General features: G+C 49.6%; 53 protein-coding genes, 1 tRNA gene and 3 pseudogenes (1 of these 57 cut by a window edge). 18 read left to right on the forward strand and 39 right to left on the reverse strand.

The features are described 5' to 3' along the window. Window positions 1–7 precede the first annotated feature (7 nt). Entirely contained in the window at window positions 8–487 is a 480-nt protein-coding gene (locus tag ACM1PF_RS12625; protein WP_416674955.1) for a Dps family protein, read from the reverse strand. 226 nt (window positions 488–713) lie between these two features. On the opposite strand from ACM1PF_RS12625, the gene ACM1PF_RS12630 reads away from it, so the two are divergent. Further along, window positions 714–986 carry a hypothetical protein gene (locus ACM1PF_RS12630; protein WP_416674957.1) on the forward strand — a complete coding sequence of 91 codons (273 nt, stop codon included), beginning with the start codon at window positions 714–716 and terminating at the stop codon, window positions 984–986. A 77-nt stretch (window positions 987–1,063) separates the two neighbouring features. On the opposite strand, the gene ACM1PF_RS12635 is transcribed toward ACM1PF_RS12630, so the two are convergent. The 16 genes from ACM1PF_RS12635 to ACM1PF_RS12710 form a co-directional block, all read right to left on the reverse strand. Continuing rightward, window positions 1,064–1,630 (reverse strand): IS630 family transposase, encoded by a 567-nt coding sequence (locus ACM1PF_RS12635; protein ID WP_416666323.1) that lies wholly within the window; start codon window positions 1,628–1,630, stop codon window positions 1,064–1,066. Next, window positions 1,618–2,010, reverse strand: a complete 393-nt coding sequence (locus ACM1PF_RS12640) for a helix-turn-helix domain-containing protein (protein ID WP_416666324.1) — start codon at window positions 2,008–2,010, stop codon at window positions 1,618–1,620. Before ACM1PF_RS12640 ends, ACM1PF_RS12635 begins: the two co-directional genes overlap by 13 nt. A 451-nt stretch (window positions 2,011–2,461) precedes the next feature. Beyond that, the gene (locus tag ACM1PF_RS12645; protein ID WP_416674959.1) at window positions 2,462–2,731 is read right to left on the reverse strand and encodes a hypothetical protein; all 270 of its coding nucleotides are present in this window, start codon (window positions 2,729–2,731) and stop codon (window positions 2,462–2,464) included. Between the two features lie 8 nt (window positions 2,732–2,739). Then, window positions 2,740–3,372, reverse strand: coding sequence for a LuxR C-terminal-related transcriptional regulator (locus ACM1PF_RS12650; RefSeq protein WP_416674961.1), 633 nt, complete (start codon window positions 3,370–3,372; stop codon window positions 2,740–2,742). 74 nt (window positions 3,373–3,446) lie between these two features. Beyond that, a complete protein-coding gene (gene bla, locus ACM1PF_RS12655; protein ID WP_416676638.1) occupies window positions 3,447–4,283 on the reverse strand; it encodes a class A beta-lactamase in 837 nt (278 codons plus the stop codon). 201 nt (window positions 4,284–4,484) lie between these two features. Further along, window positions 4,485–5,339 carry an SDR family oxidoreductase gene (locus ACM1PF_RS12660; protein WP_416674963.1) on the reverse strand — a complete coding sequence of 285 codons (855 nt, stop codon included), beginning with the start codon at window positions 5,337–5,339 and terminating at the stop codon, window positions 4,485–4,487. A 200-nt stretch (window positions 5,340–5,539) separates the two neighbouring features. Further along, window positions 5,540–6,193, reverse strand: coding sequence for a GOLPH3/VPS74 family protein (locus tag ACM1PF_RS12665; RefSeq protein ID WP_416674964.1), 654 nt, complete (start codon window positions 6,191–6,193; stop codon window positions 5,540–5,542). A 230-nt stretch (window positions 6,194–6,423) separates the two neighbouring features. Next, window positions 6,424–6,825 carry a RidA family protein gene (locus tag ACM1PF_RS12670; protein WP_416674966.1) on the reverse strand — a complete coding sequence of 134 codons (402 nt, stop codon included), beginning with the start codon at window positions 6,823–6,825 and terminating at the stop codon, window positions 6,424–6,426. Between the two features lie 103 nt (window positions 6,826–6,928). Next, window positions 6,929–7,216 carry a hypothetical protein gene (locus ACM1PF_RS12675; protein WP_416674967.1) on the reverse strand — a complete coding sequence of 96 codons (288 nt, stop codon included), beginning with the start codon at window positions 7,214–7,216 and terminating at the stop codon, window positions 6,929–6,931. 142 nt (window positions 7,217–7,358) lie between these two features. Then, the gene (locus tag ACM1PF_RS12680) at window positions 7,359–8,150 is read right to left on the reverse strand and encodes a CPBP family intramembrane glutamic endopeptidase (protein ID WP_416674969.1); all 792 of its coding nucleotides are present in this window, start codon (window positions 8,148–8,150) and stop codon (window positions 7,359–7,361) included. A gap of 28 nt (window positions 8,151–8,178) precedes the next feature. Beyond that, window positions 8,179–8,913 (reverse strand): SDR family oxidoreductase, encoded by a 735-nt coding sequence (locus ACM1PF_RS12685; protein WP_416674971.1) that lies wholly within the window; start codon window positions 8,911–8,913, stop codon window positions 8,179–8,181. A 60-nt stretch (window positions 8,914–8,973) separates the two neighbouring features. Next, window positions 8,974–9,204: a hypothetical protein gene (locus ACM1PF_RS12690; RefSeq protein ID WP_416674973.1), complete on the reverse strand. Its 231-nt coding sequence runs from the start codon at window positions 9,202–9,204 to the stop codon at window positions 8,974–8,976. A 135-nt stretch (window positions 9,205–9,339) separates the two neighbouring features. Beyond that, window positions 9,340–10,176 carry an alpha/beta fold hydrolase gene (locus ACM1PF_RS12695; protein WP_416674974.1) on the reverse strand — a complete coding sequence of 279 codons (837 nt, stop codon included), beginning with the start codon at window positions 10,174–10,176 and terminating at the stop codon, window positions 9,340–9,342. Between the two features lie 45 nt (window positions 10,177–10,221). Beyond that, window positions 10,222–10,779 carry a DsbA family protein gene (locus ACM1PF_RS12700; protein WP_416674975.1) on the reverse strand — a complete coding sequence of 186 codons (558 nt, stop codon included), beginning with the start codon at window positions 10,777–10,779 and terminating at the stop codon, window positions 10,222–10,224. A gap of 314 nt (window positions 10,780–11,093) precedes the next feature. After that, window positions 11,094–11,504 (reverse strand): hypothetical protein, encoded by a 411-nt coding sequence (locus tag ACM1PF_RS12705; protein ID WP_416674977.1) that lies wholly within the window; start codon window positions 11,502–11,504, stop codon window positions 11,094–11,096. After that, a complete protein-coding gene (locus ACM1PF_RS12710) occupies window positions 11,497–12,390 on the reverse strand; it encodes a pirin family protein (RefSeq protein WP_416674979.1) in 894 nt (297 codons plus the stop codon). The genes ACM1PF_RS12705 and ACM1PF_RS12710 overlap by 8 nt, the downstream gene beginning before the upstream one ends. 124 nt (window positions 12,391–12,514) lie before the next feature. On the opposite strand from ACM1PF_RS12710, the gene ACM1PF_RS12715 reads away from it, so the two are divergent. Next, the gene (locus ACM1PF_RS12715; protein WP_416674980.1) at window positions 12,515–13,051 is read left to right on the forward strand and encodes a PadR family transcriptional regulator; all 537 of its coding nucleotides are present in this window, start codon (window positions 12,515–12,517) and stop codon (window positions 13,049–13,051) included. Here the strand turns inward: ACM1PF_RS12715 and ACM1PF_RS12720 are convergent. The 3 genes from ACM1PF_RS12720 to ACM1PF_RS12730 form a co-directional block, all read right to left on the reverse strand. Further along, window positions 13,046–13,696: a response regulator gene (locus ACM1PF_RS12720; protein WP_416674982.1), complete on the reverse strand. Its 651-nt coding sequence runs from the start codon at window positions 13,694–13,696 to the stop codon at window positions 13,046–13,048. The genes ACM1PF_RS12715 and ACM1PF_RS12720 overlap by 6 nt on opposite strands. Window positions 13,697–13,726: 30 nt before the next feature. After that, a complete protein-coding gene (locus tag ACM1PF_RS12725) occupies window positions 13,727–14,098 on the reverse strand; it encodes a four helix bundle protein (RefSeq protein WP_416674983.1) in 372 nt (123 codons plus the stop codon). 69 nt (window positions 14,099–14,167) lie between these two features. Further along, complete coding sequence (locus tag ACM1PF_RS12730) at window positions 14,168–20,953, reverse strand: PAS domain S-box protein (RefSeq protein ID WP_416674985.1); 6,786 nt, start codon at window positions 20,951–20,953, stop codon at window positions 14,168–14,170. Between the two features lie 696 nt (window positions 20,954–21,649). On the opposite strand from ACM1PF_RS12730, the gene ACM1PF_RS12735 reads away from it, so the two are divergent. The 4 genes from ACM1PF_RS12735 to ACM1PF_RS12750 are packed head-to-tail and all read left to right on the forward strand — an operon-like array spanning window position 21,650 to window position 24,178. Next, window positions 21,650–22,267, forward strand: coding sequence for an FMN-dependent NADH-azoreductase (locus ACM1PF_RS12735; RefSeq protein WP_416674987.1), 618 nt, complete (start codon window positions 21,650–21,652; stop codon window positions 22,265–22,267). 43 nt (window positions 22,268–22,310) lie between these two features. Then, on the forward strand, window positions 22,311–22,886 hold the full coding sequence (locus ACM1PF_RS12740) for an antibiotic biosynthesis monooxygenase (RefSeq protein ID WP_416674988.1): 576 nt from the start codon (window positions 22,311–22,313) through the stop codon (window positions 22,884–22,886). A 36-nt stretch (window positions 22,887–22,922) separates the two neighbouring features. Further along, on the forward strand, window positions 22,923–23,198 hold the full coding sequence (locus ACM1PF_RS12745) for a UBP-type zinc finger domain-containing protein (protein ID WP_416674990.1): 276 nt from the start codon (window positions 22,923–22,925) through the stop codon (window positions 23,196–23,198). A gap of 32 nt (window positions 23,199–23,230) precedes the next feature. Beyond that, window positions 23,231–24,178, forward strand: a complete 948-nt coding sequence (locus ACM1PF_RS12750; protein ID WP_416674992.1) for a DUF5996 family protein — start codon at window positions 23,231–23,233, stop codon at window positions 24,176–24,178. A 171-nt stretch (window positions 24,179–24,349) separates the two neighbouring features. On the opposite strand, the gene ACM1PF_RS12755 is transcribed toward ACM1PF_RS12750, so the two are convergent. The 11 genes and pseudogenes from ACM1PF_RS12755 to ACM1PF_RS12805 all read right to left on the reverse strand — a co-directional run bounded on the left by ACM1PF_RS12755 (window position 24,350) and on the right by ACM1PF_RS12805 (window position 32,529). Continuing rightward, a protein-coding gene (locus ACM1PF_RS12755; protein ID WP_416668472.1) for an IS630 family transposase occupies window positions 24,350–25,488 on the reverse strand; the annotation gives its coding sequence in 2 pieces (ribosomal slippage) (window positions 24,350–25,053 and window positions 25,053–25,488; 1,140 coding nt in all). 104 nt (window positions 25,489–25,592) lie between these two features. After that, on the reverse strand, window positions 25,593–26,021 hold the full coding sequence (locus ACM1PF_RS12760) for a hypothetical protein (RefSeq protein WP_416674994.1): 429 nt from the start codon (window positions 26,019–26,021) through the stop codon (window positions 25,593–25,595). Window positions 26,022–26,102: 81 nt separating this feature from the next. Further along, a complete protein-coding gene (locus tag ACM1PF_RS12765; protein WP_416674997.1) occupies window positions 26,103–26,471 on the reverse strand; it encodes a hypothetical protein in 369 nt (122 codons plus the stop codon). Between the two features lie 45 nt (window positions 26,472–26,516). After that, entirely contained in the window at window positions 26,517–27,059 is a 543-nt protein-coding gene (locus ACM1PF_RS12770; protein ID WP_416675000.1) for a hypothetical protein, read from the reverse strand. A gap of 472 nt (window positions 27,060–27,531) precedes the next feature. Beyond that, the gene (locus ACM1PF_RS12775) at window positions 27,532–27,894 is read right to left on the reverse strand and encodes a hypothetical protein (protein WP_416675003.1); all 363 of its coding nucleotides are present in this window, start codon (window positions 27,892–27,894) and stop codon (window positions 27,532–27,534) included. Beyond that, on the reverse strand, window positions 27,878–28,159 hold the full coding sequence (locus ACM1PF_RS12780) for a hypothetical protein (RefSeq protein WP_416675005.1): 282 nt from the start codon (window positions 28,157–28,159) through the stop codon (window positions 27,878–27,880). Before ACM1PF_RS12780 ends, ACM1PF_RS12775 begins: the two co-directional genes overlap by 17 nt. A 151-nt stretch (window positions 28,160–28,310) precedes the next feature. Then, window positions 28,311–28,384 (reverse strand) — tRNA-Arg (locus ACM1PF_RS12785). Window positions 28,385–28,446: 62 nt separating this feature from the next. Further along, window positions 28,447–29,331, reverse strand: coding sequence for a tRNA (5-methylaminomethyl-2-thiouridine)(34)-methyltransferase MnmD (locus ACM1PF_RS12790; RefSeq protein ID WP_416675007.1), 885 nt, complete (start codon window positions 29,329–29,331; stop codon window positions 28,447–28,449). 36 nt (window positions 29,332–29,367) lie between these two features. Further along, window positions 29,368–31,034: pseudogene (locus tag ACM1PF_RS12795) on the reverse strand (alpha-amylase family glycosyl hydrolase). A gap of 99 nt (window positions 31,035–31,133) precedes the next feature. After that, the gene (locus tag ACM1PF_RS12800) at window positions 31,134–31,472 is read right to left on the reverse strand and encodes a hypothetical protein (RefSeq protein WP_416675008.1); all 339 of its coding nucleotides are present in this window, start codon (window positions 31,470–31,472) and stop codon (window positions 31,134–31,136) included. A 310-nt stretch (window positions 31,473–31,782) separates the two neighbouring features. Continuing rightward, a complete protein-coding gene (locus ACM1PF_RS12805) occupies window positions 31,783–32,529 on the reverse strand; it encodes a metallophosphoesterase family protein (RefSeq protein ID WP_416675010.1) in 747 nt (248 codons plus the stop codon). A 254-nt stretch (window positions 32,530–32,783) separates the two neighbouring features. On the opposite strand from ACM1PF_RS12805, the gene ACM1PF_RS12810 reads away from it, so the two are divergent. Further along, the gene (locus ACM1PF_RS12810; protein WP_416675013.1) at window positions 32,784–33,593 is read left to right on the forward strand and encodes a hypothetical protein; all 810 of its coding nucleotides are present in this window, start codon (window positions 32,784–32,786) and stop codon (window positions 33,591–33,593) included. A 30-nt stretch (window positions 33,594–33,623) separates the two neighbouring features. Here ACM1PF_RS12810 and ACM1PF_RS12815 read toward each other — a convergent pair whose 3' ends face one another. The 3 genes from ACM1PF_RS12815 to ACM1PF_RS12825 all read right to left on the reverse strand — a co-directional run bounded on the left by ACM1PF_RS12815 (window position 33,624) and on the right by ACM1PF_RS12825 (window position 36,464). Further along, window positions 33,624–34,634: a pentapeptide repeat-containing protein gene (locus ACM1PF_RS12815; RefSeq protein WP_416675015.1), complete on the reverse strand. Its 1,011-nt coding sequence runs from the start codon at window positions 34,632–34,634 to the stop codon at window positions 33,624–33,626. Window positions 34,635–35,038: 404 nt separating this feature from the next. Then, on the reverse strand, window positions 35,039–35,464 hold the full coding sequence (locus ACM1PF_RS12820) for a VOC family protein (protein WP_416675017.1): 426 nt from the start codon (window positions 35,462–35,464) through the stop codon (window positions 35,039–35,041). A gap of 46 nt (window positions 35,465–35,510) precedes the next feature. Beyond that, window positions 35,511–36,464 carry an NAD-dependent epimerase/dehydratase family protein gene (locus ACM1PF_RS12825; protein WP_416675019.1) on the reverse strand — a complete coding sequence of 318 codons (954 nt, stop codon included), beginning with the start codon at window positions 36,462–36,464 and terminating at the stop codon, window positions 35,511–35,513. Window positions 36,465–36,634: 170 nt separating this feature from the next. Between ACM1PF_RS12825 and ACM1PF_RS12830 the strand changes: the two genes are divergently transcribed. The 4 genes and pseudogenes from ACM1PF_RS12830 (at window position 36,635) to ACM1PF_RS12845 (ending at window position 44,332) form a co-directional block, all read left to right on the forward strand. After that, window positions 36,635–39,646, forward strand: a complete 3,012-nt coding sequence (locus ACM1PF_RS12830) for a hypothetical protein (protein ID WP_416675021.1) — start codon at window positions 36,635–36,637, stop codon at window positions 39,644–39,646. A 78-nt stretch (window positions 39,647–39,724) separates the two neighbouring features. Next, entirely contained in the window at window positions 39,725–40,468 is a 744-nt protein-coding gene (locus tag ACM1PF_RS12835) for a hypothetical protein (RefSeq protein ID WP_416675024.1), read from the forward strand. Window positions 40,469–40,815: 347 nt separating this feature from the next. Then, a complete protein-coding gene (locus ACM1PF_RS12840; RefSeq protein ID WP_416675027.1) occupies window positions 40,816–42,543 on the forward strand; it encodes a sensor domain-containing diguanylate cyclase in 1,728 nt (575 codons plus the stop codon). 327 nt (window positions 42,544–42,870) lie between these two features. Beyond that, a pseudogene (locus tag ACM1PF_RS12845) lies at window positions 42,871–44,332 on the forward strand (phosphoglucomutase/phosphomannomutase family protein). Between the two features lie 190 nt (window positions 44,333–44,522). Here ACM1PF_RS12845 and ACM1PF_RS12850 read toward each other — a convergent pair. The 3 genes from ACM1PF_RS12850 to ACM1PF_RS12860 all read right to left on the reverse strand — a co-directional run bounded on the left by ACM1PF_RS12850 (window position 44,523) and on the right by ACM1PF_RS12860 (window position 48,631). Further along, window positions 44,523–46,295: a diflavin flavoprotein gene (locus tag ACM1PF_RS12850; RefSeq protein ID WP_416675030.1), complete on the reverse strand. Its 1,773-nt coding sequence runs from the start codon at window positions 46,293–46,295 to the stop codon at window positions 44,523–44,525. A gap of 44 nt (window positions 46,296–46,339) precedes the next feature. Continuing rightward, window positions 46,340–46,699, reverse strand: coding sequence for a four helix bundle protein (locus ACM1PF_RS12855; protein ID WP_416675033.1), 360 nt, complete (start codon window positions 46,697–46,699; stop codon window positions 46,340–46,342). Window positions 46,700–46,903: 204 nt separating this feature from the next. Next, entirely contained in the window at window positions 46,904–48,631 is a 1,728-nt protein-coding gene (locus ACM1PF_RS12860) for a diflavin flavoprotein (protein ID WP_416675036.1), read from the reverse strand. A 328-nt stretch (window positions 48,632–48,959) separates the two neighbouring features. On the opposite strand from ACM1PF_RS12860, the gene ACM1PF_RS12865 reads away from it, so the two are divergent. The 5 genes from ACM1PF_RS12865 to ACM1PF_RS12885 all read left to right on the forward strand — a co-directional run bounded on the left by ACM1PF_RS12865 (window position 48,960) and on the right by ACM1PF_RS12885 (window position 54,018). Further along, window positions 48,960–49,733 (forward strand): response regulator transcription factor, encoded by a 774-nt coding sequence (locus ACM1PF_RS12865; RefSeq protein WP_416675038.1) that lies wholly within the window; start codon window positions 48,960–48,962, stop codon window positions 49,731–49,733. Window positions 49,734–49,778: 45 nt separating this feature from the next. Then, window positions 49,779–51,485, forward strand: a complete 1,707-nt coding sequence (locus ACM1PF_RS12870; protein ID WP_416675040.1) for an ArnT family glycosyltransferase — start codon at window positions 49,779–49,781, stop codon at window positions 51,483–51,485. A 767-nt stretch (window positions 51,486–52,252) separates the two neighbouring features. Further along, window positions 52,253–52,387, forward strand: coding sequence for a hypothetical protein (locus ACM1PF_RS12875; RefSeq protein ID WP_416675042.1), 135 nt, complete (start codon window positions 52,253–52,255; stop codon window positions 52,385–52,387). 114 nt (window positions 52,388–52,501) lie between these two features. Continuing rightward, the gene (locus ACM1PF_RS12880; protein WP_416675045.1) at window positions 52,502–53,560 is read left to right on the forward strand and encodes an AMIN domain-containing protein; all 1,059 of its coding nucleotides are present in this window, start codon (window positions 52,502–52,504) and stop codon (window positions 53,558–53,560) included. Further along, complete coding sequence (locus ACM1PF_RS12885) at window positions 53,542–54,018, forward strand: N-acetylmuramoyl-L-alanine amidase family protein (protein WP_416675047.1); 477 nt, start codon at window positions 53,542–53,544, stop codon at window positions 54,016–54,018. The genes ACM1PF_RS12880 and ACM1PF_RS12885 overlap by 19 nt, the downstream gene beginning before the upstream one ends. Before the next feature lie 59 nt (window positions 54,019–54,077). Here the strand turns inward: ACM1PF_RS12885 and ACM1PF_RS12890 are convergent, their stop codons facing one another. Beyond that, window positions 54,078–54,737 carry an SDR family oxidoreductase gene (locus ACM1PF_RS12890; RefSeq protein WP_416675049.1) on the reverse strand — a complete coding sequence of 220 codons (660 nt, stop codon included), beginning with the start codon at window positions 54,735–54,737 and terminating at the stop codon, window positions 54,078–54,080. A gap of 729 nt (window positions 54,738–55,466) precedes the next feature. On the opposite strand from ACM1PF_RS12890, the gene ACM1PF_RS12895 reads away from it, so the two are divergent. Continuing rightward, window positions 55,467–56,162, forward strand: coding sequence for a DUF1997 domain-containing protein (locus ACM1PF_RS12895; RefSeq protein WP_416675051.1), 696 nt, complete (start codon window positions 55,467–55,469; stop codon window positions 56,160–56,162). A 448-nt stretch (window positions 56,163–56,610) separates the two neighbouring features. Beyond that, window positions 56,611–57,095 (forward strand): annotated as a pseudogene (locus ACM1PF_RS12900) (sterol desaturase family protein). 151 nt (window positions 57,096–57,246) lie between these two features. Here ACM1PF_RS12900 and ACM1PF_RS12905 read toward each other — a convergent pair. After that, on the reverse strand, window positions 57,247–57,671 hold the 3' portion of the coding sequence (locus tag ACM1PF_RS12905) for a sugar transferase (RefSeq protein WP_416676639.1). The gene runs 232 nt beyond the window's last position; the window shows 425 of its 657 coding nt (coding positions 233–657); the start codon falls outside the window, past its right edge — the gene reads right to left on this strand; its stop codon occupies window positions 57,247–57,249.

The raw sequence follows: 57,671 nt of genomic DNA on the forward strand, positions 1-57,671 counted from the left end.
GTTAGGATCACTTTGCCAGTAAGCTTCTTAGCATCCATGCTGTTTTCTCATGCACCTGCATCCGTTGGGTGAGCAAGTCTGCGGTGGGTTCATCGTGGGATCGCTCCACCGCAGGAAAGATCGATCGGGCTGTGCGGACAACAGCTTCCTGACCCTCCACCAATTTGCGGATCATGTCTTCAGCACTGGGCACTCCTTCTTCTTCACGAATTGAAGAAAGATTCGCAAACTCTTTATAGGTTCCTGGAGCCGGAAAACCTAAGGCCCTGATGCGTTCAGCGATTAGATCTACCGCCAAAGCTAACTCGTTATACTGCTGTTCAAACATGAGATGCAGCGTCTGAAACATGGGTCCTGTGACGTTCCAGTGAAAGTTGTGAGTTTTCAAATACAGGGTGTATGTATCCGCCAGTAATTTGGAAAGACCTTGAGCAATCTCACGGCGATCGTTTTCCTCAATTCCGATATCGATTGGCATGAGCTGCATATCTTCATCTCCTAAGTATTCAGGTAGTCAAACTTGAGTAGGCTGGGTTGCTCCTTCAAATCGTATCCATAGATCGGAAAACTGACACGACAATTCAAAGTTACTGAAATTCAGCATCAAACCGTAGTCGATATGACTTCAGCATAAGGAGTTTGAGCTTGAATTTGCTGAGAATTCGCAATACTTCAGTCAGGATATCTGAAGGAACGATAGACCTCTAAACCCCTTGGCTCCTCTCTCTAATACTAGCATTAATCGCCATATGGTTATATATAACCCAGTCCGTGATAAGGGACGCACTTGGTACAATTTCTGGGATAGTGATGATGCGATCGCCTACCCGGTTGCTCAGTTGTTCCGTAAAAATCCTCTCAATGACGAATGCAAACTTTTAGATATTCCTGTTGAGACAGGGTGGATTTTAAAGTCCCATGTAAAATACTGGAAAAATGGCACGGTAGCCCAAGAGATCGCGAGTCAGCTTGCGAAGGATATGTAATCAGTGTGGCAATTCTCTAAGAGAAGCTACGTTAGATGATTTGAAATCTGATGGGGTAGATACAGCGGATTCGGGGTTTATGAGGTACAGTAGCAGCAATGTGTAAACCAATTTTTGAGGTGTTCAGGATTCATTAACTCAAGTGCTATTCCGATTAAACCATCCACACCAGATGCAGTAGTTGGAGAAAATAGTCTCAGGAATGCTTTCAATTGTGACCACCAATGCTCAATGGGATTAAATTCAGGAGAATAGGGCGACAAATACAAAACACTGGCACCTACTGATTCAATTAAAGGCTCGATTGCTTCAACTTTATGAGCAGGCAAATTATCCATCACCACTACTGCACCCTCCCATAACTGCGGCAGCAGGAAATGCTCGATAAAAACTTTGAAGGCATCGCCATTGACTGAACCATCTAGTGTCATGAGAGCCAACACCTGCTTGCAACTGATGCCCCCAATCACACTCACCTTTTCACCTCGATAGTAGGGCTTAAAGTCATACGCTCTATCGCCTCGATTGCTTCTAGCATGGGTACGGGTCAACCCGAGTAGAACTCCCATCTCGTCTAGAAACACCAGGTTCTCTACCTCGATGGGTTTGACCTTCTCCCAATACTCTACTCTCAGCTTTTGCACCCGCTCTGTGTTCGCTTGAGTGCTGCGTAAGGTCTTTTTTTTCGCGTGAGTTGTTGTTTTTGCAAGGCACAGCACATGACACTGCGACAGACCCAAACGTTGTATTGCTCTCCAAAATACTCGCAATATTCTGCTAAAGTTGCGTCAGGATGGCTTTGTACCATTGCAGTTAATTCGCTACCGTACTCATCTAACTGTCCCTTCATTGTTCCACCTTGCTTCTTGGGTGCCAAGTGTCCCTGAGTTTTCTTAAGGAGGAGCAGCTTTTGGACATAGCTTTTCGCAACGCCAAACTGAGTGGCTACTTTTCTAATTGAAGTATCGCCTCTCTCATAAGCATTAACTATTTTTTCTCTCAAATCAACGGAGTAGGCTTTCATCGGGATTCTTGATACCTCTAATCTCCTTTTAAGTGTACCTCATATACCTCGAAAGTGCTGTAAGTACTTCTATTCCATCGGATTTATATCGCACCGGCGGATCTGGGGTTGAGGTGTCCTCGTCGATATTGATTGATGAGTTGCGTCATAAACAGGAATTGAATCACACCAGCACACTCCGCCATTCACTATCCTTTGTGATTGAAGGTAAGTTTACGTGAACAGTTCACGCTTAAAAGCAGCCTTCATACCAAGTCACTTCTAGAAGTTTACCCGATCGCAATCGAGTTACAATGCCGTTTTCATCGGTTTCAAACATGATACGGTAGTTGCGATCGCTCACAGTGGTTGGTATACAAGTCAGGTAATGGACACCTGAACATATTCGTGCGGTTACACTTCGATACCTTATGAAAGTAAACACGAACATTGCATCAACCTTATCACCCAGTCACATCACTGTTCGATTGCTAAATTTCTGTTTTAGCAATGAGCGGAAGTTTTTCTTCTTGACAGGTTCTTGCAAAGCTTCTGAAAGCGATCGCCACAGTTGGGCACCTGCCTCTCGAATGTAGCACTCATTATAACCTGCTTCTTTGGCGATCGCCCTATATTCTTTACCGTTCCAAGAGTGTTGAAACACCAATACTTTGACAGAAGTTAGTGTTCCTGGTGGTAAAATTCGCTCTACAACTTCCAGTGCTTCTTCAGAAGTCATCATTGAACCTCCTAAATCAGCCCTTGAAGTAAAGCAACTACGGCAGCCTGTACACGATGGTCAACTCCAAGTTTGTTGAAGATAGCCCGTACATAAGTTTTTATCGTGTTGTGGCTCAGATATAGATGAGCTGCAATTTCAGAATTACTTTGACCTTCCGCCATGAGTTTCAAAACTTCCAATTCACGAACTGAGAGGTTGTGAGTAGGCGTTGAAGACGTTGAGGAGGAATATTTTATTCTTTTGATGACGAAAGCCCTTAATTCGACAATCTTGCCGTCACGAAAGCACCAGATGTCGCAGTACGAGTAATCAGCCTCATTCCCATCTTCATCCTTCATGGTGATGTCGCCAAGTGCCGTGACAAAATCACCCTCAGCGATGAAGTGAGCGACCCTAAACGTTGGCGGTTCTATGTAGGTCGTTGCCATCCATTGGCGAACGGCTGCTTTTCCTTTCAGGGTACTGTCGCCTACAAATGTCCATTCTGTGTCGTCGGCGCAGAACGACAAGAATCCTTCATAGTTGCCATTGGCGATCGCTGCGTTTGCCGCTTCTAAGATTGCTTTATTGTTCGCTGACATCTGAATCTCTCCTTCGTTCAAGTGGATACTTTTGGCATGAATGAACTGAATGTCGGTCACACCCATGTATTGAGAAGTTCTCGGTGGTCTGAATTCAGCCCAGGACCGCCAGTCCCCTGAGTACGAAAGAAACTTCATCTGCTCCATTCATCCCATGCTGCCCTCGCCACCTTTGCGATGACCTCCTCTCGGATTACATCAGGTGCTTGAGAATCTGAAACAAACACGGCGATCGCCAAATGTTGCCCACTTGGAAGCGTTACGAGTCCTACATCATTGGTTGCCGCCGTTACTCCATTCACAGTAGACGAAGTACCCGTTTTGTGTGCCACGACCGTTCCCTCTGGTAACAGTCCTTTGATACGCTTTAGACCTGTCTGAGTCTCTGTCATCCATTGCAACAGTAGCCCTTGACTAGATTTTGAAAGCCCTCGTCCTTCATGCAATGTGCGTAATAAAACTACTGCTGCATCGGGTGTTGCAGAGTTGCGATACTGCACGGCTGGATCTTGCGCTAACTCCTTCTCTGTGTTCGTTACAACGATGTCGTTTATACTAAGGCTGCTTAAATATTCCGTGACACGTTGCGCTTCACCGATGAGCCGTAGCAGTACATCACAGGCGGTGTTGTCACTTTGAGAAACCATGTATTGTAAGAGTTCAGACAGACTGAATTCCTTCCCTTGCGAATTCTCATCTAGTACTTGACTTCCCTGGACAATATCGCTTGCCTCGATCCGAATCTTCTGGTCTAGCTTGAGATTTCCTTGATCGACTTGATTCAGAACCGCCATTGCGATCGGCAACTTGTAAACGCTTTGCATTGGAAAGCGCTGATTCCCATTCAGAGACACTGATTCTCCAGATTCCAGCACTGTAGCTGTCACCCCAACCCGCCCTTGAGCCGCTTGAGAGATTTGCCCAATGAGATCGCGTAATGCGTCTGTGCGCTCGGTCGTGGTTGTTGTAATCTCGCTTGACGGGGTTGTTGGACGATTTGAGGTGACTTCTCTACTCCCGAAGTGAATACCTGTGCAACCAACAGTCAGTAAAACACTGAAAAGAAACAAACAACATGAGTAGAACCAGTCTTTTTTGGGCACTCGAATCATATTATCGAACCAGGGTTGTGAACAACTAGAGCTATACTTATCGATCATTCAATTTGGAAGTCAGCTAAATGCCGTTGCATAATCGTGAGCAAAGTCCTTAAACTGACGCGGTGCTTTGCCAGTCGCATCCTCTATCCCTGAAGCGATCGCTGCTGCCTCATTGCGTCGATAATGGGCGTAATCTTCAATCAGTCCATCGGCTTGCCAAACTGGCATCCCAAAGCCAACCATGGCTTCCCGCATCTGTTTGGGTGGGATATCGACAAACGCGATCTGACGCTTCAGGGCAGCAGAGAGATATTCTGCCATCTCGGTATGGGTTAGCGCCTGCGAACCCGTAAGATCGTAAATCTTTCCTTCATGCCCAGCTTCGGTCAGAGCAGCGACAGCAACGTCAGCAATATCGCGGACATCGACTACGCTCACCCTCGCATCACCGATCGCAGCGTAAAAGGTGTTTTGCTCAACGATCAACGATCGGAAGTTTAACAAGCCCTGCATAAACAGATTGGGGCGCAGAAACGTATACGCCATCTGGGTTGATTGGATAGCTGATTCGACAGCCGCATGGTAGCGCAAAAAACGCACGGGTGAGTCAGCGTTGGCGGCGAACTGCGACAGTTTAACGATATGCTTGACACCGGTTTGTTTCGCTGCTTCGACAAACGCAAGTTGTTGTGCTTCGGCGTATTCTGTTGAGTTGGTGACGAGGAAGGCTCGATCGACCCCTGCTAGGACAGAGGGCAGTGTTTCAGGGAGATCGAAATCAGCCTCGACCATTTCGATGCCCAGATCTGCAATTGCCCTGGCGCGATCGCGATTGCGTACCATCGCGCGAGCTTGAACGTTTTGCGAGGCGAGACGCTTAAGTATCTCCAGCCCATTATTTCCAGTTGCGCCCGTTACTAGGATCATTTGAACCTCGTGATTAGATTTTGAGTATTCCTCTGCTCTAAACAGCAGAAGATTTTGAAACAAATATTCGACGCGTTGCAATTGTCCAAAAACGACTAGCTTGATGGTTTTCAGTTCGCTGTGTATCCACCATCAATCACTAGCGATTTTCCAGTCAGGTTTTGTGCGCAGTGCCCACCTTATTCTGCAATCTAACAATTTCATCTGACATTGACTGCGCCCAAAAGCGTAGCTGCTTGAATGGTGAAAATTGCCTTTGAAACTGCTTTGCCGACCAACTCCCCTTCTGCGATCGCTTCAATTCGCGATCGCGCTTCAGGACGTTCTTCAGGTCTGAACACCGCATCGGTCAGGTGAGAGGCTTGCATCAAACTAATCAATGCTGCCATGCGAGAATTCAGTCCAATGCCTGTTAACACGGCTGCACGAACTTGCTGGACAATCTCGCGTTGAATGGATTCATCGGTGAGAAAATATCGCTGCGTTGGGAATAGACCAAGAATGCGTTGCTCTTGTTGTTGCAAAACCCCTAAATCAACTAAGTTCTGCAACACGATCGGCTGAAACCATCTGTATCTTCGTCTCCAGCGAGTCACCCAGAACCTTGCAGTTCGAGGACGAGATGATGCCAGAACCTCATTGAGGTGTCGATCTAAGAATTCATCGCCTGTGTTGCCTGCGTTCGCACCGATCACACGATTGTCGTTGTCGATCTCAAGTTTGCCTCGCAGGACTAATTCTAGTAATAAAGAACCGACTAAGCCATATTCGAGCGCAGAGTACCAAGAGAAGCGAGTTTTCCCAGTTTGGGGATTGAGTGCAAGCAGGATTAACTCCTGTGAAAGATATTGCATGATGAATTTCTGATTGAGGTATGCTGCGGTTCCTTCGGAGTTGCGTCTCGAAGCCAATCGCAAGTCTGATGCCGAAAGGTAAGGATCTTAGGCGGCTTTTGTCCGTGTGACTGTGTGATCGCCACATTTGCTTCTTCTAAAATTGCTTGATTTTTCTCTGACATCTGAATCTCTTCTTTGTTTAAGTGGATGCTTTGACGGAGCAGTCTCTGCTGTTACTGACGCAAAACTCACGGAACAATTGCAGTAACGCGGATCTCAATCCGCATCGTTGGCAGTCCAAGCGCCGCGACTCCTACCTGTGTCCAAATGGGGGCATGATTGGGCATATAGTGACGAAATAGCCTGACTATCACCTCGTTAACTTCTGGAGGCAACCCGCCGACATGATAAGAATTGACGTGGATAACATGCTCCCAACTCGCACCGGCAGTTGCCAGGGTTCGCTCTACATTCCGAAACGCTTGGGCAATTTCATCCGCAAGCGATTCGGAAATTTTCAGGTTGTCATCCCAGCCGCCTTGTCCAGATATTTCTACGCGATCGCCAATTTTTACCGCTTGCGAGTAATGCAAGTTATTCAGCATATATTCCCCATAACCAGGGGTGACAAAAAACTTGGGCTGATTCATGTTGTTCCTTGTTTTGATTTAGACATTAATGTTCAGAATTCACTTGCCATGCAATTACAATGAGTAAGGTAATTCGTTTCATTCTTCCTCCGTCTGATAAAGCTTATTCTCTGTACCAGACACGCACACATTGAAAGTAATTGATTGCAAGACCCTGACTGATCGTTACTGGGTGGAACGCATTATTGGTCGTCAATCCGTAGACATCATCGCTTGTGCCTTCGATGCGATCGGGTAAAACAACGGTTTCAACATTGATCACCTGGATCGTTGTACTTTCGATCCACTGATTGACCGCACTCACAACCTCAGAGAAGGATTCATACTCGGAAGGCTCGCCGAAAGGGCCCCGTTCCGTAATCCGAGGCGCAAAATCTTTGCATTGAATCATTTGATTTACCACCTTAAAACTGTAGAGTTGAGCCTCAACTCAAGTAGTGAGCATCGCCCACCACTTCAAAACCTTTCTTTCTAAAATCTTTCACGGTAAAGCTTTATGGGCAGTGATAGCCCTACGAGATCTATCCCAAAACTTAAGCCAGCCTTGCCAGTAAACTGTTAAGAACAAAGGTAAAAGCATGAACGCTCATATGAGCTAACATTGCAGCTTCTAGCGAATATTGCCAAAAGAGCCAGCCAAACGCAGTCCCCGCAATCCCATTCAGTAACAACGCTCGAATAATCACAACGGTCGTGAGGGGAACGATCGCGGCAGTCGCTGGCAGGTGTAGTAGTCCAAATACCAACGCGGCTAGAACGATCGCACCCTGGTAAATCCCTTGACTGGGCAACGTAACGCCTTGTTTTAGCCCTTTCCACGCGATCCAAACAAGCAGCGACATTAAACCCCAGCGCATCAAAATTTCTTCAGTGATGCCGCCATAGGACATTGCTGTGAGCAAATTCAACCAGCCTGGTTCTGTATTATTGGCTGCCTGTAGCGCTTCAGGTAGGGCAGGTCGCATTAACCGATCGAGCAACAGGAGAGCGATCGCCACTGCTGCACCCACACCCAAACTCCATTTCATCTCAACGGCAAAAGATGGAAACTTAGTAGTATGAAACACCCAATGATCAATCAAATGGGAGTGTAATCCAACGCGGTAGGCACAACCAATTCCGATCAGAATGCTGATTGCCAGTAGAATTGAATACTGTAGTCCTTGCAGAAGCATTAGAATTCCCAATGGAGGCACTTTTTCCAGTGCTTCTGGAGACAGTTTCGCTAACTGTTGCTCGATTAAAGGAATAGACGCGATCGTGAACATCACAATTCCCACACTGCCCAATACAAATAAAATCCCGAATTGTTTCAGAATTGCCATTGGTTTACTCTCCAGATGACCCGTCCTATTAGCTCATTTGTCCAATCGGTCGAACAATGATTTCATTCACATCTACCTCTGCGGGTTGCGCGATCGCAAAGGCAATTGCACGGGCGATCGCATCTGCTGGAATCACTGCCTCACGAAATCCCCCCACCCATTCCGCTGCTTCAGCATCTGTGATCGTGCTGGCAAGTTCAGTTTCCGTCACTCCAGGCGAAATCACCGTAACCCGGATGTCGGTCGATTCCTGCCGCAGTCCCTCGGAAATTGCCCAAACTGCAAACTTAGTGGCGCAGTACACGGCTGCGGTTGGATAGACGTTGTGCCCGCCGATCGAGGAGAGATTGACAAACTGTCCTGATCGTTGCTCCTTAAAGAGAGGTAGCGCAGCAGCAATGCCGTGAAGCACACCGCGAATGTTCACATCAATCATGCGGTTCCATTCATCGATCTTCAGCACCTCTAGCCTGGAGAGTGGCATCACGCCTGCATTGTTCACCACAACATCAAGACGACCAAATTTAGCTTGGGCAAATTCAACAAAGGCTTGCATGTCTTCGAGGTTGGTGACATCAAGGGTACGGTATTCTGCTTCGCCACCCTGAGAGCGAATTTCGGCAGCGATCGCTTCCAGTCGATCGGTGCGCCGCGCTCCTAATATAACCCGTAAACCCTGATGAGCCAGCAATCTAGCTGTTGCTTCACCAATACCGCTACTGGCTCCCGTAATCGCAATAACTTTGTTTTCAACAGTTGACATGGTGATTGTTCCTTGTAAGTGATTAAAGTAACGAGATTACCGACGACCCTTCAAATGGCTTTAGGAAACGGGTTCGGATACCTTATCGCGTTGGAACACCTTGTAGGCGATCGCCAGAAACACGGGTATTGCAACCAGCACTGATAGCGCCCCGTAGGTCGCGTGGTACTCGCTGATTGTGAACAGAGCCGGTGTGGTAACGGCACTTCCAGTGATGTTGATCAGGAGTATGCCGCCGATGTTGTTCGCAAAGTGGACGCCGATAGCGAGTTCAGTGGTTCCGTCAAGCAACGAGACTACTGTCCATAGCAAACCCGGAACGAGGAAGTAGGTGACAAAGACCGTGAGCCAGCCACCAGGATCGGAACCGTGGACAGGTTGAATTCACAATTTTTTTCACCAGTCAGAAATGCGGCAGATTACTGACTATTTCTGCTGAAGAAAGTCCAGTAACACAGGATTGATCTGATCAGCGTGAGTCCAGTTGATGGCGTGCGGCCCGCCAGGAATAACAACCAGTTGACTGTTTTTAATCATCTGTGGCAGTCTTGCCGCGGTGGACTCAAGCGGCAAAATCCGATCGGCATCGCCATGAATAATCAGGGTTGGGACATCAATGCGGGGCAGATCGTCGCGGAAATCGGTGAGCCAGGATGGTACGCAATCCAAAGTTCCTTTGGCAGAAGCCCCTGCTGCCACATTCCAACTGGCTTGAATCGCTTCATTGCTGATCCGGTTACCCAGCAACACATCCACATTGAAAAACGCTTTGAAGAATTCAGAAAAGTAAGCTGGGCGATCTTCCACGATCGCTTTCATGATGCCATCAAAAACGCTTTGATCGACCCCTTCAGGATTATCATCGGTCTTCAGCAAAAAGGGCGGCACGGGAGCCATCAGCACCGCTTTCTGTACCCGCTCTGAGCCATACTTGCCAAGATAGCGCGTGACTTCGCCGGTTCCCATTGAGAAGCCGACCAACACGGCATTTTGCAAGTCAAGCTTAGTCACGAGAGCGTTGAGATCGGCGGCGAAGGTATCGTAGTCATAGCCGACAGAGGGCTGGCTGGAAGCCCCAAATCCCCGGCGATCGTAGGTAATGACTCGATACCCCGCATTCAGCAGCACTAAGACCTGCTTTTCCCAGGAATGTCCGTTGAGGGGAAAACCGTGAATGAGAACAACAGGTTGACCTGTCCCCAGATCTTCATAGTAAAGATCAATGGTTGCAGAATTTTCTTGACCAACAGTAACGTAAGGCATTGCAAACTCCTATAAGTACCGCATTGAATTCTCGTCTGATTAAACTTAATTACTTGCAGCAATAATGGCTGCCATCAACTCTGTCGTATTCCAGTGTCCGGTGTATCGATTTCCATTAATAAATAGGGCTGGAGCAGTCGTTACTCCACTGTCTATGCCACTTTTGATATCTTCATTGATGCGATCGACATTTACCTGTTTAGGTAAGTCTTTGAGAAACTGAGGAATATCAAGCCCTAAATCGTTGGCGTATTCGACTAGATAACCATTCTCCAGGTTTTGCTGGTGGGAAAATAACGTATCGCTCATTAGCCAAAACTGTCCCTGGGCGGCGGCGGCAAGGGCTGCCTGGGCGGCCCGTTGAGCATGAGGATGAATCTGTGGTTGTGGGAAATGGCGGAAGATAAAGGATAAATAATCCTCTCCAAAAGCAGCGTCAAGCTCTCGCTTGATCAGCTTAATGATCTTGTAAACCTCCCCGCTTCTAGAGCATTGATAGTCTCCATACATCACCAGCACGACCTTGGCACTTGGCACACCTTGAATCCAATCTTGGGCTGAAGGAGGTACAAGTAAGGAACTGCGGCTACGATCATCGTTCATCTTTTTGAATCTACATCAAGCATGGAACATTGAAATTTATTTACTCAATCTATTGCCTGCCTAACTGTTTACTACACGTTCACTATAGGCGATCGCCTGCAAGCCGTCGCCTATAGCGGGTTGAATTTTTTATCGTACAAATTGATAGAGCAACTATGTCATCGCAGAGTAGAGGGCGGGTTATAACTTAAGTTAGAGTCGGGGAAATTAACAAAAACCTGAACATACCGCGTATGCTTACAACTCGGTAAATATAATGCATAAAAAAATTCGTCCAGATTAAACTTAACCTGGACGAATTGCTTAATTTATAGTTAAGCTCTAGTCGCTAGCAGTGTGACCACATCAGCATGAGCTAACACCACATCGGGGTTACGCTGAAGTGCCATATCATACTTCACAGCAAAGTCATTTCCAACTTCATCCGGTGTGAGTAGAATCTGAACATCAGCAATGAGAGCAGCGATCGCTTCAGAGGTGACAGGCTCATCCGAGTGGATTAACTCATCAATTTGCACAATCAATTCTGAAAGGCGATGCAACCAGGCAAACTGATCGTGATTGATCACCAGTTGCAGCAATTCACCTTTAGAAACCCGTCCGCGCACTTGTTCGTAACGAATACGCTCTGTCTCCAACAACAGTTTATGCAAATGCAATAACTTGATGCGGATATCGGTCAGCAGTTGATGTTGGGTAATGCGGTTTTGAAGTGTGTTAGGCATGAATATGTCCCATCCTTCCATTTCGGTAATCGTCGATTGCTTGCATTATTTCGGCTTCAGTGTTCATCACAAAGGGCCCATAGCGCACCACAGGTTCATTCAGCGGCACTCCGGCAATCAGCAGTAGATCAAGGGGTTGGGTAGCATCCGCAGGATTGGCGATCGCCACTTCCTCACCATCCGGTGCAAAAATCACCATTTGCCCATCCTCACCCCGTTCCTGCTCAGTGCCAAACAAACCAGACCCATCGAGGACATAGGCAAAGGCGTTGTACTCTTTTGGTACCGGTTGAACCATGCTTGCGCCCGGTTGTAGCGTGAAGTGCAGGTAGATAATCGGAGTGCGGGTTTCAATCACCGCTTTTGCCCCCAACGCTTCTCCCGCAATCACTCGCACCGTTACAGACCCATCTTTGGTCTGAGCCACCGGAATCTGCGCTGATGGAATTTCCTGATAACGAGGAGCAATCATTTTGTCCCGCTGCGGCAAGTTGACCCACAGTTGAATGCCGTGCAGTCGCCCACCCGTGCGGGTAAACTCAGCTTCTGGCATTTCGGAATGCACTACGCCTGCCCCAGCGGTCATCCACTGCACATCACCGGGATTGAGCAGTCCGGCATGACCGACTGAATCCCTGTGCTCCAGCCGTCCATCCAGGACGTAGCTGACGGTTTCAAAGCCACGATGGGGATGATCCGGCGCGCCCTTTGCTTGACCGGGCTTTAGATTCACAGGCCCCAATTCATCGAGGAGGAGAAAGGGGTCAAACTCGGAAAAACTACTCTTGGGAAAGGGACGACGCACCAGGAAGCCTGCTCCTTCAAGCGTTTCTACACTATTAATGATTCCAGCAACGGTTCGGAGCGTTTGAGTTTGAGTGGTCATACAGTTGCCTCCAGGCAAACAATTTGTAAGACTTGTCCTATATGTGATTAATCATATAATAGCATAGAAGTATATAAAATCTATGGGTAGGGCTTGTCCTATCTATTCGTTCGGTAAACCGCCTATGTCTCTTGCCCATGTGATTCTAGGTCTGCTTCAGCAACAGGAGCGAACCGGCTACGACCTCAAAACCGAGTGCTTTGACGACTGCATTTCCCATCTGTGGCCAGCCGATCAGGCGCAGATTTATCGGACTTTGGACAAGCTGGAGTCCCAGGGGTGGATTACCTGTACTGTTGAGATTCAGCACGATCGCCCCAATCGCAAGGTTTACCAAATTACCGAAGCAGGTGAAGCCGAGTTGACCCACTGGCTTCAGACGCATCATCCGTTGCCCGTGTTGCGAGAGCCGTTGCTGGTGCAGCTCTATTTGGCGGCTCAGTTGCCTGACGAGGCGATCGTGTGTCTGCTGGAGCGGGAACTGGAAGCACGGCAAGAAAAGCTAGCCCAGTGTGAGGAAATCGAGGCTCTATCTTTGAGTGATCCGACTGCATCGCGTGAACACAAACTGCATCGACTGGTTTTGGACTTAGTGAAACAACGGGAACAGGCTTATTTAGATTGGTTGGAAACGGCTATCGCAACAATCCGTAGCCTATAAACTGACGATGCCGCGTTTAACGGCAACAATCACCGCCTGGGTGCGATCGCTGACATCCAACTTATTCAAAATCCGATTGACATGGGATTTAACCGTGCCTTCACCGATACTCAAAGCAGCCGCAATATCGGCATTACTCATCCCCTGGGCCAGGGAACGGAGTACTTCTAGTTCTCGTTCACTCAGTTCTGGATTGCTGAGGCGCTGGGCCAACTTTGCGCCTACATCAGGCGGGATATACTGCTGCCCCCGATGCACGGTGCGGATCGCATTCAAAAGCTCGTCCGGTTCAGTTTCTTTCAGCAGGTACCCTTTTGCGCCTGCCTGCAATCCCCGATAGATATCTTCGTCGCTATCATAGGTGGTCAGTACGATAATTCGAGCAGATTTAGCCATCGCACAAATTGCACCGATGGCGGCAACTCCTTCCACTTCCGGCATTCGCAGATCCATCAGCGTGACATCCGGCTGGTGTTCCTCAAATAGCGCGATCGCCTGTTCCCCATTTTCAGCTTGGGCAATCACCTGCATCTCTGGATCACGGTTAATAATCGTGGCTAATCCTTGCCGAAAGATGGCGTGATCGTCTGCAATGAGAACTTGAATTGGGGGTGTGGGGTGTGGGGTGCGGGGTGTGGGGGACATGGGGTGTGAGGGTGTGGGGGTGTGGAGTAGTCAATGGTTATCTGTTCCTCTTTGAAGACTTTGACGAAGGCGGTAGAGTAATCGTCCTGTACTTTCACACAGACTCATTAATTCGGTAATGTCATTAATGTAATTCAAACTATTGGTAAGAAGAAGCAAGGTTTCTAGTTCTTTGAGGCTTCCATTCGCAATACCGAGAAACTGAAGATACTCCTTACGATGATTTCTCCCATACCCCTCAGCAATATTGGCAGGCACGGAAACACAGGCTCTACAAATTTGCGAAGTCAATCCATAAATTTCATGCTTAGGCATCACTTCTGTCGCTTGATAAACTGCCTTTGCCAATCGCATTGATACTCTCCAAACCTCCAAATCCCGATAACTCTCCAACCTACCCACACCCCACCTCCTACACCCTCACACCCCACACCCCACACCCCACACCCTCACACCCTCACACCCCACACCCTACACCCCAACAACAACCACAATCTCCGTTCCCTGCCCAGGTTGACTCCTAATCGTGAGTTGTGCGCCGATGCGCTCTGTCCGTTCACTCATGCCGAGTAAGCCAAATCCCTCAGAGGACGGGATACTTCCAACCCCAAAACCCTGCCCGTTGTCTTTCACGCGCAACAAAAACTGATCATGCTCGTAGATTAACTCCACTCGAATTTCGTCAGCGTTGGCGTGTTTGATCACATTGGTTAAGGCTTCCTGCCCAATCCGCAGGAGATTACTCTCTACTTCAGTTGATAGAGCATAGGCTGTCCCCTTGACCTCATAATACAAGGTGGTATCGTTTGCAGCCGCTCTGATTTGAGTTACGAGATGATGGAGAGCGTTCTGTAAACTGCCTTCCTCCAAGAGCTGAGGACGGAGCGCCACGACCGATCGCCGCGCTTCAGTCAGTCCAGTTCGTGCCAATTCTCTGATCAGGTCTAGGTGTGCCTGAGCTGCCTCTACATCATCCGTTAGCACCTGTTTTGCGGCTCCTACCTGAGCCAGAATACCTGTAAACGCCTGAGCGAGTGTATCGTGAATTTCGCGTGCCATGCGGTTGCGCTCCTCTAAAATTGAGGCTGCTTCTGCTTGCTTTTGCGGCGTAATATCTCGCGACAGCCAAATCACCTGATCGTGGTTGATTGGGGCAATGCGAGCCGAAAACCAGGCTTCTCGTCCATTTAGAAACGCACTGTACTCGACTGTGAGGATTTGTTGGGTTCTCAGCACCTGCTGAATATAACCTAGAAACTCATCAGCTTCTTCCCTTCCGAGTTGATGCATAGTTTTACCAATCATCTCCTCAAAGGGGTGCCATAGCAGATCTGGTTCCAGTACCATTATTTCAAGGAATCGCCCTTCAGCAGAGAATACAAACAATGGATCGGGAATTGCCTCAATTAGAGTTCGTAGCTTTGACTCTGAGACTTGTAGGGCTGCTTCTGCTTGCTTGCGATCGCTAATATCCGCAATCACCCCTTCGATGTAGTCATCGTCTGCGTTCAAATAACAAGAGGAAAGTACCCAAAACACTGTCCCATCTCGTTTTCGCATCTGAAATTCATAGCCGCGCAGTTCCCCATCACGCTTCAGCAGCTCATGGGCTTGTTGGCGATCGTTAGGGTTTACAAAATAGTCGATGCTGTGTTCCAGCCCAATGATCTCCTCTGGTGAATCAAAGCCCAACAGATCGGCAAGGCGTTGATTGGCGTTGAGAATTAATCCGTCCGAGAGGCGGTTTCGGAAGATACCAACCTGCGAGTTTTCAAAGATATTGCGGAACTTGGCTTCACTGTGTTGTAACGCCTCTTCTGCTTGCCTACGCTGGGTGGTGTCGTTGCCCACCGATAAGATTTCAACGACCTCTCCCTGGTCATTGAAGATGGCTTGATTTGACCAGACCATCCAAACTCGCCGACCATCTCGACACAGGTTTTCACCCTCGCCTTGCGGGTACGATTGAGGATTACGAAGTAAATCATGGATCATGGGTCTCACATCGCGTCCAGAGGTTTCGATGTCTGGAATGATGGTTTCAAATAAGGTTCGCCCTAAAATCTGATGCTCTTCATAGCCCAGGAGTTTTACCCCATAATCGTTGATGTAGTGAATTCGTCCTTGCGGATCATAGCGAATGATGACTGAATTCGCTGTTTGTAGGAGGTTGCGATAATTCGCTTCACTTTGTCGTAACGCAGCAGTTTGTTCTGCGACCTGTTGCTCTAAAGTGCAGTTGTAGTCGGCTAGAAGTTTCTCGGCTTGTTTGCGTTCTGTAATGTCTTGAAAGGTAGCGATCGCATGAGTAATATTGCCCTGTTGATCAAAAACGGGTGTTCCCCGTGCCTCAATTAGAACTGTGACATGATCACGACGAATTTCTATATCTTCAGTCCTGATGCGTTCGCCCCTTAATGCCCGCACAATAGGCAAGCTCTCCGCTGGATAGATTTGATCCGTTCCCGCTACATAAAGCTGATAAGCCTCTGAGATCTGCTCCGGTGCTAGGGAAGTATCAGTTTCTTTGCCTGTGAGTTGATTGCCGCATTGGTTGGTATAGTAAGGGCGACCCGCCGCATCCACGATCGCAATTCCCACCGGAATCGCTTCGAGGAACTGGGTAATCTTGCTTTCCTTAGCTCGCAGTTCTGCGTAAAGGTTGGCATTTTCGATGGCGATCGCTGCTTGAGTCGATAATAGCTGCAAAACCTGCGATCGCTCTGGTGTAAATACTCCAGTTGCTAACCGATTTTCTAAATACAATACACCGACCAGCTTGGCTTGATTCAGCAGCGGCAAACAGAAAATAGATTGAGGCTGGTTCTGTTGAATGTATGGCTCATTAATAAAAGCACCTCCACGAGTCGCATCATTTAAGGTGACAGGCTTCAGCGTCCGAATCACATATTGAATAAGTGACTCTGGCAAGCGATCGCCAATTGGAATAGACTGTAACACCTGAGTCGCACAAGCATTCTCATCGGTATTGAGTTCACAAGCTGCTTCAATCAACCATTCTCCTGAGTTTTCTAAAATCAGATATCCGGTTTGTGCGCCAGCATTCTCAATTAAAGTTTGCATCAGTGACCGCAGCAGTTGCTTCAGTTCAATTTCACGAGAAATTGCCTGTGAAGCTTTCATCACTGCTGCTAAATCGAAAGCGGTATGGAAGGGACTAGTGATAGTTTCAGCAGTAATAGGAATTGATGCAGAAGCGGCTCTAGACGACTGAGAAAAGAACTGTGGATAGCGGTTTTCTAGATCTTTAACTTTAGCGATTGCGCCCCAGCGATCATAGCAATAGTGCGCCTCTTTCATGTAGGTCTGAGCAATTTTTTCTCGACCTCGCGCCAGATAATATTTTGCCGCTAATTCATACGCGAGTGCTTCTTCTTGGATAAACTCATGTTCAGCAGCACCTGCGATCGCTCGTTCATAAAACTCCTCAGCCTCGAAGAATTGCCCTGAGACTCGCGCTTTCTCTGCTTCGACTAAATAAAATTTATGGAGATAATTCATTGGGGCGTGTTCTGCCCATTTCTGCATCTTTTCTTGGTTGGTATTAACACAGTTTAGCCAAGATACTTTTTCAGAGTTTGAAGCATCGAGCAATAAGCTCAAAAGCGCTAGAGAATGGTAGAAGTAGAATATAGGTAAAAACTTTATTGCTGTCAGTTCTTCAAAATGTTTCCTTGCCAAAATAGCAGTCTGTGCAGCTTGATAATATTCTTCAAATAGATAACACAGTATAACTTTGTGCAGATAGAGCATTTGAATTGCAATTCCATCTTTAACTGCAAGGGCATGTGGTAATACTTGCTCTTCATTACACACCCGACCAACTAAGCGACTGGGATTCTCAGACCTATCTAACAAATTAAGAATAGCCTGCCACACTATTGCAATCCAAGTCGAGGGATTTTCTCGTCTGATTTGTCCGCTCGCTTTGCTGTAGATTGCCGTTTTTTTGTCCAATTGGGTGAGTTCCTCACCAACAAAAAACGAGCGATAACATGTGCCATATAAAGCATAGCCAGCGAATTCAAAGTCTCCGGTTTCCACTCCGCTTTGATAAGCATCAACCAGAACTGGGATTACTTTCCTAAGATGTACCTTCCAGTGCATGACATTTTCACTAAATATCTGTAATGCTTTAGCCTTACCTTTTTGGGTATCCAATCGTTCTACCAAGCTTAGAGCCAATTGACCAAATTTATAGCCGAGTTCAATGTCTTGAACAACTCCACATAAAACAAATCCGTAGGCAGCATAACTCTGCGGTGACCAAGTAGCATTGCCGTAGTTGATTGATAAATTCACCATTTTGCAAGCAATCAGCAGCATCAGTTCTGATGACACCGTATATGCAGCACCTATGATATTCGCTAGGATATACATTGATGCCAGCGGTTCCGGTGCGGTCATCTTTGGTAAATTAATCAAGTCTTCGATTTCTCGTCCAGTTAATAGTGCAGCTGTTGACTCCAATTCTTTTTGAACATCTAACTGACTTGGATTTTCTAGTAAGTTTACTTCCAGGAGTTTTAACACTTCCAATCCAATTTTAAGTGCTTCTTTCAAGTTACCCTGTGACAAATATCTTTGAATTCTGCTATCGTAAACTTGCACTTTATCAACCACTGTCTCAGCGCGATCGAGTACCACTTCTACCAACTGTTCCATCTCATCAAAGCGACCCTGGAGATACGCTGCTTCTGCTGCTTCTGAGTACAGCGCTAAAATGAGATCATACTCACTCTGCCAACTCTCTATATTGAGGAGTTTAAGCCCTGTAGTGAAATACTTAAAAGCTGCTTCATAAGCCGTTGCTGCCTTTGCTTTCTGACCTGCCATTAAATTCAATCTGGCAATTTCAGTTCGTTCTGACTGAGCAGTGACTAGCTTAAGTCCTTGATTGAGATGATCGATGATTTCAAACAACCGATCGGATCGTTGCTCTGGTGAAGTTTTTTCGAGCAAATTGCGACCGATTTGAAGATGAACAACCTGTTTCTGCGATTCATCAATCAAAGCATAAGCCGCTTGCTGAACGCGATCGTGCAGAAACTTATACTCTTGAACCAACAAGTCTTCGTCCAAGTCAGATAGAGGTTGAATTAATCCCGCTTGTATTGCTGCTAGTAAGTCTTGGAAAATTGCTTTCGGTGATTTTTCACAAACGATTCCTTCGGAGTTGCGCTCTGCGTTAAACGCCAACGCTTCTAAATCAAACTCAGACCCAACACAAGCAGCGATGGAGAGAACTTGCTGTGTTGCTTCTGGCAATTTCTGCAATTGATGCAGCAGCAACTCCACCACATTTTCAGTGATGTTTTGAGCTTCAATCTCAGCTAGATCCCATTTCCAACTCAACTGTTGGGCATCAAAAGTCAACAGGTTTTCGCTATGCAGCAGCTTCAGAAATTCACCCACAAAGAAAGGGTTGCCCTCGGTTTTACGCAACACGACTTGGGCTAAGGAACGAACGGTATCAGGATTGCGATGTAATGTCTCAGCTATCAGTTGAGTCAACGGTTCCAGCGTTAAGGGGGTCAGAGTGATTTCCTGAAGTACTGCTCCCTGGTTTCGCAGGCTCTCTAGTGTTAAGACCAACGGATGGGTTGGGGTCAGTTTGTTATCTCGGTAGGCTCCGATCAAAAACAGATACTGGATTTGCTCATCAAGTAAGATGAGTTCGATTAACTTCAGCGTCGCAGAATCGATCCACTGTAGATCGTCTAAGAAAATGACTAGGGGATGCTCTTTTGCACAAAACGCCCGCACAAATCTTTGAAACGTGCGATTGAAGCGATTCTGTGCCTCAGTTGCTCCAACTTCGGGTATGGGCGACTGCTTGCCAATGATTAACTCAACTTCGGGAATTATATCTATGATAATTTGCCCGTTGTTTCCTAAAGCAGTGAGTAAACGCGATCGCCATACTTCTACCTGTTCATTGGGTTCTCCCAAGAGTTGCTGCACCAACTTTTGCAGAGCATCGACGATCGCGCTGTAGGGAATATTGCGCTGGAATTGGTCAAATTTACCCCAGATAAAATAGCCGTGCTTTGCAGTGATCGGTTTAAAGAGTTCCTGTACCAATGCTGTTTTGCCGATACCAGCGTAACCGGAGACCAGCATCATTATTGGCAACGAATGGGAAACAGATGAAGCGGATGATTGAATAGCGTGATGTACAGATTCGTCATCCGCTCTATCCGCTACAAAATCCGTTGCCGTCACTCTATCAAACGCCACCCATAATGCTGCACTCTCCGCTTCTCGCCCATACAGTTTTTGAGGAATGCGGAACTGCTCGGAAACATCTTGCAGTCCCAACGATATAGTGTTAATCTGACCCATTTCCGCCAGTTGTTGGGCACAGCGTTCTAAATCTGCTTTGATGCCCCACGCACTTTGATAGCGATCCTCTGCATTTTTTGCCATCAGTTTCATCACAATGTCGGAAACTGCTTTAGGGATTGTATGCGTGGTAGATGATGAACCATCCGTCCCCACACCCCACACCCCACACCCTATACCCCTAAATTCATGCGGGGGAGTCGGTGGTTTAGCAATATGACAGTGAACTAGTTCCAGGAGATCACTGGTGGGAAACGGCAATTGTCCCGTCAACAGTTCGTAGAAGGTTGCACCCAGTGAATAAAAGTCGGTGCGATAGTCAAGCATCCGGTTCATTCGCCCGGTTTGCTCTGGCGACAAATAGGCGGGGGTTCCCTCTAGAAGATGGAGACTTTTGAAGGTGGGATTGGTGCGACTGAAGCAAGTAGCAATGCCGAAATCAATGATTTTGACAACGCCAGTGTTCGGATTAAAGACAATGTTGCCAGGATTAATATCTTTATGGATGATATGAGCCGCATGGATTTTGCCCAGAGTATCAGTAATGGCGATCGCCAGCCTCAGGAAAGTAGGTAAGGGCATAGGAGAGAAATCCGGTTGCTGCCGCATCCAGTATTCTAAAGACTCTCCACCAAAGTCTTCCAAAAGAAGAACCAGCGTGCGCTGGTAGTCTTGTTGGCTGTATGCCTTGACTACGCCTTCAATGTTGAGAAAACGAGTGATTTCATACTCCTGCCGATAGCGAGTTAATTCCTGAGGAGAGGGATAATCCTGCTTAAGAACTTTGGCAATCACGGCACAATTATCTTGCTCTCTGATACCCCGATACACCAAAGAAGCTAAGCTTTCGTAGATTTTGCTGTGGATAGTAATTCCAGGCAGGGTAATCATTGAATGCTCCCCTAATGAAGGACTGTCATCCATTTCCCAAAGTCAGTAGATCACAAATTCTGTTGAGATCCCCCCTAGCCCCCCTTGAGAAAAGGGGGGAACCAAGCCGAAAGTGCTTCAAGTCCCCCTTTTTAAGGGGGGTTTAGGGGGATCGATCGCAGGAAATGACACCAAAATGGATTCGTTTTCGATCTACTGAAAGTATATCGCTTGCCAAACTCCAGAATATAAAGCTTCTTGTGTAGATCTTTATATCTTGATTTGTAATGGCTCAACTCAGTAGCCTTCGATCAAATTCGGATTCTAACTTAAGTTAGAGCCAGCCTTCTACTTTGCGATAGCATGGTTAATCTATCAATTTGCACTGTAAAAAATTTAACTTGCTATAGGCGACAGCTTGAAGACGACCACCTATATTGAATTTATGCAAACAGTCATGCAAATGAATCGAGCAAGTAAATTGCACGGTTCCATATTTGAAGGCGTGAGTATTCAAGGTGCAACTGGATTGACGCACGCTCAAGCAGCAACCGCAAATGACTTTTGGCGTTGCCTCCATCGATCGCCAACTGCTGATCAACAACACGATTGGATTGGCAAAAAAGGTTGGCTGTTTTAACCGTTGATTTCGTGCTAACCGTCGGTTGCTCATTCGTCTCCGCTACATTCTTTTATTCATAATCTGAGCTAAATCCTATGACCCACATTCTTCATCTTGATGCGAGTCCACGGGGCGATCGCTCGATCTCCCGCACGCTCTCCAAAGAGTTCATTAACGAGTGGAAAGTGGCTCATCCCAATGACATCATCACTTACCGCGATATTGGGCATTATCCTGTCCCTTTTGTAAGCGAAGACTGGATCGCTGCTGCATTTACTCCATCCGATCAACATACCCCTGAGTTAGCTGCTGCAATTCAGATTTCCGATGAGTTGATCGATGAGTTCTTAGCAGCCGATCGCTATGTTTTCAGTATCCCTATGTATAACTTCAGCATTCCTGCCAATTTCAAAGCCTATCTCGACCAAATTGTGCGTGTAGGTCGTACATTTTCTGTAGATGAAACAGGTTATAAGGGGCTGGTTCATAACAGGAAGATGACGATCATTATGGCGCAAGGCGGAGCCTATCCCGAAGGTAGCCCGACACACGCCTATGATCTACAAACACCCTATCTAAAACTCATTTTTGGGTTTATTGGGATAACGGATATTGAGTTTGTCTATGCCGATAGCTTGAATATGGGGGATGAAGCCCGTAATCTGGCGATCGCCAATGCTCAGTCTGCCCTAAAAGCTGCGATCGCTCATTAACAATCATCGCTGCTTGTAGCTAGAGTGTTTGAGGTCAGGTGTAATGCTAGATCCATTGGTAGTAGGTACAGATGAAGAAACTCACCAGGTAACCGCCATCATTTCTCACTTCATTCGACCTGGGCGTGAGCAAGGGTATAAGGAGTGGTTGCACGGCATTGCGATGGCTGCCCACCAATTTAAGGGACATTTAGGGGTCAGCGTGATCCGTCCCGGTGATCACGCTCATCCTGAATATGTGGCAATTGTCAAATTTAATCATTACAACAACCTCAAAACCTGGCTGGAATCCAGCGTGCGGCAAGAATGGCTGGAGCGGTTACAACCCTTGATTGAAAAGCCTGAAACCATTCAAACTCTGACGGGTCTGGAAACCTGGTTTACGCTGCCCAACAAACCCATGAAGGCTCCACCCCCGCGCTACAAAATGGCGATCGTGACCTGGCTGGGAGTGTTTTTTACGATATCTATTCTCAATCGTTTGCTAGTACCGCTCCTGGTTGGGCTTCCAGTATTGCTCAGAACGTTGTTGGTGACAGGTCTAACGGTTGCCCTGCTGACCTACGTGATTATGCCGCGCCTCACTCAACTCTTTCGCAAATGGCTGTATCCCATTTAATCAAGTCCATATCTTGCACATTCACAGGAATTCTCTATGTCTTGTCAACACCTGAACGAACTGACGCTAGAGACTATGATTTCAAAAGCCAATTACCCGGTATTTCGCTGTGAGGAATGCCTTCGGGTTGGCGATCGCTGGGTACATTTAAGAATTTGTCAAACCTGCGGCAAAATGTTGTGCTGCGACTCGTCTAAAAATCAACACGCCCGCCGCCATTACGAAGAAAGTGGACATGCGGTAATCAGTTCAGCCGAATTGGGAGAAGAATGGCTGTGGTGTTTTGTGGATGAACAGCAGAAGAACTATTGATCACGCGCCCCTTTTTGACTCGCGAGGAAACCATGATGTCAAATCAGCCTGCCCTAACGGATATTTGGCCCAGTTTACCCCTGGACGCATGGCAAGAGACCTATGCCACCTTGCACATGTGGACTCAAATCATCGGCAAAATCCGATTGGCCCAAACTCCGTGGATTAATCATTCCTGGCATACTCCCCTCTATTTAACCGTTCGGGGACTGACTACTTCTACGATTCCCTATGGTAGCCGCATCTTTCAAATCGACTTTGATTTCATTGATCATGAGCTGCTGATTCAAACCAGCGAAGGGGCAAGACGAGCGATCGCACTATACCCTCGCTCTGTTGCTGATTTTTATCAGACTGTGATGGAAACTCTGAGAGAATTGGATCTTCACATCACCATTAACACCAAACCGAATGAAGTCCCTGATCCGATTCGATTTGAGCAGGATGAAACCCATGCTGCTTATGATGCGGATTATGCCAATCGATGCTGGCGAGTGTTGCTACAGTCCGATCGCGTCTTTCGAGAATTTCGCTCCCATTTTTCCGGCAAGGTTAGTCCGGTTCATTTTTTCTGGGGGAGTTTTGATTTAGCCGTGACTCGCTTTTCGGGGCGATCGGCTCCTGAGCATCCGGGAGGGGTGCCAAATCTACCGGATGCAGTGGCGCAGGAAGCCTATTCCCAGGAAGTCAGTAGTGCCGGATTTTGGCCCGGAGCCGGATTGTCGTATCCAGCGTTTTATTCCTATGCGTACCCAGAACCCGATGGGTTTAAGCAGGCTGAGGTTCGTCCCGATGCTGCATTTTACAATAAAGAGTTAGGCGAATTTGTTTTGCCCTATGATGCGGTTCGCGAGGCAGAATCACCGGATCAGATGTTGTTAGAGTTCTTGCAAAGCACCTACGAAGCTGCAGCCAGGTTAGGCACCTGGAATCAAAAGGAACTTCAGCAGTTGACGTTTAAGTCGCAACTGCATTCCTAAATTGGCGTTTAACTCTCGACACCTTCCTCAATGCCGGACACTTTGCCCTGGAAGAGTGCGGAAAGGATTTTTGAGCTTATTACCCAACAACTCTTCTGCAATGCAATCGAGTGCCATGCTGCACTCACTCCACCCGGAGGTGTGGTTTGAGAAAGACAACCTAGTGGTCTGTCAAGGTTGAAATGAAGGGTAAAGTCGTTTGAGTTTAACCCGTGCATCTTCCGTGGTAAATTGCCAATCGATGGTTCGCAGTTGAGCATTCCTGCGCTGCTCCCACGCTAGTGTTTCTTGTTGCAATGACGGTTGATCTGGAATGCGGCGATCTAGACATTGGCGGGCTAAAACACTGAGTTCAGTTTCAGCCATATTGAGCCAACTGCCGTGAACCGGGGTGTAATGAAATTCCAACTTATCGAGGATCCGCTTGGCTTCTTGGGGTTCAAAGGTGGCATACAATGCCGAAGGGTCATGAGTGTTGAGTTGGTCTTGGACAACCGTGACCCACTCCGCATCCGGATAACGCTCGTCGACCAAGTATTTCATTTGCTGGGCATAATCGTGCTTGGTGCGCCGGTCTGTGACTTGGACATGTCTCCAACCCGCTAAGGGCTCAACGAACATGAACAGATTGTTGACCCCGTTTCGTTCATACTCGTAGTCATAGCGCGGCGGTTGACCCGGTTCAATCGGTAAAGGGACTTGGGTTTCCTTGACTAACTGTTTGCTGGTTTCGTCAAAACAAACTACGGGATAGCGTGAGTCGTAAGAGCGGGTGTAGACACTTAAGATATCTTCCATGTAGTAGACAAACGTCGCATTGGACTCGGGAGGAATCACCCAGCATTCTTTCAACCAGGGCTTGAGGTCGTTTTTTTCAGCGTTTGTCGAACGGTTTCATGGCAGATGCTTTCGACCACCTCTAATTCCACCATTCGCTCAGCTAACAAGCGCAGACTCCAACGGGCTTGTCCTTCGGGAGGCTCACTACAGGTCATCGCAATCAGATGTGCTTCTTGGGATCCATCGAGGCGGCGCGGTTTGCGTTGTTGCTGCACTTGCCGACTCAAGGCACTCTCTAGACCTGTTTCAACAAAGCGTTGCCGCACCCGTTCAATCGTCGCTACACTGATGTCGAGTGCTTGGCTAATTGCTTGATCCGTCCATCCTCCATCTTCTTGGTTGGTGTCGGCTTTGAGCAAAATCCGTGCATGGTTCATTTTGTAAGCAGCAACTTTGCCAGTTGTAGTGAGTTGCTCCAACTCTTTTCGTTCTTCAGCAGTTAGAGAAACGATGTATTTTTTTCGCGCCATAATGGTTTGACTGATTGGAGATAGCTCAAATTATCAATCCATTTACCCTTCAAATCAAGGCTGACAATCTACTAGTGCCCAACACGAACTTTTAAAGCCTTGTTCTAAAAGGTGGAAGGGAGAACATCTTGGCAAAGAGCGTCAAAATAGTATCCTAATCCCCCTGCCACTGTTGTGTAGTCTTGGCTTGTTCCAGTGAGCTGTACCCATGCGCTTGGAGCGGTAGGCATGGTGTCAACCGGACTAAAGGCTAGTTCCTGGGTTGAACAAGAAGCAAAGTAATAAACTACCTCCTGAATATTACTGTTGCCGTAACCACCTCCTGTGATCTGCCGATAAAAGGCGGATGACCGGATTTCGTAGCGGTCGTAGGTCATACTCCTGACTGTTCCAATTCGCTCCACCGTAACCCTACAACCTGTGCCACAGCCGTAGATGAATTGATTGAGGTTATCTACTTGAGCGATCGCCTGATGAGCAGTTAGCAGTATTCCAGTGAAACTCACTAATGCTGCGGGAGAGAAATGATTCATGAATTTATATGCCTTTATGTATGCGTAGTGTGTACTGCTAATGGTTTCACAATAGTTTCTTTTTTTTGTTAATGGATGGTTCTAAAATCTGCGAGTCCGATCGCAAATGTGATTAAAGTTGTTTTGCAAGAACTCTGCGGACACATAGCCAATCTCCTTGAGTTCTGGGATGTAGACCCTGACCCAATAGTGGTTTTCTGCAAAGCCTTCACAACTCAAGACATACACTTGGTCATTACGAAATAGTCGAGCAAAGACAACTCCACCCGTTCCCATGATCGTGGGCAGCATCCGAACGTTGACACGATCAGCGAGTACCAGAGTGGGTGATTGTCCTTGAATGAAACGCTGAACCGAGATTTCCGTTGGATTGTGTATCAGTTCTGCTGCGCCAACAGGAATAATTTGAACTGCCAAGGCGATGAGTAGAGTGAGTGGGATAAGTTTCATGGTGGGTTCCTCCACGGTCGAAGCTTTGAGAAACCTAGCTTTTGTTTAGGTTCCTGGAATAAAGGTGAATGTGCTGGGTAGATTTTGGACGCTGGGACCATGTGGAGCACTACACTCCAGCGATTTCCTAAACTCTCCAGTGATCCGGCACTGGGCATCCTGCAAGAAACTGGCTCTGGGTGAAGCACTTTGCACCACAAAAGAACCATTTGCTTGGAAAGCAAACTCGATCGTAGCAACCAATTCCCCACGTCCGAGATCACACCCTAACCCGCCGCATCGGGCAAACTGCCCCAGTGGTTCACTCATGTAAGTGTTGTAGATACTCAGCGTATTGCCACTGACGACGGTGTAAATGCTGCTGCTGTAGAGGCTGCCCCCATCGCTTGCCCGTGACCAGACGTATGAGGTAAAGCCAGTTCCATCTGTCCAGGCAGATTCCAGGGTTGAGGTACGCTGTTGAGCAATTTCTACTGGAGGCAATCCCACCTGGGCTAAGGCGGCTGGGCTTTGTCCTCCTACGGCACACAGCACCATTGCTCCCAGACCAATCCAGGAGCCTCTATTTCTATACTGGCGATCGTTCATTTGCTTAAACACAATCCTTGCAGTCAGACCCCTGCATCTTTCCTGAAATGCTTCTCTCGCTGCCAGTTTTGCAGTTTCAGCAGCAGTTTAATTCGTCTTAAATCTACTTTGACAAATGGAGCGTCAAACTGGGGTAAATGCAATGTGAATCATCGATGAAGAGTTCAGTAATTATCCGTTTGCTTGTCTACCCAAGATGACCTGGCTTGAGGCAATGTCCATAGGAGGGAGGCTCAGAGGAATGCTGGTCATTCAAACTGGGGAGGGATCTGGTCAATGATCCACTGCTCTATTTTGTCTGGATCAAGCCGATCGATCGCCTCCTGCAACGCCTCAGCCCCGATCTCCCCCTATCCATATACCTTTAATAGGTGATAGAGCTTAAGAACGTCCTCCCCTTGCAGTGCCCCTGTCCATAGCAGGTGTTCAATTTGCTATGTGAATGTCTGTATACTCATCGTGTGATTACCCCCTAGCACTGCTTTCCTACGCTACTTGACTCAACGCCACTTTCAACCGCTTCACAAACCGAGAGGGACGATCGCAGGTCATTACCAACCGATCGATCGCCCTGGTCATCAACGATCGCTTGAAGAGATACCGTTTGCTCTGTACAGCCGTAGTGAAGGGCAACATGAGGGCTAAACCCGTTCCGCCACGTACTTTTGCCACCTTCCAGAGTCTTACGAGGATGTTTTTCGAGTGGAATCTGTTGCCATTCTTTCATTGGTCTGGCTCGTCCTAACCCAGAGGGCACATGCGCCCAGGACAGCACCATTGTCCAGTCTGTCCAAATCCGATGCCGTCCGATCGCTTTTTTATGCCGATCGCTCAATAGAGGAAGCCACAGGAATAGAATCGATCCAGACTGCGTAGCGGGTTAACTGCTGGACAATGTAGCGGTCTTCACTATTCTTCAGTTCAATAATGACAAGCTGGCGATCGACATTTGTGGCAACCAGATCGCAAATCTCCTCCTGGTAGAGGTACTGACGGTGGAGCAGGTTGAGGGACAGCAAGGACTGGAGATAGTCAGCGACAATATCTTCTAAAGCTCGTTCGCCCTCACAGCTCCAGTAGCTTCCCGCGCGGATCAACATGGCAGTTTCATTTACCGATGCGCTTGATCGCGGATGACCAAAAAGACAAAGACGGCGATCGTCACTGCTAATGAGATGCCGAGTACCAGCACAAGGGTTGACCAGTTGAATGTTTCCATCGGAACACCTTGCCTATGGGGGAAATCGGGGACGGGACTGGCGCGATTCGAACGCGCGACCTACCGCTTAGGAGGCGGTTGCTCTATCCTGCTGAGCTACAGCCCCATTGGGCTAATGCAATCATAGCAAAGGACTTTCGATCGCCATAGTATTATTGACTTTTAGAATTATTTAATTCCCCAGCGTCGTCGCCAGCTCGAAGTCGATTCCCGTTGAGAGCATTGCTGCTCCTGCTGATGTCGTTCCAGAATGGTATCGGCAAAATCACTGAGGCTGGGATCGCGGTAGGGGATTGCTGCACGGGTTTGCAGGTGTTCTTGCTCCATTGGAGAGAGGGGGGGAAGGGTTTGTCCCGCAAAGGCAGCGATCGTCCCCTGAGACCATTCGTGGGGTTCGTGGGGTTCTCCTAAAGGAATGGAGCCAATTTGTAAGCCTGCCTCCTGCATGGCTGCTCGGACAGAAGCCGATCGAGAGTAGGTGGCTAGCTTACCCGTAGGAGAAAGGCATTGGGCGATCTGGGTGAAGAATTCGACCGTCCATAGTTGAGGACAGCGACGGGGGGAAAAAGGATCGAAGAAAATAGCATCAACCTGAACTGAGCGGGAATGAAGTTGTTGCACCGTTTGCCGTGCATCCCCGATCAAAAGAGTTGCCCTCAGCCTGGAGGTGGCGCAGTGGTGGGTCAGGGCAATCTGCTTGAGGATGGACTGGACTTCTGATGACCAGACGGTAATCAGGGGCGGCTCGATCGCAGCCTGGGGGACAGACGCATCCAGTTCCAGGGCATAGAGGTCGATCGTGCAGTGGGGATGAATTGCCCAGATGGTTTCCAGGGCAGCGGCCGTGTTATAGCCCAACCCGTAGCAAACATCGAGCAGGCATAGCTGGTTGCGGGTAGCGAGTTGGGCCAGATCAGTTGCTTGAGCAAACTTGTCGAAGGCTTCCGCTTTGGCTCCCTGGGTGCTGTGGAAGGTTTCACCAAATTCGTCTGAGAAGAAGGTAAAAGAACCGTCCTGAGTCGGTTGAGGAGTCCAGACTGCGTTTGAGGACATTGGGATGGGGGGTCAGATAACCGGGACTCTACCAGGCTACCAGACAAAGACCTGAGCTTCGTAGCCACCCAAACTGAGCGTGAGTTGATGATCTTGGGATTCGATCGAATAATCCTTGGTCCACTCATGCCAGGTTCCATTTTCGGGAAAATTGGAAATCTGATAGTTTTCCAGATACTGATGTGAAAAATTAGCAACTACAACTACCCGCGAGCCTCCATCATTCCAGCGTCCGTAGGCGAAAACCTTATCCTCTGAATTTTCATAGAAGAATTCAATATTGGAGGTTTGCAGGGCTAAGTTTTGCTTTCGCAGGGCAATCAACCCCTTGTAGTATTCCAATAAACCGCGATTGCGATCGTGCTGCAACAGGGCCCAGTTTAGCTGCTGATCATGCTCATCTGGGTGAATGGGGGTGGAATCTCCAAACTCCTCGCCCATCCAGATTAGGGGAACCCCCACTGCGGTCATGAGTAACACTGCCCCTAATTTGGCGCGGCGGAAGGCTGCATCATCCAGAATCTGGCGATCGCCTAAGTCCAAAATTAAACGCCTCTGATCGTGATTGCAGAGGTAATTGACGGTTTTGGTTGATCCGCTTGGATAGCCCTGCTGGGTTGGATCAAGTGCCTCTTTAAGCTGATCCAGATCAAAGGTTTCTCCGCACAGATGGGGTTGCAGGGTGTGGTAAAAGTGGTCGTGCCAGCAGCCATCCATCGGGCCGTTGGGGGTGACGATATCGGTTTTTTCAGGAATATGTTCTCCGATGTTGTAGAACGGCTTTACTCCGGCAACCTGTTTTGCTTCCTGAGTCACCCAACCGAGGAAGTCAAAATTATCTAACTGGTTTAAGGCATCATAGCGAATGCCATCAATATGGTATTCCCGAATCCAGAATCGAATCACATCACCCATCAATTCCCAGGCTGGACGAATGCCAAGGGACTCGTCTTCGTGTTCGTAGTTGAATTCAGGCCCCAATAGGTGTCGGAATCTCCGTCGGAATGCTGGTGGTCATGGTGATACCAGTAATCTCGATCGATGTGTAGGAGGGGGCTTTCTTCCGAAGAGTGGTTATAAAGCTGATCTAAAATCACGCGAATGCCTCTGGCGTGGCATTCATCAATAAGCTGCTTTAGTTCATTGGTTGAACCGTAGTTGGGTTGAGGGGCAAAAAAATAGCTGGGTGTGTAGCCCCAGTTATATTCTCCCGGTGCTTCGTTGACGGGCAGAAGTTCGATCGCGTTGATGCCCAACTCACTCAGGTAATCTAACTTTTCAATGATATTGGTGTAACGGCCTCGCTGGTTCGCTTCATTACTGTGGAGAAAATCAGAAACTAATAGTTCGTAGATAATTAATTCGTGATCGCCGGGCAATGGTGTGTCGTCATGTTGCCAGACGTAGGTGTCAATAATCCGTTCTCTATCCTTAATGCGTACCACTCCATTTCCAGTGGCTGGATCAATTTCTGTGAGGTAGGGATCGTTGATATAAACCCATTCATCTGGTTCATGGCTCCAGCTTTTAGACTGTACCCGGAACTTGTACTGATGGATTCCATCTGCCAATTTAACAGCGGTGCGAAAATAACCTTTTTCATCCTTCTCCATTGGAATTTCCTTCCAGTCAGAGAACGATCCCATTAATGTAGCAGCTTTGTTATGGGGTGCAAATAACTTGAATTCGATCGCTTCTGGCATATCCTACTCCTAATTGATGAAAGAAAAGCTGAATTTGATGATGCAAGGTTTTTGATTACGATTGATTCGTTTTTGGTGCAATGGTAGTTAGGCCTCGCCTTATTTGTCGGATTGCTCAATCAATTTTCTGAGCTGCATATAGGCTTGTTCTGGAGTCAGCGGCTCGTGGTGTTCATCGGGAATATAGAATTGACTACTATCTGCAAAGTGACGCACGACAAAGCTAGGAATTAGCCCTGATTGCACCGCTTTTTTGCCCCATTCTTCAGCCGCATCGGATAAACTCAGTTCATCATGATAGGGCGTTCGCTTTCCATTCATAATGCCTCCCGTTGCTCTCTTCGATCGGAAATTCAGACTGCCAATTAGGATGGGCATTGCCCACCCTGCGATGAACTTTTGAATGGTCAGGTGGAGGAGCAAAACCCAACCATCCATAAACGCAAGCTACAACTAAGCCGTTACTTTCCTGGGGTGACAAACAATTCGTTGTAGTCTTCTGAGAAGTTGGCTTTGACATCGGCAAACTCACCGGGGGTTACGGCCTGATTCAGAACCGTTATCACTGCTTTGGCTTGCATCACCGCAGCCTTACGGCTCTCTCATCTTAGGTAGAGTAACTGAGTATAATCATCGGGCAAAAGTCATAAAATTTTCACTCACAGATAAGTGATTTCCAATACCAGGTAATGAGTTGCTTGGGCGATCGCTTAAAGAATATTGGAACGTTGAACAAGTAGTCGATTGATCAGGAATCGGTTAAAGGAATGTCCAGCAGTCGGAACGGAGGTTGGTCAGGAAAATATTTCTTCAATAGCGGCATCGCCACGTTGTAAACTGGAATGTTGCGACTGGTTCGCCCCTCGACCTGCCCGTGATGGGCATGACCGTGAAGTGCCAACGCCACGGAAAAGCGGTTTAAAGGTTCCTCCAGGCGGCTAGAACCCAGGAATGGCAGAATGTCGCAGGGTTCTCCCTCTACCGTTTCTTGAATGGGAGCGTAGTGCAGTACGGCCACCCGTTGGGGAGTATTCAACTTGGCCAGCGCAGATTCTAGCTTGAGGGCTTCTTCTACTGCTTCATGCACGAATTGCTTGATGGATACCTCGCCCCAGGCTTGCAGCATGTGGGAACCAAACCCGCCAGCAAATCCTTTCACGCCAGCAAAACCAACGCCAGCAACCTCGCAGGCTTCACCGTCCAGCAGCTTGACTCCAGCGTCCGTCAAAATTTTCCGCATGTCGTCTGGCTCACCGGATTCATAATCGTGATTGCCCAGAACAGCTAGAGTTGGAATGTCCATGACGGCTAATTCGTTCACCAGGACTTCTGCTTCTTCCGCCAATCCATAGTCTGTCAAATCACCACAAAGCAATAGGACATCCGCCTGTTCACTGGCTTGAGCAAATAGAGGTTGCAACTCGCCCTGGGAGGTGGTAGTGCAGTGAATATCAGCGACGGCTGCAATGCGGGTAACGTCTTTAGCGGGTGGCATATTGTCTTTCCCTCAGTCCGTTCTCTGGCTATTATGAGCAATTCAAAACAGGCTTTCATGTCCCCCTGGGTGCATTTTTCCGATCCGATCGAAAATCTGAATTGAGATAGCTGAAATTCGTTCTTTGGAGCGAGGTCATCGGGAGTAGCGATCGCCCACCATAGAGAATTACTGACGCTTCAAAAACCCATTGCAAAAACTCATTGCAAAAACTTATTGCAAAAGCACTCATCGCAAAAGCACCCCAAGAACTTATGTCATTTTCTCAAGCCCAACTTGATCCGCAAACCCGCGAGTTTTACTGTCAGGCGTTGGGCATTTTGAGTCGAGCGCAGATGCCGTTTTTGATCGGGGGTGCCTATGCCTTTGAGCGGTACACCGGAATTGCCCGTCATACCAAAGACTTAGATATTTTCACCCGTCCTGAGTATGTTCAGCCAGTTCTGGATGTCTTTGCTCAGGCAGGCTATGACACAGAGATCACTGTGCCGCACTGGTTAGCTAAGGCTCATTGCGGTGACAATTTTGTGGATGTTATCTTCAACTCTGCCCACGGTTGTCTGCCAGTCAACGATGTTTGGTTTGAACACGCCGTACAGGACAAAGTACTGGATATTCCTGTACAGCTCTGTGCGCCCGAAGAAATGATCTGGTCAAAAGCGTATATTATGGCCCGCGATCGGTTTGATGGGGCAGATGTGGCTCACTTGATTCTAGCCTATGGCGATCGCATGGACTGGTCACGGCTTGTAGCTCACTTTGGGGAGCATTGGCGAGTGCTATTTGCCCATCTGGTATTGTTCGGCTTCATTTATCCCGGAGAGCGATCGCGCATTCCCGACTGGGTGATGGATCAACTCAGTCAGAAATTGGCACAGGAGAATTACCAATCTGAAATTACAGAAAAACTGTGTCAGGGAACCTTGCTTGCCCCCTTGCAGTACCAAACTGATATCGAGCAATGGAGCTATCAGGATGCACGACTAAAACCGAACGGAAGCTTAACAAAAATAGATTTGAGGGAATGGAGCGATCACCTGAACCAGGAATCGGATACGGATTGAATGCCCTCCCCAATCCGGGATAAATTCCCCCTAGCCGTGCATTTGTAGAGAAGAATGGGTCATTTTCATGGGCAGACGGGTGGCATGGTCGTGCAGGGATTTATGCAAACTAACGCTGTTGAGACTGGCTCCCTGCATCTGTGCTCCCTTGAGATTGGTTCGATCGACGATCGCGCCATCCAGTTGCGCCATCCATAGGTAGGCATTCCGCAAGTTTGCATCCCTCAAGTCGGCGGCAGTCAGGTTTGCGCCATTTAAATTTGCCCCCGCTAAATTTGCCCCTGTCAGATCAGCCTGAACCAATACGCTGCGAGTCAGATGGGCTTCGCTCAAGTCAGCCCGAACCAACGAAGCTTCGGTGAGGTTGGCGGCTCGTAGATTGGTTTGGATCAGGGAAGCCATTTTCAGTTGGGCATGGGTCAGGTTGGCCGAGGCCAGATTTGCCTGATTCAAATTCACACCGTTCAGCCTGGCCCAGTACAAATCGACCCCATCCAGATCTGCACCGCTCAAATCTACTCCATTGACAAAGGCGCGACACAGCTTGATGTGGGCCAAACAAGCGCCCCTCAAGTATGCCCCACTCAATTTGGCCTCCGTGAGATTGGCCCAGCTCAGATCGGCACTTTCCAGGTTCGTTGCATGCAAATTCACGCCAACCAAATTTGCTCCACACAGATTCGCCCCTCGCAACGTTGCCTGTCTCAAGTTTGCTCCTTTGAGTACGGCTCCGCTGAACTTACTATCGGTCAGATCGGTTTTAACTAGATGGGAACCCATTAAGTTTGCTTTAGTTAGATCGCATTGGTTGAGAGCAGCCCCATCCAATCGAGCAAATTTAATTTTTGCACCATAGAGAAATGCTCCCTGCAAGCAGGCACCCGTTAGAATGCTGCGATTGAGCATGGCGTAGGGGAGGAACGCGCCAGACAAATTTGCACCACTCAGATCGATGCCGCGCAGGTCTGCACCCGCCAGGTTGATTCCAGAAAAATTTCTTTCACCGGAAGCATATTTTTTTACCAGTTCATCAACACCCATACAGAGAAGAGATCCCCCACAGCGGGAAGGTTATGGATAGGAATACAAACGATCTTAGATCATCACTTCTTCCATTAATTCCAAGAATCCCCATTTCTGTGGGTAGAGTTATCGAAGTTAAAAAAGAACGAAAAGAAACTTATAAAAACTCAGTTTAGCGTTATGAATTCTCGAATTAGATTGTATTAAAAAACACAGGTGTGGCAGCGGATAAATCCATTGAAACCGTCAAAGTTGCTGAGTTCAGAGAACGGATGAGGTTTGGTTTAAGGAATACGAATTAAACAAGCTGAAATTCCCGTGGGGTGGGCATCTTGCCCGCCCAGTCAGCAAAGTAAAACACTTTGCTGGTTATTTAATCCCAATTCCTTAGCAGCACGGATGCCCACCTGCGGACAAAACCCTCACCCTTGAGGGGCAAAAATGGCATCATCCGATCGAAAGGCTTTGAATTCCAGCGCATTACCACTGGGATCGAGCAGAAACATTGTTGCTTGTTCCCCCACTTTCCCCTGAAAGCGCAGGTACGGCTCAATCACAAACTCCACCTGATGCTGTTGGAGGCGATCGGCGAGTTGCTGCCATTGCTCCATTTCCAGGATCACGCCCCAATGCTGCACCGGAACTTTTTTACCATCTACGGGATTGGTTGCGGCGGGACAAACCGCATCAGGACAGAGATGGGCTGTAATTTGATGCCCAAACAGATTAAAGTCAATCCAGCGATCGGCAGTTCTGCCTACGGTGCAGCCCAGGATCGTTTCGTAAAATTCGCGGGTGGTAGGTAGATCCTGGACGGGAAAGGCGAGGTGGAAGGGGCGAATCGTCATAGTTCGATATCGTTCGATATAGTTCGATCGTTGCTGTTTAGAGTGTTTACTGCTGAGGGGGAATCCCACTAATTTTCAGCAAATCCCGCAGGGTAGGGCAATAGGCCGGCAGTCCAAAACTCCCTGGACTGATGGGATTGAGGTAGGTGAAATGGCGATAGTTCATGCAGAACCGATCCCAGGGAGCCATCTGAATCCGAAACAGGTTAATGAAAAGATTGGCAAGTTGCGGTGTCAGGGGAATCCGAAAGTAGATTTTTTTGTTGAGATAGGCACAAATTTCTTCAACCGTTTGGTTCACCGTGAGGCCCCGATTTCCCAAAACAAACTCGTGGGGATCGTCCTCCAGGGGCGGGTTGTCGATGAAATAGGCGACGACTTGAGCAATATCCTGAGCATGGAGAAAATGGAAGCTGGCATCCGCGCGCAAGAAACGAATCAGGTCTGCCCATTTCAAGACTTCCCGAATCCCCGATGTCAGGTGGGAGTAAGGTTTTTTCCCATCTCCACCAAAGACCAGGGTGGGAAACAGGGTCGTGACTTTAGGGGCGATCGCCAATTTAGCCAGATGCAGATGGCAGGTGTATTTGGACTTAATATAGTCAGTGCCAATTTCCCCCGCTTCCGGTAGGGGAAGGTTATGTCGATCGAGAATGCTGGCGGTAGAAAAGTAAATGACCTGCTCACAGACCACTGGATCGAGCAAATTCATCAGCCGAATGGTCTTGATTACATTGACATCAAACACATCTTCTCCGCCCCAGGCTGTTGCCGTTAGCACTGCACAGTCGATCGTCTTTAACAATCGCCCAAATTGCTCAATATCCCGCATATCCCCTGGAATTACCGTGATTCCGGGGCGGGCGTTGTAATCAATCTGTAACTTCGCCGGATCTCTGACCATGAGAAACAGGTCGTGGGAGGTTTGTTGAATCAAGACCTCGCTAATGTACTGACCAATGCAACCACTGGCTCCGGTGATGAAGATCCGCTTTGTCATGGGAGTGGGAAGGAACTATGGCAACGGATTATATACGCAGATGGGGATCAGGGTGCAGGAATTGTAAATTTTCTCCCCTCAGGACACTGGCAAAACTGACCTCAACGCTTCTCGAATGTTCTCTTTTTCCTTAAGCTGGACGAATCCCTATTGCACTCCAAACTCAGTGGATGACTGCCCAACCCGATCGCCCGATTACGATTCATCTGTCCCCTCGGCAGGCAGAGCAGGCTGAATTCCTCACAGGGCTGGAGGCATGGTTGCAGTTAGGCTTACTATCGGATGCGCAAGTGCGGCAACTGTGCCAGGAGCATTTGACCTGTGCAGTGCCGGAATCAGAAGGCATTCCAGGGGAGGCAGAATCTCCCCTCTCGCAGCCGTCTGTATCCTCCCCAGCCCTGGCGGCGGTGCGCGAGGAAGACTCAGAGGAGCCAGATTTCAGCGATCGGGCGCGGGTTCGCTCATCTCGACGATCGCCCCTTGCCGCCGATCGTCTGGAGCGATGGTTTCAGGCGTTCATGGCAGAAATTAGCGTGATCTGGCTGCTGTTTTTGGGGGTGTTTCTTGTCGTTGTGTCTTCGGGGGTATTAGCTGCCAGCCAGTGGCAAAACTTTCCGCCGATCGGTCAGTACGGAATTTTGTTGACCTATACGCTGGCATTTTTTGGGGCAGGCATCTGGACGGGGCGGCGGGAAACCCTGCGGTTAACCGCTCGCATGCTGCAAATCACCACGTTGCTGATCATTCCGATTAACTTCTGGATGATAGATGGGTTGAATCTCTGGCAAACGCTCCCCGGTGGGACTGTTGCTCTGATCGCCGGATTGATTTTGTCTGGTTTAACCATTTTTCTGTTGCGCTCTCCCCTCGCCCTGATTCCACGTCATGCGCTCAAACTCGTGACCCTCAATTACCTGGTTTTGTGCTGGCTGCACTGGGGGTGGAGCTTCTCATCATTCCCCCTGGTGGCAACCTACATCGGAACCGTCAGTACTGCTGTCCTGATGGCAATCCAGGCTCCGATCGCCCCTGCTGCCACGATTCTTGCGGCGGCTACACTGCTGCTCATCGGCCGGGCGACTTTGCTCTCGCAAGTACCGATCGCTCAACTGGGGCTGGCATTGGGCTTGTGTGGCTGGGTGTTTTGCTGGGTAAGGCGACCAAGTTCCTCAGTGGATGCGGTAGCTGGAGCGAGACGCGATCGATCGTTGTGGGGGTTTGCTGGCGTGGGATTATTGGGGTTAGGTTGGCTGGTATCCGTCGGAGAAAGCCCACCTTTGCAAGCCTTTGCCGTCAGTGGTTTAGGACTCTGGCTCTTGTTCGATCGCCTTCAGCGAACTGAGCGGGGGAGTACACTGACGGCCCTACTGCTGGTGGGATTGCAAACCTACGGATTACTGTGGCGCATCCTGCCGATGGGGGTTCAAACTGCCATCCTGACCACGGCAACCCAGCTCTTAGGCGATACGGCCCAACCGTTTGTCCTGCTGGGACTGGCATTTTTTCCTTATCTCTGGCTGTGCCTTCGCCTCACGCCATCCACCCTAACTCGTCAGACGGAGTGGTTTGCCCTGGTTTGGGGGGGAAGTATGACCCTGATCAGTCTGCTGAATCCGGGCGTTCGATCGCTGAATCTCCTCCTTTCTGCCCTGACCCTGGGGGGGGTCATTCGCAAGCGGGCGATCGTTCCGGCGATGCTCATTTACCTGGCCCATGGAACTGCCCTAGCGGCTGTCCTGTCAGGAATAGACTGGGGGTTCCCCGCTTTGAGTCCGATCGCCTGGGCGAGAACGCTCCTGGTTCTGATGGCGATCGAATGGCTCTGGTGTCTTACCTTGGAGGATTCCTGGTGGCGACGCAGTGCCTGGCATCTGGGGTTGGGGCTGGCGGGGTTGAGCTATACCCTGTTGCTACCGACCTACATCGGAGTGGTTTCTGCGATCGAAAGTTACCAGAATCTGATTTGGCTGAGCGTTCCGGTCTTGCTGACGGGACTATCGCGGCTGCAGCGATTTTGGCTGCCCTCCCTGGCTGCCTGGTTCAGCATAGGAGCACTGGGACTGCACCTGGGCTTAATCGGAACGCTGGATAGCTGGATCATCAGCCTGACGATCGCCGTTGGGGTGATGCTGGTGAATGCCAGTACATTACGTCATTTAGTGGCGGTGGTGCTGACGGTTGGATTTGCCCTGGCGTTGGAAGGGGCGATCGTTTGGCGATTGGGGTCTGAGCAGTTAACCATTGCTGCAATGATCATGATTGCGTCTTTAACCTTGTGGGGATTGTGGCTGATTCGGGACGGGTTGACCCGCCAGCCTACTCCCATGAGAACCCTGTATGCAACGGCGATCGATGGTTGGGCTACGCTGCTGGGTGGACTGTTGTTGCTGATCATGCCACTCCTCAGCCTGACCGAATTTAGCTTGCAGGAACTCCCAACGGCTGCCCTGATTGGAGCCGGACTCACTGTGGGAGCCATGACCTATCGACTCTGGCAACAGCCCACAGAGTTAGGGTTTTGTGGGTTAGGGGGAGCGATCGAGTCGCTGCTGGTGATGCTGGTGGTGCGGCTGGGGGGGACGTTGACGGATTGGGCGATCGGTAATCTGGGTTTAGGGTTGCTGGCCCAACTCGTGGCCGATGGGTGGGTGGCTCGAACGGGTCAGACCTATCGAAAAAGCTGGCATCTGATCCCGCTCATCTATGCAACCCTCGGACTGCTGGCTGCCCATACAACGTTCACCGCATTCACTGGACTTTACACCCTTGCGGCAGCTCTGGTAGGGATTGGGGTGGGCCGTCGTCAAGGGAGATTTCGGCTGCTCACCGTTCTGTCGCTGGTGGGAGTCTCGATCGCCGCCTATGAGCTGCTGATCTATCAACTGCTTCAGGTTGAAGGGGGTAGACCTGGAGATGGGATTGCGCTGCTGGCCGGACTGGCTGCCCTGATTGCCTGGTTGTATCGGCTGTTGTCTCCCTGGCTTCTGCCCTACCTCCGCTTGACTCCGCCCCAACTGAAGGCGATCGCCCATCTTCACTGGGTTGTTGGTAGTCTCTTGTCCCTGTTCGCCCTCACCACTTCCCTCAGTCCATTCAGCACGGTTTTGCTGATCGGCATTGCCCTGTCCCTCACTGCCTATGCCCTCTCCCTCGGTCGTCATCCCCATTCCTCCATCCAGTGAGCCTATGCAGGGATTGTTGAAGCACTGTTTACGATCGCCTATGGTCTGTACGAAGCCAGCCCCGATCGTTCCCTGCTGTTGGCGTGGGCAGGTGCGATCGCCGCTACGATTGCCGTGGGAATGTATGCCTTACCCTGGCGACCATGGGGGTGGGCAGAGCAACCCTGGCGTAATGCAGCCGCTATTTTTCCGATCTTGATGGTTGGATTAACCAGCCTGAGTGTTGCCGTTCAAAGCTTGCTCATCACTGCCGCGTTTTATGCCTGGTACGCCAAAGAATCGGGGCGCATTCGTCTCAGCTATCTGGGGGTGGGGTTGCTGAACTGGGCCGTTTTACGGGTGGTTAGCGAGCAGGGATGGTTAAATTTTTTGTGGCTCAGTCTGGTCATGGGCGGTTCCATTCTCTACGTGGCTCAAATTGATCCTGCCCTCCAAACCCAGTCTGCCAGGGAGCAACGACACTTTTTGCGATCGATCGCCACGGCCCTTGTTAGCTTGACGGCTCTATATCAGGCAGAAGTGGATGTGGGTGAAACCGCGATCCTGATTGGAATCATGACTCTTGCCCTGAGTATAGGATTCGTGTTTGCTGGGCTATTGCTGCGGGTCAGGGCCTACTTGTACATTGGCACGATCACCTTTGTGCTGCGAATCTTACGATGGCTCTGGTTATTTATTAGTTACTATTCCTTTCTACTATGGGCAGTAGGGATTGTTTTAGGGTTAATTTTTATTTGGATTGCAGCGACTTTTGAGGCCCGGCGGAACCAGGTGAATACGATCGTCCAGTACTGGTCTACGGAGCTAGAACAGTGGGAGTAGGGTCAAGGCGTAAGGATTTCTGTCGTCATGATGGCATTGCTGCAAATCGAGGAATACTATAAATAATTTGATGAGGTAACGCCAGGTGTTGAGTTGATCCAAATACACGAATCTTTAGACAAATTTCTAAATCTTAAACGCGCTTCAGTTCATCTGCATGGAGGGTCAAACTACCCAAATTGTTAATCAAGCGCCGATCGCTGAATTGCGTCATCAATCCTGATCAGGATTGCCGATCGACACTGAATCTGAGCGATCAAAAACGGTTTGCATGCAGGTTTCGGGCTAACTTTGAAAAGCTGAATCTGTGCTGAATGAATCTATCCACCTGGTGATTCCAGAGAATTATGAAATCAAGCTGGAAGCAGATCTACCCCTGGATCAAAACTGCTGTTCTCAATTTAGACTCCGTTGAAAGCTTATTGTGTCAGGTGGTGGAAAAAATGGCCGCCACCTTCGATGTGGAGTGTTTGCTCTGGATCGGGATGGAGCAAGGATCCGCAGATGCGCTACGGGTTTATGGGACTCCTCAAGCTGTGCAGAAATGTGCTGCAAATCTGGGTTTCGCCTCATGCCCAATTTGCCATACTGCTCACAATGAGGGGGAATTCACGCATCCGACGGTGCACTTGTTTCGTCCACGCTCTTTACCCGCCTGGTTGCTGGATCAGCAAAATTCACCCCATCTGAAGCAGTTGGATAACGGCGATCTGGTGGTTCCTGTGACCAGTCGGGGGACTTCACCGGCAGCAGAACCGAAGGGGATGGCATCAGTGGCCAATTCTCTCCAGTTTGTTCTACAACTCAGCCGATCGCTAGTCAAAGTACCGATCGCCAATCTCGCAGCCCAGTCTCCAGGACAGGCACTGCCCCATAGTCCGTTTTTGCCTTTTTCAAATTCGCCCATTCATGGCTGGACTCTCGAAGAAATCGAATCCGTCGAGGTGATTTGCAGCCAAATTGGGTTGGCGTACAGTGCCCTCTACTGGCGGCAGCGATTGGAACAGTCTCGGCAGCAAGCCGCTTTAATTGGTCGGATTTCGCACCTGCTCAATTCAACGCTGAACCCGGATGAAATTGTCGGGCGAATTGTGGCAGAACTGGGCTATGGACTACAGTGCGATCGATCGATTCTGGTCAACCTCAGCCAGCAACCTGTGAATATTCTGGCAGTTTGGGATCACCCAGAGCGTCAACTGGTTCCCCTCAATGATCGGCAGGTTAACCAGGGAGACTGGCAGAATGTGGTGGATCTGTTTAAGCATGGGGGAGCTTCTTATCTCCAAATTGGCTCCAGTGAACCGGATCCCGATCCCCTCCAGAACTGGTTAGCGGCAATGGGAATATTGTCTGTGTTGCTGGTGCCCTTGTTTATTCAAGAGGAATTTTTTGGAACAGTGGCCCTCCTGTCCTATCAGCGCGATCGCGTCTATTTGCTGGATGAACTGCAAACGGTTCGGCAGGTTGCCGATCAGGCCGCCATTGCCCTGACTAACGCCCAGCATTACCAGAGCCTCTGGCTTAAAAAAGAAGTCTTGCTTCGCCAAAACAGCACCCTGAAACAGGAAGCGCTGCGGGATGAATTGACGCAATTAATGAACCGGCGATCGCTGGAACGAGAACTGGAACAACTCAGCACTAAAGCGGTTTGGACGATTCAGCCCATCTTCAGCGTGATCGTCTGCGATATTGATTACTTTAAGCTGGTCAACGATGCCCACGGACATTTGATTGGCGATGAAGTATTGCAAAACCTGGCCCAACGCCTGCAAAGTCAACTCCGCTGGGGGACACCTGCCTATCGCTATGGGGGCGAAGAATTTGTGGTAATTCTGACGGAAACCGCTCTTAGCCAGGCCACTGATGTTGCCAATCGCCTCCGTCACGTTGTCCGCAGTACGCCCGTACAAACTAAAATTGGTTTGGTTGAGGTGACTGCCAGCTTTGGTGTAGCCCAACAAGATGTCATGAATGACCAATCCGCCTGGGATGTTCTCCAGCGCGCCGATCGGGCTTTGTATGAAGCCAAGCGTCAGGGGCGAGATCAGGTGCAGGCGTTGAACCCCTCTGCGTGAAATCCATTATCGCCTCACGCGCGATTCCTTTCCGGGAACTTCGCCATTTCTTTACAGGAGATACATCTGTGATAGGAATTGGTTAAAGTTTAGAAATATTGATCGAGCAAGGATTTTCACAGTAGGGAGGAGGAAGATATAAAGTGCTGAGGGAATATAATCCGTAGCGCAGGCATCTTGTCTGTCCGCAAAATCAGGACTAAAAATTCTATTTCATCTGTATGGGCTTGGTACTGCCAGCCTCTCACCACCGTCGATCGGGTTTCGCTTTAGCCTTTGCAACCCCCCATACACCGCAAACCAGAAGATCTACAACTGACTCCCCCTATGGCAACACATCTTTCCCCATCCTCCCTGGTTAAAAAACCCATCACCTTCGGTACAGACGGCTGGCGGGGAGTGATTGCGGCTGATTTCACCTTTGAGCGAGTGATGCAGGTAGCTCCGGCCGCAGCCCGGCCCTGCCCAAACCTACGGCAGTAATGGCAGCAAGACGATCGTGGTAGGATTCGATCGCCGCTTCCTGTCTGAAGAATTTGCCCGAACGACGGCTGAAGTGGTGCAGGCGGCTGGATTTGATGTGTTGCTGTCGGAATCCTACGCTCCTACACCGGCCTTCAGTTGGGCCGCCAAACAGCACAATGCCCTGGGCGCGATGGTGATTACGGCCAGCCATAATCCGGGGATCTACTCTGGATTTAAAGTGAAGGGAGCCTTTGGGGGATCGGTGCCGCCGGAGGTGACAAAGCAAATTGAGGCGTTACTGGAGCGACCGGAAACTCCTGCTGGCGCGACACCGGGAACGATCACGACCTTCAATCCCTGGACGAGCTACTGTGAAGCGTTGCAGGCGAAGGTGAATATTGCCCAAATTCGGGAGGCGATCGCCCAGGGCACGCTGACGGTGTTTGCGGATGTGATGCATGGAGCAGCGGCAACGGGACTAGAGCAACTGCTGGGAATTTCTGTTCACGAACTGCATGGCGATCGGGATCCCCTGTTTGAAGGCGGTGCCCCTGAACCCCTGCCCCGCTACTTGACGACGTTGATGGAGAAAATCAAAGCCCATCGGGCAACGGCTGGCTCTGGGCTGGCAGTGGGCTTAGTGTTCGATGGTGATAGCGATCGGGTGGCAGCGATCGATGGCTCTGGCAACTTCCTCAGCTCGCAAGTCCTGATTCCGATTTTGATTGAACATCTCTCAACCCAGCGCGGCTATGAGGGCGAGGTGGTTAAAACCATCAGCGGCTCTAATCTGATTCCCAAGGTAGCAGCGATGTATAACCTGTCCGTGCATCAAACGCCGATCGGGTACAAGTACATTGCCGATCGGATGCTGGAGGCAAAGGTGCTGTTGGGCGGTGAGGAATCGGGTGGAATTGGCTACGGAAATCACATTCCCGAACGGGACGCGCTCCTGTCGGCTCTGTATGTCCTGGAGTCCATCGTTCAGTCGGGCATGGATCTCAGCGATCGCTATCAGCAACTTCAACAAAAAACAGGCTACACCTCCGCCTACGATCGGATTGACCTGCCCCTGGCTAGCATGGAAGTTCGAGCCCGCCTGCTGGATCAATTGGCGAATCACCCCCCCCAAACCATTGCAGGCCAAACCGTAACGGATTGCCTGGCGATCGATGGCTATAAGTTCCAACTGGCTAACGAAAGCTGGCTCCTGATCCGGTTTAGCGGCACTGAACCCGTTCTCCGCCTCTACTCTGAAGCCAATCGAATGGAAGAGGTACAGCGAAACTTATCCTGGGCAGAGGACTGGGCTAATTCAATTTAGCAAGAGAATCAATCAGCTCAAACTCTTGTGGGGTGGGCATCTTGCCCGCCCTATGTCTTTCTTGCAGAGCAGATTTCTCTTGTGGGGTAGGCATCTTACCTGCCCAGTCCTTGAACCTCTTGTGGGGTGGGCATCTTGCCCGCCCATTCAACTCAGCCGACCGATCGCACCCCTACCTGAATCCCAATCCCTAATACTGCGTTCCCGACTTACGATGCTGTACCGCCGTCACGCCAACGGGTTCCAGCACCTTACCATTTTCAACCGTGGCATAGAGTAACCAGTGATCGCCGCATTCCATCCGGTTTTTCACCGTACATTCCAGGTAGGCTAAAGCTTCATCCAGAACCAGACAGCCATTATTCGCAGGATGAGTCTCCAGATTTGTAAACCGCTCGTCTCCCGCACTGGCAGGCTTGAGGAAATACCGCTTCAAGTTGCTGCCTTCCTTGAGGATATTCAGGACAAATGGAGTGTCTGGATTGGGCAGGGTTTCACTATAGGTCTTGGCAATGGCGATGGTCAGCCCAGGTGGATTGAAGGTTGCCTGAGACACCCAGGAGGTTAACCAGGCCTGATCGGTTTCTCCTTCTCGGTTGGTAATCACGCTAAGGGAACCCGTGATCCGTCCCAATGCCTGATCCGTGCGATCGGACTGGGTTTCGACGACCGGTTGACGAGCCGCCCGCACCTTCCGGGATTTCTTGAGAGCCTGGACAAATTCCGTTCCGGCGGTCTCGCAGTCCTGCAACGTTTCCTCATCTGGCTTGAACTTAACCCGTATCGGCTCAAACCCAAACTGATAGCCCGCATCCTGAAGCTTGTTATGCACCACGTCGATCGCCTCACCGCTCCAACCGTAGGAACCGAATACCCCCGCCAGCTTTGTTTTTGCCGCCGTTGAAAGGGTAAGACCCAGTGCGGTTTGAATCTGCGTCGGAGCATGACCCGCCAGAGTGGGAGTCCCAATTACAAACCCATCACAGTTTTCGATCGCCTGAGTGATTTCCTCTGGGCTGGCGAATTCACAGTTAATCGACTGCACCGCTGCCCCGGAGTCAATCAGTCCTTTACTAATCGCTCGTCCCATTGTTGCGGTGTTGCCATAGGCGGAGGTGTACAGCATCACCACATTCAAGTCCTGCGCCTGCTGCCGTTCACACCAGCCCCGGTAGTCAAAGGTAAAACGACTGACGCTGTAGCGCACCAGTGGTCCATGACCGACCGCATAAATCTTTGCCTTCGCTGAGAAAGGAGCCAACTTATCCAGCGCGGCTTCCACCTGTTTGGCCTGAGTCGCGTGGAGACAGTCAAAATAGTAGCGGCGATCGTCATCCAGGGAACGCCAGTCTTCATCGAAAATCCGATCTTCGCAAAGATGTGCCCCAAATAGCTTATCGGTATATAAAATCCGCGTCGCCTCATCGTAGGTACAGAGACTAGCCGGATGGCGCGGCGTGGGCGTAGGAATAAAGTGGAGAACGTGGCCCTGTCCCAGGTCGATCGTTTCTTCACTATTCGCCAGAATGATTCGCAGATCTCGATTGGGAAAAGCCGATCGCAACGCCACCTCTGCCGCCCTGGCACAGACAAAGGTAATCTGGGATGCCACCTCTACCCCCAGCATTTCCTTCAGGGTAGCGAAACGGTTGGGATTGGCATGACCCAAAATCACATAGTCAATCTTTTGCAGATAAACGTGATGGGCTAACTCCTCAATGAATGCCTCAGTAAACGATTCCCCCGGTGGATCCAGCAGTGCCGTTTTATCCGCCTGAATCAGATAGGAATTCGCCGTCGTTCCCTTCTGTCGGGCATATTCCACCTCAAACTTCAACCGATCCCAGGTACGCGATCGCAGCACCAGCGTGTTGGCTCCGATTTCAGCAACCTGAACATCGCGGGGGGGGTGAGGAGAGTGAGGAGTGAGGGGTGAGGAGTGAGGAGTAGAAGGGAGAGTCATAAGCGGTAGTAATAATAGGGGCAGATTGGGATGGTTGGGTTGGGTTAAAGCCTTTTGAGGATGGATTTTCGGAGGGCGATTAGCATTCGATCGATTTGGGTGATTTCATCGTCGAGGGTTTGGTGCAGAGAACTGGAGAGATATCCTAACCGGAGGGCAATTTCTAGTTGAGTGTCTAATTCACTAACAGAGCTGATCGCAATCAAAATAAACCGGGCGAATTCTCTAGTTTCCTTCGCTGCACCTTCTGCCAGATTACTAGGAATTGAAACAGCAGCACGACGCATCTGAGAAGAAAGACCATATCGCTCTTCAGGAGGGAACTCACCCGTTAAGTCGTAGATCTGGGTCGTGAGGGCAATACTACGCTGCCAAACCGCTAGCTTTCTGTGGGGTTTGTCCAAGGCGATCGTCCTTTCGCAGTCAAAGGTAAAGAGTCAAAGAGCGTCCAGCCATCAAGCCAAAACACGCTCCAACCTAACATTCCCTCTCACTCCGACAGGCTCACACTCACCTTCCGCAAGCCCTCCTCACTGTACGGGCGAACGCAATTCGCCCCTACCCCACTCCTCACTCCTCACTCCTCACTCCTCACTCCTCACTCCTCACTAATAATGATTTCCCACCTTACGATGATGCACTGCCGTCAATCCCTCTAGCTTCGAGACTCGACCCGCATCCACCTTGCTGTAGACAATCCAGTGATCGCTACACTCCATCCGGCTAACCACCTCGCATTCCACATAGGCCAAAGCCTCCGCCAGGATGGGAGAACCGTTGGTTGCAGGATAGGTTTTAATTCCGGCAAATCGATCGGCTCCAGGGGCAAATCGCTTCAGGAAGTGCTTCATCAAGGACTGGTAATTGCCCTCCTCCAGCACATTCAGGACAAACCGATCGCCCACATGCATAAAGGATTCGATCGCCCGGTCTTTGGCAACCGCAATGCTGATACCAGGGGGGTCGGTGCTGGCCTGAGACACCCAGGAGGCTAACATCGCGCTAGAAATATCCCCTTTCTTCGCAGTAATAATATATAGTCCACCGCTGAGGCGACCCAGAGCCTTATCCAGGTCATTATCCATTGCCTTCATTTGCTTCACCGCCCGATCGCGGGTCAGCCATTGTCCCATATCGGTTCCAGCTTCTTCACACCACTGGTAGATACCCTCGTTCGGCGTTTCTTTAATTAAGATCGGGGGGAATGCTTCCCGCACGCCAATTTCCTGAAACTGGTTCCGCAGGGGATATACCGACTCATCATCTCCACCGCCAGACTCAAACAAACCAAAGGCTTGCTTGGCATTGGCTGCGGCTAGAATGGTGCTGATTCCAGCACGGCTAGTCGTGGCAAATTGACCCGATTGCGGGGGCATCCCGATGATGATTCCAGAGGCGAGATTGACCATTTCTGTGACTTCCTGGGGATCGGCGTACTTCAAGTCAATCAGTTCAACGGCCACCTCAGTTTTCATGATCCCCTGGGCGATCGCGTGGGACAGTTCATCGCCATAGCCATAATCTGAGGCATAGAACACCACCACCGTCGTTTGCCCCTTGGTTTGTTCCTTGCTCCAGGTGCGGTAACGATCGACCAATTCAGAAATGTTGTAGCGCAGTAGCGGCCCGTGGCCCGTGGCGATCATCTGGATCTCTGGCAAGTCACCCATCCGCTTCAGGGCTGCCAGAACCGATCGAGCATTGGGGCCCATAAGGCAGTCGTAGTACAGCTTATAGTCTGCGTTGAGCAGTTCCAGATCCTCATCGTAGGGGCGATCGTCGCAGTAATGCATCCCAAACACATCGCAGGTGAAGAGGATGCCTGTTTTGTGGTCAAAGGTGAGGATGGTGTCGGGCCAGTGCAGGTTGGGAGCCGAGACAAACTCCAATTCGTGACCATTGCCCAGATCCAGCCGTTCGCCACTTTTCACCAGCTTCCGCTCGTAGGGCTGATGGACAAAATCATCCAAAAATTGCAGAGCCACCTTAGAGCCAACCACCGTCATCTGAGGAGCCAGTTGCAGCATATCCCGGATTAAACCACTGTGGTCGGGTTCAGTATGGCTGACGATCAGGTAATCGATCGTTGTGGGATCAATTAATCCAGTGACTGCATCTAAATAAATCTGGCGGAACTTCTCGTGGGAGGTGTCTATCAGTGCCGTCTTTTCGCCCCGGATCAAAAAAGAGTTGTAGGTCGTGCCGTTTTGCAGTTCAAACTCAATATCGAACCGATCCCGATCCCAGTCCAGCGATCGGATGGCAGTGGTGTCCTCAGCAATTTCGGCAGTTTGAAGTGTTAAACGGCTCTGGGGGCGTTCTGCAAGCGCAACCATAGACCCTCCTGATATCTCTTATCTGCGTATTTATTCCTATCCTTTACTATTATTGCCTGCTAACTGAGGATTTTGTAAAGTTTCAATAAGAAAACTTTCATATTAGCCAGGCTTATATGCTTTGCCTCAGGAGTGACAGGATTGGTAACGCTATTTGGGCGATCGGTAGTAGACTCTCTAGGAAGGGAAAAATTAAAACTCGTACATAAATTGATAGATTTGACATACTCAGAAAGAATTTAGAATCCTGCTTATAATCTGTACAGGAATCTTTATTTCCCTGGTATGGGTTCCCATCCAATAGCCGCTATCCATCACAAATTAAGAGATGCCTCGTATACTTGTTATCGATGATGATCCTGCCATCTCAGAGTTGGTCGCGGTCAACCTGGAGATGGCTGGCTATGATGTTAGTCAAGCTGCAGATGGTATTAAAGGTCAGGCATTAGCTCTCCAACTGATGCCGGACTTGATCATGCTTGACCTGATGTTGCCCAAAGTAGATGGCTTTACGGTATGCCAACGCCTGCGGCGCGATGAACGGACAGCCGATATTCCGGTGCTGATGCTGACGGCCCTGGGGCAAACCCAGGATAAGGTGGAAGGGTTTAATGCTGGAGCGGATGATTATCTGACCAAGCCCTTTGAAATTGAAGAAATGCTGGCGCGGGTGCGGGCCCTGCTGCGTCGAACCGATCGCATTCCCCAGGCGGCAAAACACGCTGAAATCCTCAACTTTGGCCCGCTCACCCTGGTTCCAGAGCGGCTGGAGGCCATCTGGTTTGATCAAACCGTCAAGCTGACCCACCTGGAATTTGAGTTGCTCCACTGTTTACTCCAACGACACGGACAGACAGTATCCCCCAGCGAGATCTTGAAGGAAGTTTGGGGATACGATCCCAATGATGATATTGAAACGATTCGCGTTCACGTCCGTCATCTTAGAACAAAGCTAGAACCCGATCCGCGTCATCCTCGCTATATTAAAACCGTCTATGGAGCGGGGTACTGCCTGGAATTGCCCAAGATCCGGCCGTCGGATTCCGATGAGTCTGCGTCGGACAATTCAGACCTGGAACAACCGCCAGATCCAGAGTCCTAGGGGGTGGATTCAATCAGTTGTGCAGTCGCTATCGTTTGCTCGCCAATGCTGATCGGTCAAATATCTGCCAAATCGTTTAAGCATCCGGTTTCCGTTCTTTTGCTGGTGCTGCTTTGTCTATCCCTGTTTTTTTGGCAATTGGATGCCTACAGTCTGTTTAACCACACGGAAGCCCGGCAGGCAGAGATCGCCCGACAAATTTGGGTTCGCAACGATTGGATTACGCCTTTCTACGATGGTGAGATTTATTTCGATAAACCGATTCTGCTCCACTGGCTGATTCGCCTGGGTTTCCCAGTCTTCGGGTTAGGGGAGTGGGCTGTGCGATTTCCTTCTGCCCTGGCCGCAACGGGTTTAGTCCTATCCACCTGGCTGTTTACAGCCCGATTCACCACTCCCCGCACGGCGTTTCTGGCTGCGACGATGCTGGCTGCCAACGTTGCAACCTTTACGTTGGGGCGAGTTGGACAACACGATATGCTGCTGGTCTTTTTTATGACCGCAGGGTTGTATTGCTGGTATGTGGGCTATAGCACGGGACGCAGGTGGGCTTATCTGGCTTATTTCGGGTTGACGGCATTGGCGGTGATGTCGAAGGGGCCCCTGGGAGTTGTGTTAAGTGGGTTGGCTCTGATCCTGTTTGGGGTCTGGGTTGGACGCTGGCAGGAGCTATTGGCAGAAATTCCCTGGAAGGGGGGGCTATTCATTTTTGCTGGATTAACCTTACCCTGGTATGCCCTGGTGTTGCTGGCAAATGGGCAGGAGTTTGCCTACAACTTTTTTATTCTCAATAATGTCACCCGGTTTGTCGAGGTTAACCAAAATCAGGCTGGCCCCTGGTACTATTACATTCCGATCGTTCTGGTTGGCTTTTTTCCCTGGATTGCCCTTGGGCCGGTTAAGGGGCTGCAACTGGTCTGGCGATCGGTTCACTTCAACGATTGGCGGCGCAAATCCCGTCAGGAACACCTGCCCCTGTTTCTGCTGATCTGGTTTCTCTCAGTGATGCTATTTATGAGTGTTGCTGCCACCAAGCTGCCCTGGTACGTTTATCCGGGTTTTCCGGCTCTGGCAATCCTTTGTGCGCAACAGTGGGAAGCTCAAATTATTACGCCCGATCGCTGGTTGAAGCTGAATTTGTTTGGCATTAGTTCGGTCTATTTGCTGACTGCCATTGCTTTTGCCCTGGTTCCCCAACTCATCTCCAATGAACCTGTGGTCGATCAGATTGCCCAAACTGGAACGATCGCCCTGTGGGTTCTCCTGTACCTGGGAGCGGCGATCGTGATTGGGTTGAGTGCATTGCGGAGAAAAGTATTGTGGGCCTGGAGCATGGGTTTGGTAACGTTTGGTGTAACAGCCTTAACGCTGGTTAATCCAGTCATGCCCCTTCTGGATCAGCAGGTGTTGGGGGGACGGTTTTTACCCATTGCGATCGCCCTCCATGCGGAAACCTGCGCTACCTGTGCCCCAACGTTGCCGTCTTCTCTGGGAGTCAGCGACCCCAGTATCAATTTCTATGGTCAGATAGATACCATCCAGCGATTCGAGTATCCCTATGAACTCCGGCTCCAGCTTGGGCAATTGGCGGATTCCCAACGGCTGCTTCTGGTGACAAAGGACGATGCATTGAGGCGCGTCGGACTGGATTTAAGCGACTATGAACCTGCCTATGTGGCACAAGACATCAAGTTGTATATCTTTGCGGCAGATAGTGATTTGGCATTACGAACCATCCACACTCCGCGATAGTTGATGTTAAATCAACCGTGCTGATGATTTTCTTGCCCCAGGTTATGGTCATAAGGTTTCTACAGGGGGAAACTCACCTGATGACTTGAAGTTGGAGTTGGAAAAATTCAGCCTGACACAACCAAATACATGGGCGATCGCCGACCTGTGGAATCCGACTTGAATTGACTGAATCTGAGTCCATCAAACTAAAGTTTACGTTGAGGTGATTCCTGAAGCCAGCACAGTTGATGGACAAACAGGCGATCGCTCCAGCCCTTCACAACCCAAAAAGCGATCGAGTTTTGGAATCAAAAGAATGAATACAGTGGAGAGAAACCTACCATGTGGAGGAATAAAAATGACTTAAACTTCCCAGTCAATCTTTCTCAATTGTTCTTTCCAAACTGTCCTGAAAACCGATCGAACGCTGGAAAGAATAAGTGGTAGATGCACCCTGATTCTTGCCTCCCGGTCTTGCACCGGGGGGCTTTTCGTCAGGGATGCAGCGGCTGAATTCAGAAATGTCTATAAAGAGTTTTTGAACTTCAAAAAAAGAGCAATAATTCTGGTAAACTCACAGACTGGAGTTCTATTTATTTTACTGATTCAGTGTCTAGCACTCATCTCCATCGTCATCGATTATGGGCATGAATTGCAGAATGAACTGTAGAATATCTTGGTGTGTGAGGATGCTCAGATGGCTTCAAGTTCTAGAACTGTGAATCTAGGCTGTCCATCTGAAATGATCGATGGGTGAGACTCTATTGCATGAGGATGAGACGCGAATGGCTCATCAAATTCGTTGTAAGTATGCGATTGATGAGCAAGCATTTCCAGCCACTTGCTTTACCCTTGGGCAGCATGAGGAACACAAGGCGGCTTTTTTGTATCTCAAAACCCATACCTTTGTGAAGAAGTGAAAGTGGTTCATTGACCACGCCTGGATGTGGCAAGTCCTGCGGGGTTGGTGATGGTCATCCTGAACTGACCAATAGAGCTAGAGGAGAGACTGTATTGTGAGATTTCACTGGCTAATGCCCAGTATTCTGGGTGCGATCGGCGTTTTGTGTCTGACATCTCCGGTTGAAGCAGCCCGGTTGGTGCGGTGGCGGTTCAGCCCGGGTGAGAATCGCCTCACTATCACCACAGATGAGGGCATACAGCCCAGGGTGCAGCTCATTGCTAATCCAACTCGCCTGGTGGTTGATTTACCAGGTACAGCGTTTGGTCGTCCTCAGGTGGAACAGGCGGTAGGCGGCGGCATTCGGGCGGTGCGGGTCGGGCAGTATGACGATGCCACGACTCGAATCGTGATTGAGCTGACTCCTGGATACACCCTTGATCCAGAGCAGGTGCGGGTACGGGGCACTACCGCGAGCCAATGGACGGTTGATCTGCCGGAGCCCCAGCCAGGTGAGCCCGCGATCGCAGAAATATCCGACTCCCAAACGGCCGATCGCGCTGAAGTGGAAGTGTCTGCCCCTGAAGACTTACCCACTTTTTCCCCGATTGAAGCCGCGACTCAAATCGAAGACCTTCGCCTTACCCGCGATGGGCTATTCATCCGCACTCGTGGAGATACCCCTGAGATTGATCAGAACTACAATCGACGGCGACGACGGTTGACGATAGAAATTGAAAATGCCGCATTTGCGCCTGAAGTGGTGCGTCGAGAACTGGAGTTGAGTGAATACGGTATTGAGCGGATTGAACTGGTGCAGGCAGACGTTCGGGAGGGGAACCCACCAACGGCCAATGTGATTCTGCACTTTGCGCCCAATGTGGAACGCTGGCAAGTGGATGTGAGTGGCTTTGGCGGCATTGTCCTGATTCCCAGGGAAAGCCGGTTACTGGCAGATGTCCAGTCTCCCCGATCGCTAACGGCTGGTACAACGACTGTTTCTGCGCCACCGTTGCCCGTGCCCGATAGCACAATTCCCGTCCCCATGCCCGATCGGCGGCCCCGCTTCCGGCTCCCCTGCCGCCCTTACCTGATGTTTCCAACAACCGAGTCACCATTACGATCGATCCAGGTCATGGTGGCCGCGATCCGGGGGCCGTCGGAATTGGGGGATTGCGTGAATCGGACATAGTGCTGGATATTAGCAGGCAGGTTGCTTCCCGACTGGAAGAGCAAGGTGTGCAGGTGATCATGACCCGTCAGGACGATCGGGAAGTGGATCTATCCCCGCGAGTGCAACTGGCGAATCGAGCCAGATCCAATCTATTTGTCAGCATTCATGCAAACGCCATCAGCCTCAGTCGCCCCGATGTCAATGGCTTAGAAACCTACTACTACTCCAGTGCTGGGGAACGCCTGGCCCAGGTGATTCACGACACGGTTCTGCAAATGACAGGAGTGCGCAATCGACAAGTTCGCTTTGCCCGGTTCTATGTACTGCGGCACACTTCCATGCCTGCGGTGCTCGTAGAAGTGGGTTTTGTCACCGGAGAAGAAGATGCCCGCCGTTTGTCTGATCCAGCCTTCCGGACTCAGATGGCAGAGGCGATCGCAGCTGGCATTCTCCGATACGTCCAGCAGAACCTTTAACCACTTATGTGATTTGGGCGCACTGCTGTGCGCCCCTACGAACCATTCCCTGCCTTCAGTCAGGCTACGCTGGTAAATAGGGCATCCAGAGGTTGAGATGGGGCATCTGGCTTGGCGACCACCTCAACAATTTTGTTTTTCGCCTGGGACTGTAGGAGGGATTCGACGCACACCTGAGCTACCTTGGTGCGGGGAATGCTGCCATCAAATAACCGATCGGCTCCCTGCATGACGATCGCATCGGTATTGTCTTCGTTTTTCAAGCCGCCTGGCCGGACGATCGTGTAAGCTAAACCACTTTTTTGCAGGTATTCCTCTGCCTGCTTTTTCCACACCAAAATCAGCCAAAACAGGTTGAGGGGATGGAAAAACCGAGAGACACAGAGCGAAGATACCATGACAAATTGCTCAATGTTTTTCTCCTTCGCCACATCGATCAAATTTTTGGTTCCCAGATAATCGACCTTATAGGGGCCCGTGGGGTCAAAGCTGGGAGCTGCTCCCGTCGCCGAGAGGACAACCGTGCTGTCGGCCATCACCTCTCGCAAACTATCCGGCTTCAGCACATCGCCGACCACTAATTCAATGCCCTCCGGCAAAATCTGTTGAGCTTTTTCTAAATCCCGCACCAGTGCTCGCACGGGAATTTGACGCTGCACCAGCTCCTGCACGATTCGTCGTCCCGTTTGTCCGGTAGCACCTGCAACAAATGCTTTCATAACTTTCTGATTAAATTCAAAAATTTCGTCACTTTGAGTGTATCCGAGGAGAGCGTTGGAATTGATGAAAAAAGCACTTTGTCAGCCAAATTTGATCGAATCTTGCTGTGAACCTGAATGTTGCCTGCGGCTATGGATATCAAGTCATTCAGCGACTCCAAAGCAGTTTCTGTTAGCATCATTACCTCCAGAAACCTACCCAAAGGACTAGATCGCACGCTAATCTCCTACCAATTCGATCGGAATATTGCGGACAGTTGCTCAAAGTCTCAGTATAATTCTCGCTTTTTGCCTGACATTTGCTGTTCTCTCCGTAGATCGATCATGGCTATACCTTTGGGCAGGAAGATATGCTGGAGCAAAGTTAGAGATGACCCTAAGTGGGTTCGGCTGTTAGACTGAGTCTTGGGTTCAGTCGCAGATAGTTTGTAAATATCAGATGAAGGAGTCTCTAACTCTGTGAAATTCTGATGTACTTAGTGTTGTCGTGTCTTTTTTGGGGTTAAATTGCCCCTGATTTACCCCATTCGTGTCGTCCCCTGGTTTGAGTCGTCACTTAAAGCCAACCCTGAGGCTAACCACTGTCGTCCTATGAGGATCTATCCGAAAATTCCGTCGGGGGTTTTGGATTCCTAAAACTCTAGTGAGTTTGCGGATAGGCACTGAGTGCGGGCTTGAAGCTTTTGGGTTGGGGTTGATAGGAAACAAACGATCGCAGGAACGTATACTATGCAGGCAAATTCCGCTGAATGCCACACCGATGTTGAGCCTATGGTCTTGGGGGCAACGTCCAGCTTGATTGATGGCAAATCTCTAATGCATGAAGATTCAACCCATCCCGCTCATGATCATCCCGTTGGTGAACCCTCCTGTTTTCACGGGCATTTTACGAGCTGCATGGAAATGTATGCTAATGCTAAAACAGTGGCCGACTATCTGGATGCTCACCGCACCTGGTTTCCCCGCTGTGCCCAGCCGATGTCTACTGAGCCGATCGGTGAAACAGGATATGGAGTCACAATCGGGCGATTTGGCTCCTTCGGGTATGAAGTGGAACCCAAGGTGGGGTTAGATCTATTACCCCAGGAGCAGGGAGTTTATCGCATTCAAACTGTCCCGGTTCCGGGCTATCACCCTCAGGGGTATGATGTGGACTTCCGGGCGGCTCTGGAGCTTGTAGAGATAGATGCCAACGCTTCTGGACTCCCCGATCGAATTACTCACGTTGAGTGGGAATTAAACCTGGAAGTCATGATTCACTTCCCCCGTTTTATCCAGGCATTACCCAAGCAACTTGTTCAGACAACAGGCGATCGGTTACTGAACCAGATCGTGCGGCAAGTCTCTCGGCGTTTAACCCATAAGGTGCAGCAAGACTTCCATCAGACTGCTGGAATTCCGTTTCCGAAGCGGCGGCGGAAGTAAGGGGTATGCGGCAAAAGAACGTACCCGGTAGGGAGCGCACAGCAGTGGGCCCTTACAGCGGATTTCTTCAAAGATTGGGATGCCATGTTGCAGATCCCTAAAGACCGCAGAGATCGGAAAGATTAATAACTTAGCCAGTCATTGACGGGGAGCAGGAACTCTATTCAGATGGTTTCTGCTCCTTTTGCCTAGGGGGTAACGGTCGGGAGCATCCGATTTGGGCAAATTAATCAACTGCCGTAGCGCAGGCAGCGTTCGACTGAGCTCACACCGAAGTCTTGCCTGCCAGTAATGCGACATTCTGGATCCAGCCTCCTGCAAGTATGCAATTGGGCAAGGACACGCTAGTCTGAAGAAAAGACTCAGTCTGAGTCAGAAACTTTAAGCGAAAACTCAAAGTCGAAAGTTTAAAGTCTAAACAAAGCGGTGTGATAGGAGAAATTCATCTATGTGGGTTGCGATCGTCAGTTTTATTGCTGCCTTCATTCTTGCCAGTTTTGTCGAGTACTGGATGCATCGGCTCATGCATGTTTCAGCCAAAATTGGTGAACGACATCGGGATCATCATCGCCGCAATGAAGGACAGGGCGTGATCTGGGAATTCTTAGCTTACGTTAAGGGCAGTCTGATCTTAATGGCAGTGCCGTTCTTCTTCTCGTGGCAAATGGGGTTGGGTTGGTTCTTGGGGGCCTGATCTACGCGGCTTTTTCCGCCTATGCCCATCAACTTCAGCATGAAAACCCTACCCGCTGCTTTTGGATGAAGATGCCCGTTCACTATGTTCATCACAAGTATGGGATGTGGAATCATAACTTTGGGCTGGGCGTTGACTGGTGGGACTACGTTTTTGGCACCTACAAGCCCGTGGATTGGCTGACGGAGGAAGAACTGAGTCAGGCCGATCGCGGCTACCTGCAATTGCGCTGGTGGTAGTTCGCTAGACTCAGGCAGATTAATCTTCCAGTCCCAATATCCGCACACAGAAAAATCCCCCTCGACATCCGTGTTTGTCAAGGGGGGTTTCTAGTCGCAGAGACTCACTCTAGCCGTGTCATTACACCCTGTAACTTTCAAACCTCAATCTTTAGTACGCTCCGTCTTTAACCAGGACAGATTGAATGGTCTTAATAATCAGATGCAGATCGTACATGACAGACCATTTCTTTTGGTAAGCGATGTCCATCTGGACAATTTCTTCAAAGTCTTCAACTTTTGAGCGCCCGTTGGCCTGCCATTCACCCGTGATTCCAGGCTTAACGCGCAATCGTTGGAAGTGATGCTGCTCGTACTGGCTGACTTCATCTAGCGTCGGCGGACGAGTTCCAACCAGGCTCATTTCGCCCTTGAAGACATTCCAAAATTGCGGCAACTCATCTAAGCTGGTGCGGCGCAAGAAGCGTCCCACCCGGGTGATGCGGGGGTCTTTACGGTTTTTGAAGATGTTGCCTTTGGCTTCGTTTGTAACCAGATGCTTCAATTGCTCGGCATTCGTCACCATCGATCGAAACT

Source organism: Egbenema bharatensis FJBBOT/2019, from assembly GCF_048077055.1.
GTDB lineage: Bacteria > Cyanobacteriota > Cyanobacteriia > Elainellales > Elainellaceae > Egbenema > Egbenema bharatensis.

Coding starts and splice junctions, on each gene's coding strand:
- ACM1PF_RS12625 (WP_416674955.1), bottom strand. CDS start 487: ATGCAGCTCATGCCAATCGATATCGGAATTGAGGAAAACGATCGCCGT.
- ACM1PF_RS12640 (WP_416666324.1), bottom strand. CDS start 2,010: ATGAAAGCCTACTCCGTTGATTTGAGAGAAAAAATAGTTAATGCTTAT.
- ACM1PF_RS12645 (WP_416674959.1), bottom strand. CDS start 2,731: ATGATGACTTCTGAAGAAGCACTGGAAGTTGTAGAGCGAATTTTACCA.
- ACM1PF_RS12660 (WP_416674963.1), bottom strand. CDS start 5,339: ATGATCCTAGTAACGGGCGCAACTGGAAATAATGGGCTGGAGATACTT.
- ACM1PF_RS12665 (WP_416674964.1), bottom strand. CDS start 6,193: ATGCAATATCTTTCACAGGAGTTAATCCTGCTTGCACTCAATCCCCAA.
- ACM1PF_RS12670 (WP_416674966.1), bottom strand. CDS start 6,825: ATGAATCAGCCCAAGTTTTTTGTCACCCCTGGTTATGGGGAATATATG.
- ACM1PF_RS12675 (WP_416674967.1), bottom strand. CDS start 7,216: ATGATTCAATGCAAAGATTTTGCGCCTCGGATTACGGAACGGGGCCCT.
- ACM1PF_RS12680 (WP_416674969.1), bottom strand. CDS start 8,150: ATGGCAATTCTGAAACAATTCGGGATTTTATTTGTATTGGGCAGTGTG.
- ACM1PF_RS12685 (WP_416674971.1), bottom strand. CDS start 8,913: ATGTCAACTGTTGAAAACAAAGTTATTGCGATTACGGGAGCCAGTAGC.
- ACM1PF_RS12695 (WP_416674974.1), bottom strand. CDS start 10,176: ATGCCTTACGTTACTGTTGGTCAAGAAAATTCTGCAACCATTGATCTT.
- ACM1PF_RS12700 (WP_416674975.1), bottom strand. CDS start 10,779: ATGAACGATGATCGTAGCCGCAGTTCCTTACTTGTACCTCCTTCAGCC.
- ACM1PF_RS12705 (WP_416674977.1), bottom strand. CDS start 11,504: ATGCCTAACACACTTCAAAACCGCATTACCCAACATCAACTGCTGACC.
- ACM1PF_RS12710 (WP_416674979.1), bottom strand. CDS start 12,390: ATGACCACTCAAACTCAAACGCTCCGAACCGTTGCTGGAATCATTAAT.
- ACM1PF_RS12715 (WP_416674980.1), top strand. CDS start 12,515: ATGTCTCTTGCCCATGTGATTCTAGGTCTGCTTCAGCAACAGGAGCGA.
- ACM1PF_RS12720 (WP_416674982.1), bottom strand. CDS start 13,696: ATGTCCCCCACACCCCGCACCCCACACCCCACACCCCCAATTCAAGTT.
- ACM1PF_RS12730 (WP_416674985.1), bottom strand. CDS start 20,953: ATGATTACCCTGCCTGGAATTACTATCCACAGCAAAATCTACGAAAGC.
- ACM1PF_RS12735 (WP_416674987.1), top strand. CDS start 21,650: ATGACCCACATTCTTCATCTTGATGCGAGTCCACGGGGCGATCGCTCG.
- ACM1PF_RS12740 (WP_416674988.1), top strand. CDS start 22,311: ATGCTAGATCCATTGGTAGTAGGTACAGATGAAGAAACTCACCAGGTA.
- ACM1PF_RS12745 (WP_416674990.1), top strand. CDS start 22,923: ATGTCTTGTCAACACCTGAACGAACTGACGCTAGAGACTATGATTTCA.
- ACM1PF_RS12750 (WP_416674992.1), top strand. CDS start 23,231: ATGATGTCAAATCAGCCTGCCCTAACGGATATTTGGCCCAGTTTACCC.
- ACM1PF_RS12760 (WP_416674994.1), bottom strand. CDS start 26,021: ATGAATCATTTCTCTCCCGCAGCATTAGTGAGTTTCACTGGAATACTG.
- ACM1PF_RS12765 (WP_416674997.1), bottom strand. CDS start 26,471: ATGAAACTTATCCCACTCACTCTACTCATCGCCTTGGCAGTTCAAATT.
- ACM1PF_RS12770 (WP_416675000.1), bottom strand. CDS start 27,059: ATGAACGATCGCCAGTATAGAAATAGAGGCTCCTGGATTGGTCTGGGA.
- ACM1PF_RS12780 (WP_416675005.1), bottom strand. CDS start 28,159: ATGTTGATCCGCGCGGGAAGCTACTGGAGCTGTGAGGGCGAACGAGCT.
- ACM1PF_RS12790 (WP_416675007.1), bottom strand. CDS start 29,331: ATGTCCTCAAACGCAGTCTGGACTCCTCAACCGACTCAGGACGGTTCT.
- ACM1PF_RS12800 (WP_416675008.1), bottom strand. CDS start 31,472: ATGGATGGTTGGGTTTTGCTCCTCCACCTGACCATTCAAAAGTTCATC.
- ACM1PF_RS12805 (WP_416675010.1), bottom strand. CDS start 32,529: ATGCCACCCGCTAAAGACGTTACCCGCATTGCAGCCGTCGCTGATATT.
- ACM1PF_RS12810 (WP_416675013.1), top strand. CDS start 32,784: ATGTCATTTTCTCAAGCCCAACTTGATCCGCAAACCCGCGAGTTTTAC.
- ACM1PF_RS12815 (WP_416675015.1), bottom strand. CDS start 34,634: ATGGGTGTTGATGAACTGGTAAAAAAATATGCTTCCGGTGAAAGAAAT.
- ACM1PF_RS12820 (WP_416675017.1), bottom strand. CDS start 35,464: ATGACGATTCGCCCCTTCCACCTCGCCTTTCCCGTCCAGGATCTACCT.
- ACM1PF_RS12825 (WP_416675019.1), bottom strand. CDS start 36,464: ATGACAAAGCGGATCTTCATCACCGGAGCCAGTGGTTGCATTGGTCAG.
- ACM1PF_RS12830 (WP_416675021.1), top strand. CDS start 36,635: ATGACTGCCCAACCCGATCGCCCGATTACGATTCATCTGTCCCCTCGG.
- ACM1PF_RS12840 (WP_416675027.1), top strand. CDS start 40,816: ATGAAATCAAGCTGGAAGCAGATCTACCCCTGGATCAAAACTGCTGTT.
- ACM1PF_RS12850 (WP_416675030.1), bottom strand. CDS start 46,295: ATGACTCTCCCTTCTACTCCTCACTCCTCACCCCTCACTCCTCACTCT.
- ACM1PF_RS12860 (WP_416675036.1), bottom strand. CDS start 48,631: ATGGTTGCGCTTGCAGAACGCCCCCAGAGCCGTTTAACACTTCAAACT.
- ACM1PF_RS12865 (WP_416675038.1), top strand. CDS start 48,960: ATGCCTCGTATACTTGTTATCGATGATGATCCTGCCATCTCAGAGTTG.
- ACM1PF_RS12870 (WP_416675040.1), top strand. CDS start 49,779: ATGCTGATCGGTCAAATATCTGCCAAATCGTTTAAGCATCCGGTTTCC.
- ACM1PF_RS12875 (WP_416675042.1), top strand. CDS start 52,253: ATGGCTCATCAAATTCGTTGTAAGTATGCGATTGATGAGCAAGCATTT.
- ACM1PF_RS12880 (WP_416675045.1), top strand. CDS start 52,502: ATGCCCAGTATTCTGGGTGCGATCGGCGTTTTGTGTCTGACATCTCCG.
- ACM1PF_RS12890 (WP_416675049.1), bottom strand. CDS start 54,737: ATGAAAGCATTTGTTGCAGGTGCTACCGGACAAACGGGACGACGAATC.
- ACM1PF_RS12895 (WP_416675051.1), top strand. CDS start 55,467: ATGCAGGCAAATTCCGCTGAATGCCACACCGATGTTGAGCCTATGGTC.